This window comes from Bacteroides intestinalis, from assembly GCF_003464595.1.
Lineage (GTDB): Bacteria > Bacteroidota > Bacteroidia > Bacteroidales > Bacteroidaceae > Bacteroides > Bacteroides intestinalis_A.
The window spans coordinates 346,030-391,937 of record NZ_QRZF01000006.1 but is presented as its reverse complement, the minus strand read 5'-3'; the positions used below and the strand labels follow the sequence as shown (position 1 = coordinate 391,937).

The 45,908-nt window shown below is 41.6% G+C and carries 32 protein-coding genes (1 of these 32 running past the window's edge); 15 read left to right on the top strand and 17 right to left on the bottom strand.

Annotation, left to right across the window (positions count from 1 at the left end):
• Nucleotides 1-345: 345 nt before the first annotated feature.
• From DWW10_RS11540 to DWW10_RS11480, 13 genes are all read right to left on the bottom strand, one after another.
• Nucleotides 346-1,320 carry a PCMD domain-containing protein gene (locus DWW10_RS11540; RefSeq protein ID WP_118421291.1) on the bottom strand — a complete coding sequence of 325 codons (975 nt, stop codon included), beginning with the start codon at nt 1,318-1,320 and terminating at the stop codon, nt 346-348.
• A 16-nt stretch (nt 1,321-1,336) separates the two neighbouring features.
• The gene (locus DWW10_RS11535) at nt 1,337-2,443 is read right to left on the bottom strand and encodes a sulfotransferase family protein (protein WP_022392496.1); all 1,107 of its coding nucleotides are present in this window, start codon (nt 2,441-2,443) and stop codon (nt 1,337-1,339) included.
• 53 nt (nt 2,444-2,496) lie between these two features.
• On the bottom strand, nt 2,497-3,960 hold the full coding sequence (cysN, locus tag DWW10_RS11530) for a sulfate adenylyltransferase subunit CysN (RefSeq protein WP_022392497.1): 1,464 nt from the start codon (nt 3,958-3,960) through the stop codon (nt 2,497-2,499).
• A 117-nt stretch (nt 3,961-4,077) separates the two neighbouring features.
• Complete coding sequence (cysD, locus tag DWW10_RS11525; protein WP_007663801.1) at nt 4,078-4,986, bottom strand: sulfate adenylyltransferase subunit CysD; 909 nt, start codon at nt 4,984-4,986, stop codon at nt 4,078-4,080.
• Nucleotides 4,987-4,996: 10 nt separating this feature from the next.
• Nucleotides 4,997-5,602, bottom strand: coding sequence for an adenylyl-sulfate kinase (cysC, locus tag DWW10_RS11520; RefSeq protein WP_022392498.1), 606 nt, complete (start codon nt 5,600-5,602; stop codon nt 4,997-4,999).
• 8 nt (nt 5,603-5,610) lie between these two features.
• Nucleotides 5,611-7,164, bottom strand: a complete 1,554-nt coding sequence (locus DWW10_RS11515) for an SLC13 family permease (protein WP_022392499.1) — start codon at nt 7,162-7,164, stop codon at nt 5,611-5,613.
• Nucleotides 7,165-7,181: 17 nt separating this feature from the next.
• A complete protein-coding gene (gene cysQ / locus DWW10_RS11510; RefSeq protein WP_022392500.1) occupies nt 7,182-8,003 on the bottom strand; it encodes a 3'(2'),5'-bisphosphate nucleotidase CysQ in 822 nt (273 codons plus the stop codon).
• Between the two features lie 471 nt (nt 8,004-8,474).
• Nucleotides 8,475-11,843 carry a glycoside hydrolase family 2 TIM barrel-domain containing protein gene (locus tag DWW10_RS11505; protein WP_118421292.1) on the bottom strand — a complete coding sequence of 1,123 codons (3,369 nt, stop codon included), beginning with the start codon at nt 11,841-11,843 and terminating at the stop codon, nt 8,475-8,477.
• Between the two features lie 68 nt (nt 11,844-11,911).
• Nucleotides 11,912-13,141 (bottom strand): glycoside hydrolase family 88 protein, encoded by a 1,230-nt coding sequence (locus tag DWW10_RS11500; protein ID WP_022392502.1) that lies wholly within the window; start codon nt 13,139-13,141, stop codon nt 11,912-11,914.
• Between the two features lie 133 nt (nt 13,142-13,274).
• A complete protein-coding gene (locus tag DWW10_RS11495; RefSeq protein WP_022392503.1) occupies nt 13,275-14,948 on the bottom strand; it encodes a RagB/SusD family nutrient uptake outer membrane protein in 1,674 nt (557 codons plus the stop codon).
• 13 nt (nt 14,949-14,961) lie between these two features.
• A complete protein-coding gene (locus tag DWW10_RS11490; RefSeq protein WP_118421294.1) occupies nt 14,962-17,739 on the bottom strand; it encodes a SusC/RagA family TonB-linked outer membrane protein in 2,778 nt (925 codons plus the stop codon).
• 30 nt (nt 17,740-17,769) lie between these two features.
• Nucleotides 17,770-19,632 carry a RagB/SusD family nutrient uptake outer membrane protein gene (locus DWW10_RS11485; protein ID WP_022392505.1) on the bottom strand — a complete coding sequence of 621 codons (1,863 nt, stop codon included), beginning with the start codon at nt 19,630-19,632 and terminating at the stop codon, nt 17,770-17,772.
• 12 nt (nt 19,633-19,644) lie between these two features.
• On the bottom strand, nt 19,645-22,794 hold the full coding sequence (locus DWW10_RS11480) for a SusC/RagA family TonB-linked outer membrane protein (protein ID WP_022392506.1): 3,150 nt from the start codon (nt 22,792-22,794) through the stop codon (nt 19,645-19,647).
• A gap of 502 nt (nt 22,795-23,296) precedes the next feature.
• Here DWW10_RS11480 and DWW10_RS11475 point away from each other — a divergent pair.
• From DWW10_RS11475 to DWW10_RS11435, 8 genes are all read left to right on the top strand, one after another.
• Entirely contained in the window at nt 23,297-24,529 is a 1,233-nt protein-coding gene (locus tag DWW10_RS11475; protein WP_054856192.1) for a site-specific integrase, read from the top strand.
• Nucleotides 24,530-24,546: 17 nt separating this feature from the next.
• The gene (locus DWW10_RS11470) at nt 24,547-24,939 is read left to right on the top strand and encodes a hypothetical protein (protein WP_039848164.1); all 393 of its coding nucleotides are present in this window, start codon (nt 24,547-24,549) and stop codon (nt 24,937-24,939) included.
• 585 nt (nt 24,940-25,524) lie between these two features.
• On the top strand, nt 25,525-26,892 hold the full coding sequence (gene mobV / locus DWW10_RS11460) for a MobV family relaxase (RefSeq protein ID WP_054858168.1): 1,368 nt from the start codon (nt 25,525-25,527) through the stop codon (nt 26,890-26,892).
• Between the two features lie 335 nt (nt 26,893-27,227).
• Nucleotides 27,228-27,965, top strand: a complete 738-nt coding sequence (locus DWW10_RS11455) for a DUF1266 domain-containing protein (RefSeq protein WP_008144975.1) — start codon at nt 27,228-27,230, stop codon at nt 27,963-27,965.
• A gap of 45 nt (nt 27,966-28,010) precedes the next feature.
• Complete coding sequence (locus DWW10_RS11450) at nt 28,011-28,319, top strand: hypothetical protein (RefSeq protein ID WP_229532930.1); 309 nt, start codon at nt 28,011-28,013, stop codon at nt 28,317-28,319.
• 17 nt (nt 28,320-28,336) lie between these two features.
• Nucleotides 28,337-29,137: a 23S ribosomal RNA methyltransferase Erm gene (gene erm, locus DWW10_RS11445; protein ID WP_117749078.1), complete on the top strand. Its 801-nt coding sequence runs from the start codon at nt 28,337-28,339 to the stop codon at nt 29,135-29,137.
• 382 nt (nt 29,138-29,519) lie between these two features.
• The gene (locus DWW10_RS11440; RefSeq protein ID WP_008144979.1) at nt 29,520-30,260 is read left to right on the top strand and encodes a toxin-antitoxin system YwqK family antitoxin; all 741 of its coding nucleotides are present in this window, start codon (nt 29,520-29,522) and stop codon (nt 30,258-30,260) included.
• Between the two features lie 6 nt (nt 30,261-30,266).
• A complete protein-coding gene (locus DWW10_RS11435) occupies nt 30,267-30,848 on the top strand; it encodes a DUF4948 family protein (protein ID WP_008144980.1) in 582 nt (193 codons plus the stop codon).
• 304 nt (nt 30,849-31,152) lie between these two features.
• Here the strand turns inward: DWW10_RS11435 and DWW10_RS11425 are convergent, their stop codons facing one another.
• A complete protein-coding gene (locus tag DWW10_RS11425; protein ID WP_118421404.1) occupies nt 31,153-35,208 on the bottom strand; it encodes a hybrid sensor histidine kinase/response regulator transcription factor in 4,056 nt (1,351 codons plus the stop codon).
• A 227-nt stretch (nt 35,209-35,435) separates the two neighbouring features.
• Here DWW10_RS11425 and DWW10_RS11420 point away from each other — a divergent pair, with 227 nt between their 5' ends.
• The 4 genes from DWW10_RS11420 to DWW10_RS11405 are packed head-to-tail and all read left to right on the top strand — an operon-like array spanning nt 35,436 to nt 42,593.
• Nucleotides 35,436-37,814 (top strand): glycoside hydrolase family 95 protein, encoded by a 2,379-nt coding sequence (locus DWW10_RS11420; protein WP_022392508.1) that lies wholly within the window; start codon nt 35,436-35,438, stop codon nt 37,812-37,814.
• A 29-nt stretch (nt 37,815-37,843) separates the two neighbouring features.
• Entirely contained in the window at nt 37,844-39,277 is a 1,434-nt protein-coding gene (locus DWW10_RS11415) for an alpha-L-fucosidase (protein WP_022392509.1), read from the top strand.
• Between the two features lie 10 nt (nt 39,278-39,287).
• Nucleotides 39,288-40,397: a glycoside hydrolase family 88/105 protein gene (locus DWW10_RS11410; protein WP_022392510.1), complete on the top strand. Its 1,110-nt coding sequence runs from the start codon at nt 39,288-39,290 to the stop codon at nt 40,395-40,397.
• 45 nt (nt 40,398-40,442) lie between these two features.
• A complete protein-coding gene (locus DWW10_RS11405; RefSeq protein WP_118421295.1) occupies nt 40,443-42,593 on the top strand; it encodes a polysaccharide lyase 8 family protein in 2,151 nt (716 codons plus the stop codon).
• 191 nt (nt 42,594-42,784) lie between these two features.
• Here DWW10_RS11405 and DWW10_RS11400 read toward each other — a convergent pair whose 3' ends face one another.
• Complete coding sequence (locus DWW10_RS11400; protein ID WP_022392512.1) at nt 42,785-43,291, bottom strand: SPOR domain-containing protein; 507 nt, start codon at nt 43,289-43,291, stop codon at nt 42,785-42,787.
• 49 nt (nt 43,292-43,340) lie between these two features.
• Entirely contained in the window at nt 43,341-43,751 is a 411-nt protein-coding gene (locus DWW10_RS11395; protein WP_118421296.1) for a lipocalin-like domain-containing protein, read from the bottom strand.
• Nucleotides 43,752-44,080: 329 nt separating this feature from the next.
• Between DWW10_RS11395 and DWW10_RS11390 the strand changes: the two genes are divergently transcribed.
• The 3 genes from DWW10_RS11390 to DWW10_RS11380 are packed head-to-tail and all read left to right on the top strand — an operon-like array spanning nt 44,081 to nt 44,956.
• A complete protein-coding gene (locus DWW10_RS11390) occupies nt 44,081-44,290 on the top strand; it encodes a YtxH domain-containing protein (protein WP_022392514.1) in 210 nt (69 codons plus the stop codon).
• Between the two features lie 32 nt (nt 44,291-44,322).
• Nucleotides 44,323-44,688: a phage holin family protein gene (locus DWW10_RS11385; RefSeq protein WP_118220601.1), complete on the top strand. Its 366-nt coding sequence runs from the start codon at nt 44,323-44,325 to the stop codon at nt 44,686-44,688.
• A 7-nt stretch (nt 44,689-44,695) separates the two neighbouring features.
• Nucleotides 44,696-44,956 (top strand): hypothetical protein, encoded by a 261-nt coding sequence (locus DWW10_RS11380; protein ID WP_022392516.1) that lies wholly within the window; start codon nt 44,696-44,698, stop codon nt 44,954-44,956.
• A gap of 68 nt (nt 44,957-45,024) precedes the next feature.
• On the opposite strand, the gene DWW10_RS11375 is transcribed toward DWW10_RS11380, so the two are convergent.
• A protein-coding gene (locus tag DWW10_RS11375) for a type I phosphomannose isomerase catalytic subunit (protein ID WP_022392517.1) crosses the window boundary here: on the bottom strand, nt 45,025-45,908 show its 3' portion. The gene runs 91 nt beyond the window's last position; only the last 884 of its 975 coding nucleotides appear in the window; the start codon falls outside the window, past its right edge — the gene reads right to left on this strand; it ends in the stop codon at nt 45,025-45,027.

The window sequence follows — 45,908 nt, the reverse complement described above, 5'->3', positions numbered from 1 at the left end:
CTCGTAGGATTCGGTGGTACAGCTAACATGTTCGGTAAGAACTATCTGAACCGTGTAGTGATTCTGGAATAAGATATAGGGTACCAAATTTTATTTGGGAAGAGTTGTGTCAGATTTGGCACAACTCTTTTTTTGTCTTATCAATACTTATGAAATACCAGAATCATCCTTCTAATAGTCTCCGGAAACATTGATATGGAAAGCTTTTCCATAAATATATCCTCCTTATACCCTATTGCCAAGTAAATAGTTATCAGACTAAAACTTACGCATTATATCCCCCTTTAAACAAAAAAGAGTTGTGCCCTTCCGAACACAACTCTATCATTTTATCTCAAATAAAGATCAATATACCAGCTTTACATTATCAATCCAAAGTGAATTACCAGGAGAACCAATATAAGCACCTCCATGACTGGAAGTAAATTGCAGTAATAGATGAGTAGGAACATCTTCTTCCGTTCCCCATGCCACTTCTTTAACGGGAACACTCTCTCCCTTACTGTTGATGGCATAACGCTCTTCTACTTGCAAACGCATCATATGAGGTTTATAGGCAGGATCACCTGTTATATCTCCGTACATGATTGAATAAGTAACATTGTTACGCCAGTCATCAGTTGTATTATAATAACGTACCACCATTGTACCTATACGCTTCGCAAAAATATTTCCATCCTTGTCTTCCCAACGTTTCTGCAGGAATAAATTCACTTCCGGAAAATCTTTACCGTCTACATCCGTAATACGGCTGAAACCTGTAGCGCGGATACGCTTCTCTCTATCAGACATCTTAACTTTATAGTCAAACTGAACAGCGATCGGTTTCTTTGTGAAAGGAATACCGGAATTCAACATCTTCTGTGGATTCTTCGTTCCCTTAATCGGCTCATGTACTTCACCCAAAAACATAGAACCTGCAGCCAGCACCGTAATATCTACGATTCCTAATACCTTTACACTCTCCATACGGGTATCCATACGTGCGCAATAGCCTTCATCACGTTTTTCAGGAAACACGGAGGTGTTTGTTTTAGTAATACCAGCCACACGTGCCATCACATTGGAAGTTGCCCACGGTGATCCACCCATATTCTTATAAGCCTTATTCTCACGAATAGTTGCAGTCGGCCCGATAGCATACACATTCTTCAATGCGCCACCGATAATGCCCGACTCTTTAATCTGGCGGTCTACCCACTGGTCCATATTGCCGAATGGAATCATCTCCACAGTATGCTGTTGTTGCTGTGCAGATGCCATCCCACAATATAAAAAAGCGGATAGCATACCATACATACGAATTTTCTTCTGCATCATCTCATTAGCCTTTCAATTAAAGTTCATAGTTCCACTGATCCAGTGCAAAATTCCAGTTATCCTGTACCAATTGCACAGTACGATCATCATATTTATATTTATTCTTCTTATATCCTTTCTTTCCACCTACATACTTCTCGATGTCACCGCGTGCCTCTGCAAATCCGGGAATAGACAAATCATGATAAATCTTTTCGGTCATTCCCATAGCATCAGCCTCAAAATCTTCGAATTTAACTTCAATCAGATTCCCGGCAGGGATGCACGATTTATCCGCCTCATATTTATGGTATAACTTAGCATAAATAGAAAGGATATTATTTTCCAGTTCCTCGTTACTGATGTCTTGCAACTTTAATGGCTGAATCGTATTCGTGAAGAAACTACGGGTACTCTCAAATACCGTATAAGGATTACGCATCAGATAAACAAACTTCGCATTGGGGAACATCTTAACAAGTTCCTTCACACGCCCTGTATGCGGTGGATTCTTACTCAGGAACTGCGTTCCACGTGTATTCCACAATGATATCTTAATCAACTTGACAAATACCTCTTCAAACACTTTCAGTTCTTTCTCCGTGATATCATTAAACAACAGATATTTATCTGCATATTCCTGCTGATATTTAGGAAGGAACCAGAAATTATAATAAGTATAAGGCATCATATTGGCCAGTGCAAACTCTTCCTCCTGCGGCAGGTCTACAGCAAGTTCCATATTATCCGTAGGACGCTTATCGGGCATCAGCCAACTCATATTCTTCTTAAAGAAAGGCTGTCCCCACATCATCAAATGCGGAAATACGGTCTGATAAGTAGTATTATAACCAAAATGTTTATCGCATGAAAAGACATTATGCACAAAGGTAGTTCCACTACGCCAATGGCCAAGGATGAATACCGGATCATGTTCCAAAGGTTGAGATGCCAGCCGCTTCTCATAACGTCCATTCTGTAAAGGAGCCAGAGTAGAAAGCAATCGGCACACAGCTTTAGTCAAGCGGTACTTGCCTTTGTATGCTGCATCTATCTCACGTCCTTTCGTAATAGCATTAAATGTCTTCCAATCGGCTCCAACCAATGTATTTATAGGAAGTTTATTAAATTCGAGTAAACCCATCTTATTTGCAATTTGACAATGTTCAATTTACCATTTATGATACAAATGGTAAATTATTTAATGATTTTCACTTCAATACCCTGACGCTCCAAGTCTTTCACCGCTTTCTCTATGATTTCATAGTGTTCGGGAGCAATGCCAAGCTTCGGTAAATTCAAGACAGGAAGATCTTCCGAAATATGCATGTCTTTATCCTCTACCCTATCGATAATCATACCGACAGCACTGGTATTGTTAGTTATCGGATCAATCAGAATGAAGGCTCCTGTTGCTTTATTCTTTTGATAAGGGTCAAAGAATAATTCTTTTGCCGTAGTCAGCACAACACGCGCTATCTGATTCAACTGCATGGGCAAGCTATCAGTAGTTAATTGTCCGTTCTCAACCGACAATTGTTCCATCGTATTGACATCTACCTTATACTTGATACTACTGATACGTGAACGGCTCAGATTAGTGGTTTGTTTAATAAAAAATGATTTATTAAGATCCATCGGTTCTTCATCCATCCACACCAGCATAGCCTCGAAATTACGATCGACAACCGGCAAGTTATCAGGATGTACCAGCATTTCTCCTCTTGATACATCTATTTCATCTTCCAGCGTCAAAGTCACAGACTGAGGCGGAAAAGCATAATCCAGTTCACCATCATAAGTAACAATGCTCTTAATACGTGATTTCTTACCGGAAGGCAATGCAACTACTTCATCACCTTTACGCACAATTCCTGAAGCTACTTTACCGCAGAAGCCACGAAAATCGAGGTTAGGCCGCAACACATATTGTACCGGGAAGCGGAAGTCTGACAAATTATGATCATTATCAATATGGACTGTCTCAAGGAAATCGAGCAAGGATATACCGGTATACCACGGAGTACGCTCAGACTTAACGACTACATTATCACCATCCAGGGCTGATAGCGGAATACAAGTTACATCCGGAATGTTCAACGGAGCAATAAATTCCTTATATTCCTTAACTATTTCATTGAAGCGGTCCTCTGAAAAATCTACCAGGTCCATCTTGTTAACAGCAAGCACCACATGCTTGATACCTAACAAAGAAACCAGGAAAGAGTGACGACGCGTTTGTGTAATCACCCCTGTACGGGCATCTACTAAAATAATAGCCAGATTAGCCGTGGAACCACCCGTAATCATATTACGTGTATATTGTTCATGTCCCGGAGTATCGGCAATGATAAATTTACGATTGTTGGTGGAGAAATAGCGATAAGCCACATCAATCGTAATACCCTGTTCGCGTTCTGCTTTCAGGCCATCCAGCAACAGCGCATAGTCAATATGATCGCCGGCATTTCCCATTCGTTTGCTATCGCGTTCCAATGCATCCAACTGGTCTTCGTACAATTTCTTACTATCAAACAACAAACGTCCGATCAGCGTTGATTTTCCATCATCTACCGAACCGGCAGTCAGAAAACGGAGCAAGTCTTTCTGTTCATCTTTATCCAGAAACTCCTTGATATTTAGTTTAGAGTTATTCTCCATCACTTCTATTTTTTAATTATCACCTTTATCTTCGTAAACCTAAGCATTAAAGTTCTAAAGGTCAGGTTTAAGATTCCAATCCTCAGGTTTTAATTTTTAATTCTTAATTTTTAATTCCTAAAAGTATCCCTCGCGTTTTTTCTGCTCCATGCTGGCCTCCTGATCGAAGTCGATTACACGGGTAGTACGTTCGCTCTTGGTAGTGGTCATCATCTCTTCTACAATCGTTTCAATTGTATCGGCGTTGCTTTCCACTGCACCAGTCAGAGGCCAACAGCCTAACGTACGGAAACGGACCATTTTCATTTCTATCTGATCCCGATACTTTTCAGGCAAACGATCATCATCCGCCATAATCAGATTACCATCAATCGTAACACAAGGACGTTCCTTCGCATAATACAACGGAACAATAGGAATATTTTCCAAACGGATATATTGCCAGATGTCCAGCTCAGTCCAATTGCTCAAAGGGAACACACGAATACTTTCTCCCTTATGTACCCGGGCGTTATAAATATCCCACAATTCAGGACGTTGATTTTTGGGGTCCCACTGGTGGAACTTATCACGGAAAGAGAAGATACGTTCCTTTGCACGTGACTTCTCTTCATCACGGCGTGCACCGCCAAAAGCTGCATCAAACTTATACTTGTCCAAAGCACTCAGCAGAGCTTTTGTCTTCATCAGGTCCGTATGTACTTTACTGCCATGCGTAAATGGTCCCACTCCTGCATGGAAAGCTTCCATATTGCTCTCTACAATCAGATTCCACCCATACTTCTTAGCATATTCGTCGCGGAACTGAATCATTTCTTTAAATTTCCATTTTGAATCGATATGCATCAACGGAAAAGGGACTTTGCCGGGATAAAAGGCCTTTTCAGCAAGGCGAACCATCACCGAAGAGTCTTTTCCGATACTATAAAGCATCACTGGGTTTTCAAATTCCGCAGCCACTTCACGGATAATATGAATAGACTCTGCTTCGAGCTCTTTCAGATGGCTTAATTTATATTCTTCCATTTTTATATAATCACTTTTTAATCTGTATCTTTGATAAAACAAGGTCAAGCAACTTGTTGACTGACTCTTCCAGACTGAGCACTGAAGTGTCTAAAGTCAAAGCCGGATGGGCAGGAGCCTCAAACGGAGCAGAAATACCGGTAAAATTCTGAATCTCTCCCCGGCGTGCCTTGGCATACAAGCCTTTCACGTCCCTGCGCTCACACTCGGCAAGAGGAGTGCTAACGTAGACTTCAAGAAAATTTTCCTGACCAATGATATTGGCAGCCATTTCGCGGATATCATTGTTGGGACTTATAAATGCAGCAATAGTAATAATGCCTGTATCAATAAAAAGTTTAGAGACTTCCGCTATACGACGGATATTTTCCACACGGTCGGCTTCGGTAAAGCCCAAATTATTATTAATGCCGCTACGGATATTATCTCCGTCCAGAATACGGCACAGCAAACCGCGTTTGTGCAATTCACGTTCCAAAGCAATAGCTATTGTACTCTTACCGGAACCGCTCAATCCGGTAAACCATATCATCATACTATGTTGTCCAAGGAGCTCTTCTTTATCTTGTCTCGACAACATCCGATCAAAAATCGGATATATATTATTATCTGTCATAATCTAAATTAAAAGGGCCAAATTAATGGTATCAGGAATATGGATATCAAGAATGCTATAATATTCAACGGCAAACCAATGCGCACGAAATCGGTAAACTTATAGTTTCCTATACCTTGCACGATCAGGTTTGTCTGGTATCCAATTGGTGTGGAAAAACTGGCAGATGCAGCCATGCAAATCACCACAAAGAAAGGCATGGGGCTGACGCCCATCTGCGAAGAAATGGAAAGTGCCAACGGGAAAGCCAATGCTGCAGCAGCATTATTTGTGATTAACTCAGTAAATAAGTTGGTAATGATAAACACGGCAGCCAATAAAACCTGCGGTCCGTAATGTTCAGTCAGACCAATGATATAACTTGCTACTATATCCGCCACACCAGAATTCACCATCGCTTTACTAATGGCAAAAGCACAGGCAATGGTTATCAGAATATCCCAAGAAATGTATTTGGTATATTTACGCGCCGGGAAGATTTTTGTCCATGCCATAATAATAGTAGTCACGGAAACAAAGAAGAACATATCCAACTTAATATCCGGGAATGCTTCTTTCACAACCGGTAACTCCCCTACTGTAGCTCCGGCAATCATTAATATCAGCAAAACGAGAGCAAACCAACGTTTCCCTTTTCCGGGAACCGGCTCGTTGTCTTTACCATTAGCCAACAGAACGAACACTGAGGATTCTCCCCAAGTCTGAACGAAAGAATCATCTGCCATCACCACCAGCGTATCGCCATCGCGCAGGACTTCATTATCCAAATTCTCCGTAATGCTCTGTCCGCTTCGCTTGATTTCCTTAACAGCAGCACCATAGTGACGTTTAAAATTAAACTCACCCAGTTTCTTGTTGATACCCGGAAAACGGGGACCAAGCACTGCTTCAACCCGATGCAAGCTACTATCCTCTTCCTGCTCGTCATCCAGCTTCACCGCATCCGTACGAACATCAGGCAAAAGTTTGGAAGAAAATAAAAACAAATAAATAATACCTGCAATGGCAATGAAAATACCGACTTTACCCAACTCAAACATGGTGAATCCTTCATAGCCAGCCTCTAATATCATGCCATGTACCACTAGATTGGTAGAAGTTCCAATTAGAGTACAGATACCACCCAGAATGGTCACATACGAAAGAGGTATCAGAAACTTAGTAGCCGGTAATTTTACCGATTCAGCCCAACGTTTTATAATCGGGGCAAATATGACAACAACAGGGGTGTTATTAAGAAAAGCAGAAATAAAAGAAATCGTGGGAAGCATGCGTAGCTGGGCCTTAAACACGGTAGTTTTCCCCATAGGAAGCAACTTCTTGATTACTTGTCCCAATGCTCCCGACTGACGAATACCTTCGCTAACCAAAAACAACATGGCTACGGTAATCATTCCTTTATTACTGAACCCCTCCAACATTTCTTTAGGGCTCAGAATACCTGCACATAAGAACAAGACCACAACGGAAAACAATACCATTCCTGGACGCATTTTGTCCAACACTAATGCAACAACCATGCCCAAAAGTGACAAAAGCACGAATATTATCTCAAATGTCATAGCTTCATTGTATCTTGTTAATACTTCATTCGCTTAGGCTCAACCACAAACCATGGGTTCAGCAAATCCTCTTTATTATAGCAAAGCGGTTCTTCTTTCCCCGCCTGATAAACTTCCATTCCAGCTGCACGTGCAATGGCATGTCCGGCAGCAGTATCCCACTCCATAGTAGGTGCAAAACGAGGATATACATCTGCTTTTCCTTCTGCTACAAGGCAAATTTTTATAGAACTGCCACGTGAAATTAATTCTACTTCAGCATGCTGACGTTTCATCTCTTCAATGTAGGATTCTGTTTCAGGCGTCAGATGTGAACGGGAAGCAACGATTACAAATTTATCTCTTGCAGACTCAGCAGGCAAACGGGTAGCAGATGCCATTAATTCCTCCAATGAAACATCTCCGCGTGAAGTAATGCCGGATAACTTATACGCACCGATATGTTCTTCTGCAAAATAGAGTTCCTGCTTCACCGGAAGATAAATCACCCCCATTACCGGCACTGAATGGCTCACCCATGCTATATTTACAGTAAACTCACCATTCCGTTTTATGAACTCTTTTGTTCCGTCCAACGGGTCTACAATCCATAAAGAATCCCATCCACAGCGCTCAGTATAGGGCAGATGCTTTCCTTCTTCACTCAAAACAGGGAAAGGGGTAGCATTCAAATATCTGGTAATGGTTTCATGAGCTTTACGGTCTGCAATGGTCAAAGGAGAGTTATCCGCTTTTTTTTCAATTTCAAAATCTGATGCCGGGTCATTATAGATAGAGAGAATGTCCGCACCGGCGTGCAGAGCTGCATCTATCGCGTTCAATATATATCGTTGTTCCATATATGGTATCTATACTTATATAGTGTGCAAAATTAAAAACTTTTTCATCCTCAAAAGTTTCCACCCTCAGTTTTATAACTTCTTTTAAACTACATGATATATTTATAAGCACTTTTCACAATCGATAAAACAAAAAAGGTACTTCAACTTAATATTGAAGTACCTTATCCCAAAAACAGTTTCTTTTCCGGCTATTTTTCCAGAAAACAACTAAACTTTTACCTATGCCTATTTTACATATATTACAAAGCCGCTATTGTCTTCATTTTTCAACATCAAATAAGTATTTCGCAAACCATTGATTATCAGACGCATTATAATAGCAGTAATTCAGTATACGACTGAATAGGGTTCAGTATACGACTGAAATAGGTTCAGTATACGATTGAAACAGGTTAAATATACGACTGAACTTACAAGCATTTTCTTTTGTAAATATTTACTACTTACAGATATAAATCACCTATCCACTCAATAATCATAACGAAGTGATTTATCAACGTCTGCTTTTGCCCTTATCGGCACAAACGTGAATCCCCATTCATAATTTTGATTGGCAGGTATTGTATAGCCCGGTTGCACTTTTGCTCCCCAACTATCATAACCAGCCACTCCTTGCTGTTTCATGTCAACACAAACCTCTACAAAATCCCGGGGAATAATGTCATTCACATGAGTCATCTTCCGCATCGCATTTTTAGCCTCATCCAGATCATGGTTTTCGATTTCTTCCGGAGAACGGTTCCGCCATTGATATGGACGGGATGAATCTTCCGCATCAAAGTCTTCAATCGTATTTCTCAATGCATTAAAACCAATAGTGTTCTCTGCCTGTACCAACAAACCACGTCCGCTCTTATCTGACAGGACAACCCAACGCGTATCTGTACGATGTCCGTTTTCTTGCGGACGAACATAATCCACATACATTGAGTCGGCAATAGTCTTATAGCGCCCTACCATGCTTCCGGCATTACGGTCTATATAGTTTTCTTCCGGACCACGACCGAAATACTCTACTATATTCATATCCTGCGGTATATGAAAACGTATCCCGATACGAGGTACTTCAAGGTTATCTTTCTTTTCTTTCTTTTTACCGGGAGTATAAGTAGCAAGATGAGTATCCTCCGGCACATCAGTCTTCACAGCCTCCTGGTCAGTAGCAGTAAACTTCACGGCCACATTCACCACTCCATCCGGATATATTTTATAATCGACACAATACTGATTTCCGGCAGGTAAATCATATACCACATTCAGTAGTGCATTCTTTCCCTCCATTCTCACAGCAGCATTGCTCACTTTAAAGTTATGGCTTGAAGCTTTCCAGATTTGCAGACGCTTCGGGTTACTGTTCCCGTAATCATTATCATTGGGCGCACGCCAGAAATTAGGTTGCACACCTGTCTCTTTATCAAAATATTCAAACCCATTCACTTTATAGGAAGTAACCATACCGGAAGTACGGTCAAACGCAAAATACACTTTAGGAGAAGAAACGACTAAAGTACTCCCCTCTTCTTTACAACCCAGGTCCGGTCCTGCTGCTTTATATGCAATCTTATTTGCTTCTACCGGCAACCTAAACTGTTCATAAGCAATTTCGTATCCTACCGGTATCAATGGCTCAGGCTGAGTGGTAACCACACTAAAATGTACATAGTATTCAACTCCCGCTTTTCCGCTCACATTCTTCACCGGAATTGAGAATTCTTTTTCCGCCTGAGGTGCTACATCCAAAGTCAAACTTCCTTTTTTAACAGGGATGCCATTGGCACGCAGCTCATAACGAATGGTATATTTTTTCAAATTAGTGAAATAGAAACGGTTTATAGCCCGATACTTACCGGCAGCTACATCAACAGCATCAAATGCTACATTTTGATGTACATACTTCACTTCTGCCATAGCAGGATGCGGCTTACGGTCGGGCCCCACCAGTCCATTACAGCAGAAATTACCATCGCTTGGCATATTTACTCCATAGTCTCCTCCGTATGTCCAGTATTTACGACCGTTCTCATCAGTTTCCAATATTCCCTGATCCACCCAGTCCCAGATATATCCCCCCTGAAGATTTGGGTATTTATAGATTTCTTTCCATTGATCCCACAGATTACCATTTGAATTACCCATAGCATGAGAGTATTCCGATGGAACCACAGGGCGGTCAGAACCAGTTTCTCCAATATATCGCAGCCATTCTGCACTGGGATATTGCGGTACGTACATATCCGAATTCCATTCCCACTGTGCACGCTCATAGTTTACGGGGCGGTCCATTAGTTCTTTATCCTGATCCTTCAGCCAAAGATAAGTCTGATAGAAGTTGTAGCCATTACCGGCTTCATTACCCAAAGACCAGAATGTTACAGAAGGATAATTCTTATTACGTTCATACATGTTCATTGTACGATACATGTGTGGCTTCAACCATTCCCGATTATTACCCAGTGTTCCGCCTTTACGCAAGTCATAATACATTCCGTGCGATTCTATATTGGCTTCATCGTAAACGTACAATCCATATTCATCACATAATTCATAGAAGCGGCGGTCTTGCGGATAATGGCAAAGACGAACCGTATTCAAATTATGCTGTTTCATCAACTCAAAGTCCTTACGCATCAGTTCTTCCGTTACATAATGTCCGGTGTGTTCATTATGTTCATGGATATTGACACCTTTCAGTTTCAAAGGCTGTCCGTTAATCATTAACACCACATACGGTTTCCCATTCTTAGCTATCTGGTCAATCTGTTTGATCTCGATACGGCGAAAACCGACATTGAAAGGAACGATTTCCGTCACTTTATCTTCTTCTTTCAATGAGATCAGCAATTTATAGAGATTAGGGCTCTCGGACGTCCAGGTCTTTACCCCAGATAAATTTGCACCAAATGTCACAGTCTGAATATCTTCGCCTTTCACGATACAACTCTCCGTAGCATTAGCAACCACTTTTCCGGAAGCTTTATCTATCAACTCATACAACACTTGCAAGTTTTTATCTGTAGCGGCGTTGTTACGAATATCGACAGCCAATTTAAAAATGCCATTCGTATAACTATCATCCAATGTAGAAACTACCCGGAAATCTTTCACGGCAGTTTTAGGTTGAGAGTAAAGAAATACATCACGCTCTATACCACTCAGACGCCAGAAATCCTGACATTCCAGATATGAGCCCGTACTCCAGCGAAAGATTTTCAGAACCAATGTATTTTTACCGTTCTTTATATATTTGTTTATCAAGAACTCTGCAGGATTCTTGGAATCTTCATTATATCCAACTTCCTGTCCATTCAGATAGACATAAACACCGGACTTAGCACCCGCAATATGCAAATAAATATCACGTGACATCCAATCTTGCGGTACAGTAATTTCCCGCCGGTAAATACCTACCGGTATATCTTCCGGCAATTGCGGAGGCTGTGGATTCAACGCCTTGAATTCATACCCGTGATTGGTATAGATAGGTACACCATATCCTTGCACTTCCCAGTTGCCAGGAACCTGTATATCATTCCACCCTTTCATATCTGCTACTTCCTGCGCAGCATCTACCGGCAAATTACGATGTGAATCCGAATAATAGAACTTCCATGTCCCATTCAGTAACTTATAGAAGTTACTATTCTCATATTTCCCACTCAATGCACTCTGACGGCTATCATAGGTCATAAAAGCCGTACGGGGAGGTTCTCTATTTACAGAGACAGTTTGTATGTCCTGCCAATAAGGAAGAGTGTGACTACCATTATCAACCGTGTTTGCCGTTATAGGGATATTCAACATGCACATCCCTAACAAAATCATTACACCTTTATTCATACCATTAGATTGTGTTATACAAATTACTTACAAATTTAGCCTTTTTCTTTCGCACAAAAGAACATTTTTCATTTTTTCTGCATATTCTTGTATCTCATCAAGGCTTCTAAATAGTAATAATCTGCATAGATAAGAGGAACATCTATTTCTTCACCATGAGGAATACTTCCAACGCTATGCATCAGTATAAAATTGCAATTCGTGCCAGGTTCGGCCAGATAGGCAGGAGATGAAAGAGACTTTAAGATATGTGCCGCAGCAGCACTATACTTCTTACCGTCCGTTACATAACCTGATAATTCTAAAAAAGCGGAAGCAGCAATAGCAGCAGCCGAAGCATCACGTGGTACTACCTTAAAGATTTCCGGATCATAATTCCAATCAGGCACATAGCCTTCTTGTCCTGCATTAAAATCCCAATAAGGGATGCCATCTTCCGGCAAATTCGGATGATTCAGCCAGAAATCGGCTGTATGAACTGCCATGTCGAGAAAATCTTGCCGGTGAGTTTCACGATAAGCCATTGTATAACCATAGATAGCCCATGCCTGTCCACGAGCCCAAGCCGAGTTGTCTGAAAAGCCCTGGCAAGTGGCTTGATTTAAAACTTCACCGGTTTCGGCATCATAATTCACAACGTGATAATTGCTATAATCTTCACGGAACTGGTTCTTAGCTGTCGTCTCAGCATGACGATTAGCCACTTTTGCGTAAACAGAATCTCCTGTCACTTTCGTAGCAAAGTACAGCAATTCCAGATTCATCATATTGTCGATAATGACCGGATAAAACCATTCATCCTTGCCATTCCAGGATTTCCGATAATTCCATGATTTAATACAACCTGTTTTCTCATTGAAACGAGTACACAACGAACGGGCAGATTCGACTAATACATCTTTATAAGCCTCATTTCCGGTTAAACGATATGCATTCCCGAAACTGCAATACATCAAGAAACCAATATCATGATGATTGGTCATTTTCTTCAGGGGTTCAAGCGACTCCGTCCACTTTATTGCAGCTTTTTTCCAATCTTCTTTGTTGGTATATTCATATACATACCACAGACAACCGGGATAAAAACCTTCCGTCCAGTCATTTTTACGAGTTACCTTCAGTTTCCCGTCTTTACCTATCGTACGAGGATATTCGGTAGCTTCAGGCACAGCCTTCAACTGATTGTACAGTTGTTGTTCCGCCCTGGTAAAACCTTGTTCTACGATGCTCGTATCTTCTCCTCCACTACATGCTATCAACACTAATACCGATATGCACAAAACGTAAAATACTTTCATTCTATATATTTTATATATTCAATTAATGATTTCATATTAATCAATCTATAAAATCCAATCAAATAAGAATTTATATAAGAAAGGCCAATACCTGTATTACAGAACCGGCATGACCTTTCTTATATGAACTTTATTATTCCCAGCCAGGATTCTGTTTCAGATTACTATTTTTAAAGAGCTCCGTATTTGATATCGGATAGAAATACAATTTATCACTTATCTTTCTGGACTCCAACGTAAACTTCTTATAACTTACCTCATCATTGCTCTTTGTTATTTTCACTCCATAAACATCTTTGGATTCAGCCAATTCTTTCCAACGACGGAGATCCCAAAAACGATGTCCTTCAAAGGCGAGTTCTACTCTACGCTCATGTTTCACGCGTTTCAGGAACTCATCAGAAGATAGAATATCTGATAATGCCGGCATATTCACACCCGTTCTGCCACGAACCGCATTCACTGCTGCCAAGGCAGTCATACCACATTTATCCGTAGTATAGTTAATATCACCATAAGCGTTCACCATGGCCTCTGCATAGTTCAACAGAACTTCAGCATAGCGAAATAACACCCAGTTGTGATGAGTTGCAGCAGAGGAAGAACCAGCTTCAAAACTGATGCTGTTATTTACATACTTACGCAGATAATAACCGGTGGAAGTAGCATTCGTTAAAGGCAAACCATTGGCACCGCCTTCATGAATTTCCACTGCATTCTTAGCCGGCCATGTCATGCCATTATGCACAATCGTCAAATAGAAACGGGGATCTCTGCCTGTATAAGGATTCTGACTCATTGCTTCATTATTCCAGTCAAACTCCTCACCTGTTGCCATTTCAAATGCACTTGCCAGATTTTCCGTCGGGCAGGTAGTTGTTTTACCACCTGTTACACCCATAGGAAAGTTGGCTGCTTCAAAACTGGTACTTGTTCCTGTAGGACGTACCAAGATCACTTCATTACTTGCCGTATTAGTAGCACCAAACAGATTTGAGAAACTGGCATCCAGCTTATAACCTAATGCAGAACTCTGCCCAATAATTTCATAAGCAGCTTCTGCAGCAGTCACCCACTTACTTTTATTATTGCCGGAATTAAATAACGGACTGGCAGCATACAAAGCGGCACGTGCCTTTAATGCCAAAGCCGCACCTCGTGTTGCACGTCCATACTCGCTACCAGGCATTTTGGTATAATCTACAGGTAGAAGTGTAGACAGTTCCGTGCATTCCGAAATAATAAAATTGAAGATCTGTTCTGCCGAAGCAGGTTCTGCCGCATTGGCTTCAGCCTGAGTGACAACCTTAGTTATCAGAGGTACATTTTGATAACGTCTGACCAATTCAAAGTAGAAATAGGCACGCAGAAAGCGAACTTCATATTCAAAGTTAGGATAAGTGATCATCCAGTTATCATAATCGTTGGTATTTTCCCATGTTTCAAATTTCAACCCCGTCAGGTTTTCCAAATAGAAGTTGGCGTCATGGATACCATTATAATAATTGGCAAATTGATCATCAACCGTATAATTAGGCGACCAGGTACCATTCACAAAACGCTTTATATTAGATGATTCATAAATATGAACCGCATCATCTGTGGCAGCATCCAGCATGGCACCATCGATATTACAAAAGTTCGAAGGCAGATAGCCATAAACATCTGTTACAAATTGCTTAACGCGATTATAGCTTCCCTGAATTTCTTTCAAAGAGTAGTAATCCGATTCATTGCAATCCATAAAATCACAGGATGCCAACAAACTGACAGAGATAAATATCGCAAATAATTTCTTTAGTTTCATAACATTCATTTTTTTAGAAAGATAGATTAAATCCGAATGCATATTGAGTCATAGTAGGATGCTCTGTACCGATGGATTCCGGGTCACGAAGATCAATTCCATCCAGACAGAATAAGTCATGTCCACGAGCAAAAACTTTCACACCAGCCAGGAAACCAGTCTTCTTCAACAACTTCGTCGGGAAGTTATAGTACAGCTCCAAAGTTCTCAACTTCAAAAAAGAAGCATCGGACACCCACATAGAGTTAGTATTGTAATTATTATCCGATCCGGAATAAGTCAGGCGAGGCAAAGTTCCGTTAGGATTCGATTCGCTCCAACGGTTTTCCCAATAATAAGTAGAGATTGTATTGTTGTTGACAATCGGGCGGTAAACACTTGCCGTATTCAATACTTTACTATAATTACCTACACCTTGAAACAGTGCATAAACTCCAAAACCTTTGTACTCCAATCCTAAATCAAATGAATAATAGATTTCAGGACAAGTTGCATTATAGCCTAAAGGTACCTGGTCATAGGCATCGATTTTATTGTCACCGTTTTGATCCTTAAACATCAGATCGCCCGGACGTACATCACCTAACAATTGCTCCACACCGCGATTGTCTATTTCATCCTGAGATTTATAGATCCCTATCACTTCATAACCGAAAATTTGGTTCATAGAACTTCCTGTGCGTTTGAGATAATCATACGGGCGATACTCTTCATTCTGATTTTTAATTTTATTGCGGGTAAAGGTGAACTGTCCACCCAGATGATATTTAAAGTTACCGATATTATCATCCCACGCCAAAGAAGCTTCAATACCTTTATTGTCGACAACACCATTGTTGATCTGAGGCACAGACATACCGAATATCTGGGAAACAGAACCACCACTACTCACCAGAATATCTGTACGGTGATCGTAGAATGCATCCAAGGTCATCGTCAACTTATTCCAAGCTCTAAAGTCGATACCTACATTCAGTTTATGGGATTTCTCATAAGTCAGCCCATCAATTCCCAACTGAGTAAATTTCATGCCGGATGAGGAAGAAGGCACATTAGTGGCATTCTGGAAATAGTAAGAATTTCCACTGCCATAAATATTCTGGAACAGATTTACACCATAATCGGCACGACCGGAAATACCATAAGAAGCTCTGACCTTTAAAAGATTCAGCCAATCTCTCTTCATAAAATTCTCCTCAGACAAAATCCAACCTGCACCTATCGCAGGGAAAATTCCCCAACGATCATCCGGATCAAGTATACTGGAAGCAGAACCTGATAATGAGAAATCAACCAGATAACGGTTATTATAAGTATAGTGTGCACTACCCACTATATCCATAAATGCACGTCCGGAGTTCTGACTTTTTGTTTTTGCCTTATCCATGGAGTACAGCAAAGTTGCATTTAAACTATGTTTATTCCATTGTTTGATATAATTGGTATAAAACTCCAGATTAAAATGAGTGGCAACCGAACCTACACTCTTCGAGAAACCCAAAGTTCCTTCATTACGAAGAGTTGTATAGATATTCTCACCGGTTGCAAAATCAACAGATGCAGACTCATAACCAAATTCTTTAGTATTATTGTCCCAATATGAAGCGGTATTATCTATACCTACCTTAAAACCTGCCGACCAACCGGGAAGTATAGCAGACAAATCCTGCTTCATGTTCACATCCGCATACATGGCACGCGTTTGAGAACGCGCATACCCTCTACCGGAAATAAGGGCGACCGGATTATTGGAATAATTAGTTGTACCACCCCATATTCCCCTGTCTGTCTTTACAGGGAATGCACCTGAAGGTACCTGGAATAAGGCATTGAAGATATTACCCGTGCTCTCGCCCGGACGATTATGTTCCGTGAAATTACCCAATAAATTTAACTGTACAGTAGTCGTTGGACTTACCGTGATATCCAGATTTGTACGGACGTTCAGTCTTGAATATTTCAACTGTGTAGAATAACCATCGTTATCTGATGTCGGTTTCAATAGACCTCTATTATCCAGGAAGTTCAGCATCGTATAGTAACGTACAAACTGACTTCCTCCTTGTGCTGTGAAATTCACATTATCACCGTAACTCATATCTCTCAAAGATTCATCCAACCAATCCACATTCGGATAAACACCCGGATAAGTCTGATTCTTGAATGCATCCAGTTCTGTATTCGAATAGCGGGGAGCCAAGCCATCATTCTCCATCGCCTCATTCAATGCCATGGCATATGTATACCCGTCAGCAAATTTAGGCAAGCGCTTAGGAGAAGCCATATTAAATTCATAAGAGAAAGTGATCTTAGGTGCACCTACCGATCCTCGTTTTGTTTTCACAAGAATAACACCGTTTGCGCCCCTTATGCCATACAAACTGGTAGCCACAGCATCCTTTAAAACGCTGACTGATTCTATTTCTTCAGAACTCAATTCGTCAATCGAACGTTCAAAACCATCCACCAGCACCAACGGACTATTGGAATTCAAAGAACTATTTCCACGTATATACAGCGTTGCGCCATTCTCCCAAACCGTACCGGCATTTTGCAAAACCTGCAATCCGGGAAGCGTACCAAATAACTGGTTAGATGGTTTTATGCTGTTCTTATGTGAGAGATTCGTTGTAACAGAAACTGCACCGGTCATCTCTCTTGCATCCATGGTAATAGTACGTCCCATTTCTACCACCTCATTATTCTGACGGACTGTCAGTGTGTCTTCCTGAGCCATTACGCCAAGTGAACACAGTACGCCAGCCAAAAATATATTGATCTTTTTATTCATAATATTTTTCATTTCTAAGTTCCAGAAACATTATTCCCAACCCGGATTCTGTATCAATCCGTATCCCTTATTCACCTCGTCCTGCGGGAAGGCACTAAAGTACCAGATAGAAGAGAATCCACCGGCATTCCACCAGGCACGGTTTCTATCTGTTTCAGCCAGAGAGAAAGGTTCGCAAATATACGTACCATCCCCTTTATTCTTATATACATTCAGCCCATGTAAAGGTGTCTTGAACTTATCTTCCATTTTCCAACGGATGAGGTCGAAGAAACGTACTTCTTCGTAACCAAACTCACAAGCACGCTCACGAAGAACAGCTTCACGGAATTGCTCTTGCGTCATTCCTGTTTTCAAGCCACCCAAGCCTACACGTGCACGTACTTCATTTACGCATTGATATGCCTGGCTGTTAGGACCGCCATTATATTCATTCAAAGCTTCTGCATAACTCAGATAAAGTTCTGCAATACGCAGATGTGGCCACTGGATAACATGTCCGCTAAGTTCATTACCACGATCCAATCCCCATTTACGGCAAGCCAATCCGGTTTTCAGACTTAAACTATGCATGGCTCCTTGTCCCCAGTCTTTCCCTTTCGGATAATTGGTTTTATCACTGGGATACTCCTGAGTTAATTCAACTGTTCTTCCCTGATAAATATCGCCATCCAATATAAAGGTTTCGTTTAAACGAGGGTCACGGTTCACGAATGGGTTTGCAGTATGTTCAGGATTGTTCCAGTCAAAATCTGAGCCATCAGCCATCGGGAACATATCGAAGTATTCTTTAGTGGGGCAATAGCCTCCCCAACGGATGGCATTCCACAACACTAACTGTCCGGCACTTAAACTTGCCGAATAGATATTCCGATGTACAGAAATCAGTGTTTCGGTAGTCCCACGGTCAAAGTAAGCTTTGCGGAAAGCATAACGATATTCACCAGGTGAAACATCATTTTTTTGTACCAAACGATAAAAGCCATTCTGGCCGAGGGCATTAAAGAAAGCCTCACAAGCATCTACAGCCTTTTTCCACCGTTCGCGGTCGTAATTACCAAACCAGGTCATGTGCTGTTCCGAAGCCTCCCCGGCAGCATAAGGCTGATCGCTGTTTAGCAATGGGCTTGCCACAAACAATAAGACTCTCGCTTTCAATCCGTAAGCGCCAGCTTTGGTCAAACGACCGTCCCACTGTGCCATATCTTCATCCGAAATTCTCCATGGAAAGTCCTGACAAGCTATGACATCATTCAGAAGTCCTATGATAAAATCAACCGTTTCCTGCAGGGTTGCACGTTTAGGCATTTCGTCATCGGCTGCAATCACCTTATCTACAATGGGGAGTCCACCATAATGGCGCAACATGTGTGCATAATAGATAGCAACAAGCATTTTGGCTTCTGCTTTCAGACGCTCTTTCTCAGTTTGGGTCATATCAGGCACACGGTCTACATTATTATAAAGTATCCATGCATGGCGAATTGCCGACCACATGTGAGTCTCGCTTTCATTAAAACGAATCTTAGTAGTCATGTAAGTTGCTCTGGGGGCATTCTCGACAGAGGAATTATAACTACCAGAATAATAAACACGCTGAACACCGGAGTATCCTACATTATCGCAATTCAAGTCGGTGAGTCCTTCAATAGTTCCCAACCACATGGTAGTATAATAGCCACTGGTTTCCAAACCATAAGGCAAATATTGATAGCTATACGACAATACGCGACGAGCATACTCTGCCGTAGAAAATACGGTGTCAATCGTAACATCCGTACTGGGCGGCTTCTGCAGGAATTTATCCCCGAAAGCCAAATCCTCACACGCCATTGTCACAAATAGACCTAAGGCCAATAATATAACGTGAAAATGCTTTCTTATATTTTTCATAATAACTGTTTATTAAAATCCTATTTTTAAACCAAAATTCACGACTTTAATCAACGGATAGGCGCGTCCATCCGGATTAGATTCAGGGTCACAGAAGTCCAGATCACTAAATGTCAACAGATTATATCCGGAGAGAGAGAGGCGCAAAGAACTGATACGGAATTTCTGTAACATAGCTTTGGGGAAAGAATAACCTACCTCAATGTTCTTCAGACGAATATAGGAAGCATCACGCAACCATAAATCCGAGTCTTTATAGTTATTGGTTTTACTACCACTCAAAGAAATGGCAGGCGCTTTTGCACTATTCCCTTTTTCAGCTGTCCAAGCATCATCAATCATATATTGAAGAAGTGAATTTGTGCCCGTTTCTCCAAATGGAGTACGATAGATACGACTTACAAGACGGGAAGTCTGGAATGCACCTGCCCACGTCATACTCAGGTCAAAGCCTTTCCAGGAAAAGCCTAACTGCATATTACCATTTAGAAGTGGATAGGTAGGATAACCAATAGCCGATATATCATTTGCATCAATCTTACCGTCCTTGTTCAGGTCTTTATACTTCACATCTCCGGCTATGGGTGAGAAACCGGAACCATGATCGGGAATGCCATTTTCTTTTCCTTTCAAAGATTCATAATTAGCAGCATCCTCTTCCGTAAAGAAGCCGTCATTTACATAGCCGAATTGTTGCCCAACCGGACGTCCGGTTTCACACATCCATTCATAAGGCTGGGGAATTTCATCTTTGAAAATAACTTTATTCTTGGCATAGGACCAACTGGTACCGATGTAATAACTAAAATCCCTGATTGCATCTTCCCAACGTGCAGTTACCTCAAAACCTTTATTGTCCACTTTACCCATATTTACAATAGGTAGAGAAATTGCCAGATAACCAGGGTTTACCTGACGGGAAATTAAAATGTCTTTACGATGCTCGATGAAGTAATCGAAAGAAGTTTTCAGATGGCTATCGAAGAAATGCAAATCAACACCATAATTCTGTTTTGCAGCAGTCTCCCAAGTTACATCCGGATTTCCAACCTTCGACTCTTTGGCACCCGGAAGAAAATTATTGGTAGTAGAACCGAAACTATAAATGCCTGTAGTATTATTACCTCCCGCTGTACTGATGATATAACTATCGGGCAAATAAAGGAAACGTGATCCATCAGAAACGATATCATTACCTACAATACCATAAGATGCACGTAGTTTCAAGTAACTGACATAAGGTTTCAGTGGCTCCATAAACTTCTCTTCAGAGATAATCCAACCGACTGAACCGGCAGGGAATGTACCGAAACGCTTCCCTTCTGCAAAGTTCTCCGAACCATTATAACCAATACTAAGGTCTAATAGATAACGAGTTTTGTAATCATAAGTGGCACGTCCCACAAAGCCTACGTAACTACGGGGAATACCTGTATTTTTGCTGGGATAATATTTCATTGTTTGATTGTACATAGCCAGAGCAGAGACATGATGTAATCCAAAATCTCTTTGGAAATTCAAAGCTGCTTCAAGATACCAGTCACGGGACTGTCCGGCCTCCTGTGTCCAACCCATAGTCTGTGCTTCTTGTATCTTTCTTATCAAAGTCTCGCCACTTTCTGTAAGGTAGGCCTCATATTGGTCGGCTTTTCCTTCACGGCGTCGTTTATCAGTCACACCACTATTATAAGCTCCTTTAATATGTGCTTTTAAGCCTTTTGTGAGAACATCAAGTTTCTGTTCCAGAGAAAAGTCGAAGTTAATCACATTTCCGCCTGTAGTGGTGTACCCTTTACCGTAATATGTATTCAGTCCATCATTAATAACACCGAAATTGCCAAATACCGATTTATTGACGGAAATCCATTTACCATCCACAATTCCAGCTCCCGAAAAAGGTACGGCACTGTAAATGTTGTCATACAAATAAGAGATATCAGTATAAGTACCGTTGTTATAGTTAGGCTCCGTCTTGTCAGTAAGACGTCCTCCCAGATTGATCTTCATAGAGGTGGTTTTCGTCACATCTATATCCATATTGATACGATAGTTATAGCGGTTATAGCTAAAACCACGATCATTTTCATGGAAAGTCTCAAAAAGTCCCTTTTGGGTAAATACACCTAAGGAAGCAAAATAACGTACCCGGTCGGAACCACCGGAAATTGTCATATTATGTTGTGTCTGCAGTGCGGAATTTTTAATCAGTAAATCCGTCCAGTCCGTATCGGCATAAAGAATCGGGTTACTATGTGTACGGAAACCTTCCAGCATTGCATCTGTAAATATCAGTTTGTCTTCAGCAACACCGTCACGCAGTTGGGCAGCATTATATGTCATTGCATAGTCGTAACTGTTAGCAAACTCCGGAATATTGGTAGGCATCTGAAGACCGGCACTGGTGGAGAAAGTTATTTTAGCTTTACCGGATTGTCCGCGCTTCGTTGTCACCAGGATAACGCCATTGGCACCACGCACACCAAACACGGCTGTAGCAGAAGCATCTTTCAATACGGTAATATCTTCCACTTCATTGGGGTCTAATTGGGTGAACGAACGTTCCACTCCATCGACCAGACATAATGGAGCGGACAAACCGGTAGACAAGGAACCTACACCACGCACATACAGCGTTGCATCATCAGCTCCCGGCTGACCGCTACTCTGTACACTGGATAATCCGGGAACCTTACCACTCAATGCATTGGCAATACTTCCTACCGGAGATTTCATAATTTCATCTGATTTCACTGAGGATAAAGCACCGGTAACGGTTACTTTCTTCGTAGTACCATAGGCAATAACCTGTACTTCCTCTAACAGCGTAGCACTTTCAGCCATTGAAATCTTCAGCTTGCTCTCACCTTTATAGACAATTTCCTTGTCTTCGTACCCCACAAAGGACACCACAATGGTAGCACCAATCGGAACACTTAAGGTAAACTTACCATCTAAATCCGTAATCTTACCATTCTGGGTACCTTTCACCCTGACAGTAGCACCAATAATCGGGCCTTGGTCATCAAAGACCTCTCCCGTTACTACTCTTTCCTTGTCTTGTTGTGTTACAGCCACAGCTTCGGAACGTTTTTCGTCTCCTAAGCTCTTGCCGGGACATATGGCCAAGAAAGCAAAAATAAAAATCCACAATTTGTTTTTCATAAAAAAGTGATTTTACATAACATTATTAAATAAGGAATAACCATGGTCAATATTTTAGTATCGCATATACACTTACTAAAACAGTGCAAATGAATGGAATCTACAAGACAAGCACCTGACCATTGAGTCATATAGAGTGGCACAAATTGTTTTGCAGACAAAATGTGCCCCATTTCGGACAGATTTCACCCATAGCAACCTAACCGAGGATTCTTAAAAGACCGGTACGAATTAAAATAAACACATAGCGAAAAAGTAAATTTGGGCAGAGCGTAGCGAATTAGCTGATAGAGCGTTCGTTACGCTTTGTTTTTCTATGGGACAGAGCCAACGAAATACCACCTCGAAGCCAAACGGTGCAGAAGTTCAGTTACCACCTCGTTACTCCCGTAACGGGTGCAGATTTCTTGCTAAACGGTTCTGTTTCTGCGTTTTGCATCGATTTACATAGCTGTCGGTAACTCACTAATAACTAATTTTGTAACCAAAAAAGGAGTGAGTTATGCGTAGTACATTCAAGGTATTATTTTACGTGAAGAAAGGCAGCGAGAAGCCGAACGGCAACCTGCCTCTGATGTGCCGTATCACGGTGGACGGCGAGATTAAACAGTTCAGTTGCAAAATGGATGTTCCCCCACGGTTGTGGGACGTGAAGAACAGCCGTGCTTCGGGCAAGAGCGTCGAAGCACAGAGAATCAACCTTGCGGTAGATAAAATCCGTGTGGAGGTAAACCGCCGCTATCAAGAACTGATGCAGACGGACGGTTATGTAACCGCCGCCAAACTCAAAGACGCCTATCTCGGTATCGGCGTCAAGCAGGAAACTTTGCTGAAGCTGTTTGAGCAGCACAACGCCGAGTTTGAGAAGAAAGTCGGACACAGCAGGGCGCAAGGTACATTTACCCGTTACCGGACGGTCTGTAACCATATTCGGGAGTTCCTGCCCCACAGCTACAAGCGTGAGGATATTCCGTTAAAGGAACTCAACCTCACATTCATCAACGATTTCGAGTATTTTTTGCGCACGGAGAAGAAATGCCGTACCAATACCGTGTGGGGCTACATGATTGTGTTGAAACACATCGTTTCCATTGCGAGGAACGACGGACGTTTGCCCTTTAATCCCTTTGCCGGATATATCAACTCTCCCGAAAGCGTGGACAGGGGCTACCTCACCCGAACGGAGATACAGACGCTCATGGACGCACCGATGAAGAACGCCACCCACGAGCTTGTACGGGACTTGTTCGTCTTTTCCGTGTTCACGGGTCTGGCGTATTCGGACGTGAAGAACCTCACCGCCGACCGCCTGCAAACCTTCTTCGACGGCAATCTTTGGATAATCACCCGAAGAAAGAAAACCAACACCGAATCGAACATCCGCCTTTTGGATGTTCCCAAGCGTATCATCGAGAAGTACAAGGGACTGGCTCGGGACGGTCATGTTTTCCCCGTTCCGAGTAACGGAAGCTGCAACAAGATACTCAAAGAGATAGGCAGGCAATGTGGCTTCAAGGTACGTTTGACCTATCATGTCGCAAGACACACGAACGCCACGACCGTGCTTTTGTCGCACGGCGTACCCATCGAAACCGTAAGCCGCCTTTTGGGACACACGAACATAAAAACCACCCAAATTTACGCCAAAATCACCGCCCAGAAGATAAGCCAAGACATGGAAACCTTGTCGCACAAGTTGGAGGACATGGAGAAGAATATCTGCCGAGCCATCTAATTAAAAGCAGAATACCGATGAAAGAAGAAAGGAACATTATCACGATGGACGAGCGGGGCAATATCTCCCTGCCGAGCGATATAGGTGCAACCGCCATGACCGAGTGGGAAATCTGCGAACTGTTCGGGGTTATCGCCCCGACGGTTCGGGCAGGGATAAAGGCACTCTGCAAAAGCGGAGTTTTGAGTATATATGACATAAAGCGCATTATCCGCATATCGGACAGATACAGCGCGGAGGTTTACAACCTCGAAACGATAGCCGCCCTCGCTTTCCGTGTCGAATCGTTCGGGGCGGCGAAAGTCCGCAAGGCATTGCTGGAAAGGATTATGCACGTGCGAAAAGAAAAAACGACGGTGTTCGTGTCGGTTGTTTCGGACGGCAAGCCCAACAGCCGTTGGAAAGCGTGATGATATACCAACATAGCAACATGCAAACGTACCAGCATGCCAACATGCCAACATGCAAACCTATCACTATGGTGATATATATTGCAGGGTCTATTTCTCTTTTCAGAAGAAAGCGGAGCAATCATTTCCGTTTACAAAGGCAAAGCAAGCACGGGGCTTTCCGTCGGCTAAAAGGTCGGGCGGCTGCGCCGTTTCCCGATAAATCTTCCTCTCGCTTCGCTGCGAGTGTATTTATCGGGAAAACCTTGTATCCGACCGCCCCATGCAAAAGAGCCTTTGAAAACGAAAACGACCGCCCCGCCACCCACCGACCGAAAGGGGAAAAATAAGGTGGGGTTATATGGGTAAGCAGACGGCAGGGACAGCCATAGCCGAAAGGCAGGCAGACGGCACGCCGCAGGGTATTTACGGAGAAAATACCGTAGCTTATTAGGGAATTTTCCGAGCCGCAATACTACGTATCGCTGAAAATTCCCCAATAAGGCAAGGGGCAAGCCCCTCTGCACACCCCATCGGGGACGGCATTTCGCCGCCCTCAAAGATAGTCAGATTTATTGTTTCACAAGCCAGAAAAGAAAGGAATATATGGGTTTCGTAGTTTTACACATGGAAAAGGCGCACGGCAGCGACAGCGGAACGACCGCACATATCGAGCGTTTCATCATACCGAAGAACGCCGACCCCACACGCACGCACCTAAACCGCAGGCTCATCGAATACCCCAACGGGGTGAAAGACCGTTCGGCGGCTATACAGCAGAGATTAGAAGAAGCTGGGCTGACACGCAAAATCGGAAGCAACCAAGTACGGGCTATCCGCATCAACGTATCGGGAACGCACGAGGACATGAAGCGGATAGAGGAAGAGGGGCGTTTGGACGAGTGGTGCGCCGACAATCTGAAATACTTCGCCGACACGTTCGGAAAGGAGAACATCGTGGCGGCTCACTTGCACAGGGACGAGGAAACGCCGCACATACACGTCACACTCGTCCCCATCGTCAAGGGAGAGCGAAAGCGCAGGAAACGGGAGGAGCAGACGAAGAAGCGATACCGCAAGAAGCCGACCGACACCGTGAGACTGTGCGCAGACGATATTATGACACGGCTGAAATTGAAGTCCTACCAAGATACCTATGCCGAAGCGATGGCGAAATACGGGCTGCAAAGGGGCATAGACGGCTCGAAAGCTCGCCACAAGTCCACGCAGCAGTATTATCGGGATATACAGAAACTCGCCGACAGTCTGAAAGCGGAGGTGGTGGATTTGCAGCAGCAGAAAGAAACGGCGCAGGAGGAATTAAGGCAGGCGAAAAAAGAGATACAGACCGAGAAGCTGAAAGGGGCGGCAACTGCTGCAGCCGCCAACATTGCCGAGAGTGTCGGTTCTCTTTTTGGCAGTAACAAGGTCAAGACGTTGGAAAGGGAGAACACCGCCCTGCATAGGGAGGTAGCCGACCACGAGGAAACCATCGAAGCCCTGCAAGACAGAATACAGACCATGCAGGCAGACCACAGCCGGGAGATACGGGAAATGCAGCAAAAGCACGGCAGGGAGATAGCGGACAAGGACACAAGGCACAAGCAGGAAATATCGTTTCTGAAAACGGTAATCGCAAAGGCGGCGGCATGGTTTCCCTACCTGCGTGAAATGCTCCGTATCGAAAACCTGTGCCGCCTTGTGGGATTCGATGAAAGGCAGACCGCAACGCTCGTCAAGGGAAAGACGTTGGAGTATGCGGGGGAACTCTACTCGGAGGAACACGGACGGAAATTCACGACCGAAAAGGCTGGGTTTCAAGTGCTGAAAGACCCCACGGACGGGACGAGGTTGGTTCTTGCCATTGACCGAAAGCCCATTGCCGAGTGGTTCAAGGAACAGTTCGAGAAGTTAAGGCAGAACATACGGCAACCTATACAGCAGCAAAGGAAAAGCAGGGGTATGAAACTGTAAAGCTCCAATTTTATACAGCGAGCAAATAAATCTATTGCAACATAAGTGATTATCACAACTTTTCACTACCTTTGTGGTTGGATTAGGGAAACTCCGTCCAAGACATATTAGAAAAGAAAGAAGCGTTATGCTTATCTTGTTGTTGAAAACGTAGGAAATTTTCAAAATGAGCAAGGATGGCATAGTGGTTCTCACGCTATAGCGTGGGCTGCTATTACTACATCTGCTCATTAGGTTTTTCCTACGACCTTCAACAAAGACGTGGCATTGCAGTTCCACGCTTCGTGGTTTAATAATAAAAGGTCTTAAGGAGCTGGAAAGACAAACATAGTACTATGGACATGACATCTCTTTGGGGAAGACTTGCAAAATTGCAGAGTTTCTTTCAGGATGGTTTGAATGTGGATGAAAATTCACATTTGCCAGAAGCGGATTTACGCAAGATAAGTCTTGGCAATCTGTATGTATATCAACAACAAGGTGTATTGAACACATTCGAAACTGGCGTAACTCCCTCTGTTCGTAAAGTTATTTTAGGTGAATACTTTGGTATAACGGATAGGGATAGTGCCATCGAAACTTTGAATTGGTTGTCGCAAGCTCCCTCGCAAACAATGTTTCACTATGCTTATACGGCTTTTCTTCAAGGAGGGGGTAATATAAGCAGGAAGTGGCTTAATGAAAATGAAGAATTGAAAGAACACACCGATTTCCGAAATGACTGTTTGGAAAAGTTGGAAACGATGGAGGAAAAATATCCGGACATTGAACAAGCTGGAATTGTCGTATCCAAAGAAGAAATGGGCAAACTCGGAGTACTTGCGTGGGATGCAGGAAGATTAAACTTTATCAGCAGACTTTGCCTTGAGCAAGAGTACATTGTAAAAGAAGAATGTATGCAGTGTATCAATGCCGCTTACGAGATGACCAAAGAAGTTTATACCAATTGGAAAGACTATGCTTATAGTTATGTTCTTGGTCGTACTTTGTCGATGGGAACTACCAACATGATTGGATTGGCAGAAGATTTACTGACAGATACCAAAAGCCCTTGGACTTATATAAAATGGTGATACTTTATTAAAAAATATTTATTAACTCTACATTTTTTTTGAATTATGAAAACGTTTAATTATGCTCCAGCCTCTCCTATCAAGGATAACATTACAATGTTGGCTGTATCAGTCGGTATGGTTGTCGTGCCGCTCGTTTATCCATTCGGTATAAGAATAGGCAGTACCCGAATACTTGGCCCTACGAGTACTGCCATTGTTTTTATAATCGGAGGACTCGTTCTCTTGGTAATAACATTGAACAAGGTTCATCTTGCCCGTGCTTTGGCGGCGAACGGAGGAAAAATCGTTGTCGATGCAGATAGTGTAACCTATCCTATAATAAAGAAAGGGGAGAAAACCGACAAGTATTAACCTGTAAGAAGTAATTAATGACAAAAAAGAAATTGCCCGTTCGTTTCACGGGTCAGCACTTTACCATTGATAAAGTGCTAATAGAAGATGCAATAAAACAAGCAAATATAAATAGTCAGGATACGGTTTTGGATATTGGGGCAGGCAAGGGATTTCTCACTGTCCATTTATTAAAAATCGCCAACATTGTCGTAGCTATTGAAAACGACACAGCTTTGGTTGAATATTTACGAAAATTATTTTCTGATGCCCGCAATGTTCAAATTGTCGGTTGTGATTTTAGGAATTTTGCAGTTCCCAAGTTTCCTTTCAAGGTGGTGTCAAACATTCCTTATGGAATTACTTCCGATATATTCAAAATTCTGATGTTTGAGAGTGTTGAAAATTTTCTCGGAGGTTCCATTGTCCTTCAGTTAGAACCTGCTCAAAAGTTGTTTTCGAGTAAGCTCTATAATCCATATACTGTTTTCTATCATACTTTTTTTGATTTGAAACTTGTCTATGAGGTAAGTCCTGAAAGTTTCTTGCCACCACCAACTGTCAAATCAACTCTGTTACGCATTAAAAGAAATCAGTCTTCTTTTGATTTTGAGCTTAAAGTCAAATATTTAGCTTTTATTTCCTGTCTGTTACAGAAGCCTGATTTATCTGTCAAAACAGCTTTAAAGTCGATTTTCAGAAAAAATCAGGTCAGGTCAATTTCGGAAAAATTCGGAATAAACCTTAACTCCCAAATTGTCTGTTTGTCGCCAAGTCAATGGAAAAACTGTTTTTTGGAAATGCTGGAAGTTGCCCCCGAAAAGTTTCACCCTTCATAATTCAAAGTTGGTTTGTCAAGATGATTTTTCTGGTTTGCTGTCGTTTTTTAAGCTGCCGCATAACTCTTAAATATGCGAAAGTTAAAACAATATTTCATATTTACAAAACATTGTGATTTTTTTATTTAAAATATCGGATATAAAACATCTTAAATATGACGATGAAGAAGGAGAATTGGAAATCTTCTTGACGGATGATACACAAATAACATTGCATGCAGGATTCTTTGAATCTTTCGAGCGATACGAGGAATTTTTCGCTTTGTTGAAGAAGTGAAGAGGCTAACAAGTTCGATTTATGCGGATAATGGCGTGTGGCTCAATCGCTTTTCGTGGTGATTGAGCCACGTGTTAGCCGCAACCTTGAAAAACAAAAAATACAATGAATAGAATATTGGCACTATACATCTTTTTACTATTGTGTGGCACGGTTTCCGCACAACAAATCGTAGAATGGAGCGATTTGCAGACTATAACAGATAACTCACGGCGCACGGTCTATTATAAAAAAGGCAGAAAACAGCCGTTACGGGGAAAATATCGCATTATACGAGGACTTGACGAGGAGTGTGTTAAATTTTCCGATGGCATGATAAACGGTGATTATCGCCGCTATCGTGATGGGGTGCTGCGTGAATCGGGTATATATGCCAAAGGCAAGCGTAACAGCACATTCACGGAGTATTACCAAGACGGCGTTACTCCCCGAAAGGAAACACCCATGCAGCAAGGCAAGATAGACGGAACTGTAAAGACCTATTTTCGTAACGGCAAAATAGAAGCCGAAAAGGAATATAAGCAGAGTGTGGAGAGCGGGCGGGAGCGCCGCTTTGACAGCAAGACAGGAGAGCAGATTTTTGAATCTCATTATATCGACGGGAAAAAAGATGGCGAGGAGTGGGAAATCTTCGAGGATGCGAGCACGCTTCGCAGCAGGATAATACGCCACTACCGTAACGGAAAACTTGACGGCTCTTATCGTGTGGAATCGACACGGGACGGCAAACCCTATATAACTATCGAGGGACAATACACTGACGGCGAGAAATCGGGGCAATGGATAGAACATAACTATGATAACAATACCCAAACCTGCACATGGCATGGTGAAGGTGGGGCTTAAACAGAGATGAAGATAGTTATCATAATACTACTTTTAACGCTTGCATCGGTCGTAAGCTGCGAGCCACCCATGCCGCCGACGGACGAGGAAATGATACGCCACTTCGCCACGCACGAGGCGGCATTCGACAAGATACGCAAAATCATGGCGGAGAGTTCGGAGGGAAGCTTTCACTATCCACCGCTCTCTCCCTGCGATATTCTCATCCTTGATTCGGCAGGACAAATATCCTACCAACCGAACCAAGTGCAGGACACGCCGGTACACGGGTTATCAAGATCTGACCGAATACAACTCGACTCCTTGTTGTCAGAGATTGGATGCGGTCTTGTCCTTGTTGACCGCAGGGAGCAGGAAACGGCAGATTCGGTATATGTGAGCTTATTTATGCTGTACTACTCCCACGGCATCGTGGATGCGGGAACATCCAAGAGTTTCGTTTACGATCTCGAATTGAGAAGCCGCCGTGACATCCGTATCACCGAACACGGCGACCTGAACAAAATTTACCGCAGGACATACAATGACACTACGCTATACAAGCCCGTCAAGGAAGGCTGGTATATAGAGTTAGACCATTCACGATAATTTTCTTTTTTCGCAAGTCGATTTTATAAAATTGTCACCGAAAGTTCGTACTTTCGGAAAAAGATGTTATATTTGCAAATGAAAGAGTTATTTGACAGCATAGCAATGTAAAACGCTGAAATTCGCACAGTTGCTAAATCGTTACCTCTATTTCTCAAATAATTCGCTAAAAGTTTATTTCTCAATCGGTTAAGTCAAACCGAGAAAAATCTAAAATAGTAGTTTGTACATGATGAATGATTCACCAAAAGACAAGAATGCTCTCAATCGGACAAGACTAACAGCATTCTTTGTCGGAGAAGTTTTATTCCTGAAGATCCTCTTCTGCCTGAGAATCCTCCCGGGGAGAATCTTTTCTATAAGACAAAGGAGCAACTCCATAAAAAGACTTGAAACAGCGGCTGAAATAACGTGGAGAAGTAAAACCCAACCGATACGAGATTTCTGAAATATTATATTGTGGTTCTTCCTGCAGCAACCTTAAAGCTTCTTCCAATTTCAGCTTCATTGTAAACTCATTCGGAGTTAACCCCATAACTTCTTTCAGGCGAAGGAACATTTTGCTCCGCCCCATATTCAATTCGGAAGCCAGCATATTCATATCAAAGTCCGGATTGTCAAAATTACGTTTTATGACTTCTGATGCCGTATCCAGCAGTTTCTGATCTGCAGCCGTAAAGCCACCGGCCTCCTGGGGGATCATAGCTTCTGTCCTACTCAACTTTTTCAGCAACAATCGCCTGTTTCTTAGCAGATTATTGCAACGTGCCAAGAGTAATTTCACATTAAAGGGTTTTGTGATATAATCATCTGCTCCAAACATATATCCTTCTATCGTATAATCTATTGAAGATTGTGCTGTAAGCAATACAACAGGGATATATGCCAATTCCAGAGAATTCTTAATTTTATAGCACATTTCCTTGCCAGACATCACCGGCATCATAACGTCACTCACTACCAGCTCCGGCTGCAACTGTTGAGCCAGTTCAAAACCCATTTGTCCGTTTGACGCTTTATATACAATATAGCTTGATGAAAAAATACCTTCCAACATATCCAATACTCCTTCATCATCTTCTACCAACAATACACGAGGTTTTCCGGATTCTTCTTTCTCCTGCCCTGCATTCATCTCACTCTCTTCAGACTCTTCTTCCGGTAATGGTTCCACCTCATCGTAGACAATAGCTTCCCAATCCAATGCAGGTACCGTTACTTTCTCATGTTCCAACTCTTCCTTAGTAAAATGGTTGTTGCCCAGAAGCAGTTGTATTTTAAAGCTACTTCCTTCTTCCAATACACTTTCTACGGTAATATCACCTCTGTGAGCCTCAATTATTCCTTTAGTAAGAGCCAGCCCGATGCCACTTCCAACAATCCCCCTCTGTTGCTTTTCATTCCCTTGATAAAAACGTTCAAAAATTCTGGATAAATCATCCTGGGGGATTCCACATCCGGTATCTGATACAGTTATTTCCATTATCTGCTGCTTCCTGACTGATACCTTAACACTTTTCCCATCAGATGTATATTTAAAAGCATTCGATAACAGATTAAACACTGCTTTCTGCATCTGCACAGGATCAAACCAGACTTCCATCTTCTCATTGGGATGTTCAAACGTATATACTATATTTCTTTTCCGGGCAAGTTCCCAAAATGAACGGTAAACATCTTCCAGAAATGGCACTATATCAACACACTCTACTTTCAATTTCATGAATCCCTGTTCCTGTTTTCTAAAATCCAATAGTTCTGTAATCAAAAAACGTAGATTCATTGCATTCTTATGAATACTATGTAATCTGCGATAAACAGAAAGTGAAAGCTTTTCTGATTGCAACAACATCTCTATCTGCCCAACGATCAAAGTTAACGGAGTACGGAATTCATGGGATATATTAGTAAAGAAACGAAGTTTCATTTTATTCACTTCTTCTATTCGTTCCTTTTCATCCTTTTCTTTGGCTAATGAAAGAGCCAGTGCCTTACGGGCATTTCGTACCCTCAGGAAAACATATATAATTCCTGCTACTATCAGGAAATATACCAGATAAGCCCAAAAACTACGATACCAGGGATAATGTATCACAATGTTAAGTGCTATTTCCTCTCCCATATCCTCACCCAATCTATTTTTTGCCTCACGTACTTTCAATACGTAATTCCCCGGAGCAAGATTTGTATAAATCAGTCGCAATTGGTTTGTTGATATCCAATCCTTATCAAAACCTTCTAATTTATACTGATACCAGATACTTTTTTCTAATTCGATATAGTTAGAACTGGAAAAGTCCACCATCAGATTATTCTGCCAAGACGACAAATCGATATGCTGTATAAATGGCAATGATTCCTCCAATACATGTTGGGTATCTCCCGGACACACCTTGACATTATTGACAAAAAGACTCACAAAATAAAGTTCAGAAGTGTCACTCTCATCATTCATATATAAATCTTTCTCACGAAATGAAATAACACCATCTACCCCACCGATATAAACCATGTCGTCATCCGCTACACAAATTCCACCTCCATCTGCAACTGCAGAAATCATACCTTTTATAGCTCCCAACTCAACCGAATACATCGAATGGCTAAAAGGTGAATAAATAGAGATTCCTTTATCATTGGTTATCAATATATTATTTAGAGGAGATTCAGCCAGATTATAACAGAAATTACTTAGCAAACTATTTTGTTCAGCTGTGTAATGTTCCCACTTCCCTGTATCATAGTTATATGAAAACACTCCATTACCTATAGTCGAAACGTAAACAGTTCCATCCTTAGCTTCCATTATCTTAGTAATCCGTACCTTACGGTTTTCTAATGTGTCAAAGTGCACAGATTCGATCTTGCCCCAATCACTTAAAGATAATCTATACAAATCCAAATCGGCAGCTAACCAAACATATCCCCGGGAATCAATTTCAAATGTCTGAAAAATATCTTTATTGCTGATTAATTGGAATTCCCCTTTATCCGGATGCATACGCCAGAAGCCATTCCGGGCTGTCACATACAACCAGCCATCTTTAAATAGTGAATAATAAATAATATGGTCAGGACCTTTTCCGGTACGTTTATAGTCATCCAAATAATTATGAAAATGATTAGTTGCTCTATCATAGAGGCTAAGTCCTCCCGTATATGTACCTATATATATTTGGTCACGGCTTTCATCATAAGTAATAGTCTTCACATTATCATGCAAAATTGAATTCTTACCACTCTCAGTAGTATAATAGGTAAAAGTATTCGTTTTCCGGTTGAACCGATTTACACCTCCTCCATCCGTACATATCCAAAGGTCACGCCTCTTATCTTCTATTATTTGCCCTATAATCGGATAATTCAAACAATTATTGTTTGCCTCGGCATAGACGTAATACTTAAATAAATCCTTTTTCAGATTGAAATAATTCACACCTCCATAATAAGTGCCAACCCAGATAGTACCTTGCCTGTCCTTATAAAGAGAAAATACAGATTCATGTGATAACGAACCAGGATGAAAGTTCGGACGATATACACAATAAGTATCCGCACTGGGTCTATACATCTGTAATCCATCAAAAGTACCGAACCAGACATTATTTTGGTCATCCTCCACAAAACTACGTATCTGTTCACTTACTACACGATTGGAAGCAGATGTTTCTTTTTTCAGAATTCCATCACGCCCTATCTTATATAAGCCTCTCATGCGGGAAGCAATCCACAATTCATTTCTGCTACTTACAAATAATTTAAAAATCTCGATTTCCGGTAACAGGCACTTTACGGTTTCTTCTTCCAGTACATACAAACCTTTGGCTGTTCCAATCCATATTTTATCCCCACTTTTAGCCATACACCAAATTGTTGGAGTATTTAACTTCTGATAAAAAGACAGGGAGTCAGCCTCAGCATTATATCTAAACAAGGAATCACCGGCAGCACACCAGACTTCATTATCAAAAGCAGCAATGGAACTTATGCCTGTAGGATATATTTCCTTAAAACGTTCTTTTCTAATATCATATTTAATTAGCGCTCCATCTGTCTTCAGAAAAACATCCCCGTAAAAGTCACCTACGATTTGATCGACTACTCCATTGATGAACTTCTTCTTCCGAAGTTGATTATCTATGATTTCATAAGATTTATATGTAGAAAGTCGTTCGCCATCATAGATATTAACCCCCTCATTTGTCCCAAACCACATACGCCCCAAAGTATCCTGGTAGATGGCCAGAACCGAAAGATTTGAAAGTCCATCTTTCATATCCAGTTTCTTGAAATACTGTCCATACAAGTTAATGCAAAATAACAATAAGACAGGTGTTACATAGTATTTGGTTCTTTTCATATAAATTATTAATTTCTCAAAAGCAAAACTATAGAAATAATTCAAATAAGGCAAATAAACTATTAAAATTATAGTTTTCTCGGTTTTAATAGTTTCAAGCTATGCCAATAACGTCCATTTTTGTAGCACAAATTGTGTAATCATCTAAAAATGAAATGTATCAAAGAGAGCTACTTTGAAATTTTCTATACCTTTGCACTAATCTTAAAATCAAAATACAGAAAGCCATGAAAGGAATTTTCTTATCAATACTATTGTTTTTATCAACGTTAAGCATACAAGGTGCTGAGTCAAATAAAGAATACACATTATGGTACAATCGCCCGGCATACAACCGTGGGGGAAACTTTAGCCAAATCGCAGCAAGAGGATTTCCTTATGATGAAGATTGGGAGAAATGGTCACTCCCCATTGGGAATGGTGCTATGGGAGTCTGCATCTTCGGACGAACTGATGTAGAACGTATCCAATTAGCAGAGAAAACGATGGGTAACAAGGGTGCCTATGGTATGGGAGGATTCACTAACTTCGCAGAAATCTACCTGGATATTCATCATAACTATGCACAAGATTACAAGCGCGCACTACGCTTAAATGATGCAATTTCCACTGTAAACTACAAACATGAGGGAATAGAATATGCCAGAGAATACTTTGCCAGCTATCCTGCCAATATAATTGCTGTAAAATTAAAAGCCAGTCAACCGGGTAAGGTGTCATTTACACTTCGCCCGGTCTTGCCGTACCTGCATTCGTTTAATGATGAACAAACCGGACGTAGCGGACAAGTACACGCCGAAAAAGACCTCATAACATTGAAAGGAGAAATCCAATACTTCCATTTACCTTACGAAGGGCAAATAAAAGTAGTGAATTATGGGGGAACACTCTCCTGCTCAAACAAGGGTGAGAACAACAGCACTATAGATATAAGCAAAGCCGACAGCGTAATACTATACATATCCGCTGCCACTTCTTACCAACTGAAAGACAGTGTCTTTCTTTTACCAAATGCAGAAAAATTCAAAGGCAACACCCATCCGCATAAACAAGTTTCTGAATGTATTGGGAGAGCTGTAGAGAAGGGGTATGAAGTCCTGCGCAATGAACACATTGCTGACTATCAACAACTCTTCAATAGAGTTGATTTCCAATTGACAGAAGATATCCCCTCTATCCCTACTGACAAGTTACTATACCAGTACCGCAACGGAAAACGCGATGCATACTTGGAAGAACTCTTTTTCCAATATGGACGCTATTTGTTGATAGCTTCTTCACGCCGAGGCTCTCTTCCCCCCAACTTGCAAGGTGCCTGGAACCAATATGAGTTTGCTCCCTGGTCCGGAGGATACTGGCACAATGTAAATGTACAAATGAACTATTGGCCGGTATTCAATACAAATCTGACTGAACTCTTTATCCCATATGCGGACTATAATGAAGCATTCCGCAAAGCTGCAACTCAAAAAGCAGTTGATTATATCACTCAAAACAATCCGGAAGCACTAAACCCGATAGCCGAAGAAAATGGCTGGACAATCGGTACCGGAGCTACGGCATTTGCCATAGAAGGTCCCGGAGGACATTCTGGCCCGGGAACAGGAGGTTTCACAACCAAACTATTCTGGGATTACTATGATTTCACCCGTGATAAACAACTACTGAAAGATCATGTCTATCCGGCACTTATGGGCATGGCCAAATTCCTGTCCAAAACATTGAAACCCCAACCTGACGGAACGTTACTGGTAGATCCGTCTTTTTCACCGGAACAGGTTCACCAACAGGTTTATTATCGATCTAAAGGATGCATATTCGACCAAAGTATGATTCTGGAGACATACCGTGACTTATTGCATGCTGCCGAGATTCTGAAAGTTAAAGATCCGTTCCTGAAAACTGTAAAAGAACAAATCGGAAAATTAGATGCTATATTGATTGGTGAATCCGGCCAAATAAAAGAATTCCGCGAGGAAAAGAAATATGGAGAAATCGGACAATACCAGCACCGGCATATATCCCAGCTATGCGCTATGTACCCTGGAACCATTATTAATGCCGGCACCCCGGAATGGTTAGAAGCAGCCAAAGTAACTCTGAAAGAGCGAGGTGACAAATCAACAGGATGGGCCATGGCTCACAGGCAAAACCTATGGGCACGAGCAAAAAACGGCAACCGTGCCTATAAACTATATCAAGACATTCTGACTTACGGAACCTTAGAAAACTTATGGGGTTCTCATCCTCCTTTTCAAATAGATGCTAATTTCGGAGCTACTGCCGGAGTAGCGGAAATGCTACTACAAAGCCATGAGGGATATATTGAACCCTTACCCGCCATCCCGGATAATTGGGATAAAGGGAGCTTCAACGGACTAATGGCACGTGGGAACTTCCAAGTCTCAGCCACATGGGAAAACGGTGCAATCCGGAGTATCCGGATTATATCTAATAAAGGAGAGCTTTGCCGGATAAAATACTGCAAAGCAGCAAGTGCACAAGTGACCGACAAGTATAACAAACCAATTAAAATCAAACTTTCCGGTAATGATATCTTTGAATTCAATACCCGAAAAGGAGAAATATATGAAATCATTTTCTAACACTTCAATCATTTATCATTAACAGTATTATGAAAAAACTACATTTAATTGCTTTTACTATCCTGTCTCTGTTTTCATTCCCGATGCAGGCACAAAAGCTCTTGCCTGCCGAACAGGAGATAGAGCTACAATACGGTGCAGACCGTTTAGGAAAGCGATATGACGCAGCCATGCAAAAGTTCCGTGAAAACCGGCTGGGAGCATTTATTCATTGGGGATTGTACGCCATTCCCGGAGGAGAATGGAACGGTCAGGTATATAACGGGGCTGCCGAATGGCTCAAGTCATGGGCAAAAGTCCCTGCTGAAGAATGGCTACAACTTATGAAACAATGGAATCCACAGAATTTCGATGCAAAGAAGTGGGCTAAAATGGCCAAAGACATGGGAGTGAAATACGTCAAAATTACGACTAAACACCACGAAGGTTTCTGTCTGTGGCCAAGTAAGTTTACAGAATACACCGTAGCTAATACCCCATACAAAAGGGATATTTTGGGAGAATTAGTGAAAGCCTACAACGAAGTGGGTATCGATGTACATTTCTACTTTTCCGTTATGGACTGGAGTCACCCGGACTGGCGCTACAGTATCAAAAACCAAGAAGACGAGATCGCCTTTCAGCGCTTCCTGGCATTCACCGACAACCAGCTTAAAGAACTTGCCACCCGCTATCCCACTGTCAAAGATTTCTGGTTCGACGGAACCTGGGATGAAAGTATCAAGAAGAACGGTTGGTGGACCGCACATGCAGAACGTATGTTGAAAGAACTCATTCCTGGCGTTACAGTCAACAGCCGACTACGTGCCGATGATTACGGCAAAAGGCACTTTGACAGCAACGGACATCTTATGGGAGATTACGAATCAGCTTATGAACGTCGCCTCCCCGATCCTGTAAAGGACCTGCAAGTGACCAAATGGGACTGGGAAGCGTGTATGACCCTTCCTGAAAACCAATGGGGTTATCACAAGGACTGGTCTTTGAGCTATGTAAAGAATCCGGTCGAAGTGTTGGAAAGAATCGTCCATGCTGTATCTATGGGTGGAAATATGGTAGTAAATTTCGGTCCACAAGCTGACGGAGATTTTCGTACCGAGGAAAAAGAGATTGCAAAAGCCATAGGCAAATGGATGCAGAAAAATGGGGAATGCATATATGCCTGTGATTATGCAGGTTGGGAAAAACAGGACTGGGGATATTATACACGTAAAAAGAATAGCGTTTATATGATAGTATTCAATCGTCCTTATTCCAAGCAACTCACAGTAAAAGTTCCGAAAGAAACCCAAATTATCAATGCCGTATTGCTGAATGGAGAGAAAATGAAAGTTACAGAGACTGCCCGCAATGAATATAACGTGGGAGTACCTAAACAGGATTTCCAAGAACCTTTCGTCATAAAACTGGAAATAAAATCCTCTAAAACATCTACTAATAAATACCATGAAGCACTTACTTAAAAAAAGAAATATGAAGCGTTTAATTATTTATTCCATTTTGTCCATAGTAGCGATTTACTCATATGGACAAAACAGTTTCAACAAAACTGATATAAAATCTATCATGAAAAGTGTTGCTGATTGGCAAATAGCCAATCCGGCAAAGGGGAATGAACATGATGATCTGAACTGGACATATGCCGCATTGTACATGGGCATGATAGATTGGGCCGAGTTAACCGAAAAAGAAGACAAAGACAGTTCTTACTATGAATGGTTGATGAAAATAGGCCGCCGTAACGCCTGGCAGGTAGGAAAATACATGTATCATGCAGATCATATAGCTGTGGGACAGGTATTCCTGGATATGTACCAGAAATATCACGACCGGAATATGTGGCTTCCTACACTGGCACGTACAGAATTTGTGATCAATCATCCGTCAGCCAGTACACTGGAACTGGATTACAGGAATATGGCAAGCCTGGAACGTTGGTCATGGTGCGATGCTTTATTCATGGCACCTCCTGTCTATGCTAAAATGTATATGCTGACCGATGATTGGAAGTACATTGAATTCATGAACCGGGAATATAAAGCTACCTACGACTATTTGTTTGATAAAGAAGAAAAATTATTCTACAGAGACCACCGTTATTTCAACCAAAAAGAAGCTAACGGCACAAAAGTATTCTGGGGTCGTGGAAACGGTTGGGTACTGGGAGGTCTTTGCGAAATCTTGCAGACTTTGCCCCGAAATAATATGCACCGCCAGTTCTACCAGGATTTATTCATTACCTTGTCCAATCGTATCATTCAATTACAAGGAAAAGACGGATATTGGCACGCCAGTTTACTGGATCCGGACTCATATCCTTCACCCGAAACAAGTGCCACCGGCTTCATCGTATATGCCTTAGCTTATGGTGTAAATGAAGGATTATTAGATAAAGCAACCTTTATGCCTGCCATAGAAAAAGGATGGAAAGCCTTGGTAAAAGCTGTAGAAAAGGATGGAAAGCTGGGCTATGTACAGCCCATCGGCGCCGATCCAAAGAAAGTGACCCGCGAAATGACCGAGGTGTATGGTGTAGGCGCATTCCTGTTAGCAGGCAACCAAATCTACAAAATGGCCAAGTAAAATAAAGAATGATCATAACATAAAAATAGTAACTTGAAAAACAATATGAAAAATAAAATCCACCTTATAATTTTGCTTTTTATAAGCAGTATTATATCGGTAAAAGCAAGCGTAGCCACAAATAGCAATCTTCCGGACAACGAGGATGAATTTGAAGTACTGATGCAGAAAATCAGGCTTGACTTTGCAAAAAATCCCTCTATTGATGAAGCCTTAAAGAAATACAACGAGACTGACGGCTCATTCACAGATGTAGATTATGGCAGTATTCAGCGTACAAAGTGGCCTCCTCTGGAACACGTCGACCGCCTGTACGATTTTGCCTTTGCTTATACAAATCCTAAAAATAAATATTACAAGGATGAAAGCCTCTTCACTAAAATAGAGAAAGGCTTGGAATACTGGCATGAACGTAATCCCTGGTGTCATAACTGGTGGTATAACCAAATAGCAGAACCTCAACGTTTGGGAGTATTACTCATACAAATGCGTATAGGTGAAAAACACCTGAATACGGAGTTGGAAAACAAAATATTGGAAAGAATCAAAACTGACGGAGGCGATCCTGCCAAGTGGACTGGCGCCAATCGTACGGACATTGCCTTGCACTGGATATATCGCGCATGTCTTTCCAAAAATGAAACAGACCTGAAAGTGGCACTCGAGAATGTTTACAATCCCATCGTATATACTACAAAAGAAGGATTTCAACACGACAACAGCTATTTTCAACATGGCAGACAACTTTATATTGGCGGATATGGAGATGAAATCCTGAAAGGGGTTACCCAAATAGCTATGTATACCAAAGGTACCCAGTATGCAATTCCTCAAGACAAGTTAGCATTGCTCAGCAAATTCATGCGCGAGACCTATTATGCTACCATACGGGGGCAATATATGCTATTTGATGTACTAGGGAGAGGTGTAAGCCGTCCCGGCGTCACAAAGAAGATACATACAGCTTTATTCGCCAAACGTATGATTGAATTAGATCCGGATCATGCCAATGAATTTAAGGATATTATCGCCCGTCTGGATGGAAAGCAACCGGCCAACCATGCACTCACGTCTAAACATACTCACTACTTCAGAGGAGATTATACTCTCCATATACGTCCCACATACGCTTTCGACGTTCGCATGGCATCTACCCGTACTGCACGTTGCGAATATGGAAACGGAGAAAATCTGAAGACTTACTTTATGTCCGACGGATGTACGAACATTGTAGTCGACGGAGATGAATATGCCGAAATCTTTCCTGTCTGGAACTGGGCACGCATTCCCGGTACAACGGCCCCGCAACTTGATGAAATTCCCATGGCAGCCAGTGACTGGCAAACTCCGGGAACTTCGACTTTTGCCGGAGGTGTATCCGACAGTTTATACGGAGCATCTGTTTATTCATACACAGATTCCTATGCTGAAATCAATACAAGTGCACACAAAGCATGGTTCTTTTTCGACAATGAAGTCGTATGCCTGGGTGCGGGGATACATTCCACATCACCACATTCCGTATTTACAACTATCAATCAATGCCTGTCTTCTACAGAGAATCCCATTATCTGTCAGAAAGGAAAGCTCTCTGATATCCAAGATGGTACTTCCGAGTACACCTCTCCCGAATGGATTCTACACAACAAGATAGGATACATATTGCCAAAGGGGCAACAAGTCTTTGTATCCAATCAACAACAAGAAGGGAACTGGTACGATATCAACCATACCACTTCCAAAGATATCATCCGAAAAAAGATATTCACACTTGGAGTTAATCATGGTATTACACCAGAACAGGCCACTTATGCTTATATCGTTGCACCTGGTATCCGGACAGCTGAAAACATGAAGAGTTACCTGCAAAAAAATAATATTGAGATTCTGGCTAATACAGAGAATGTGCAGGCAGCCAGAAATAAGAAAACAGACGTTTGGCAGATGATTTTTTATAATGCAGGAGAGTTTACCCACAAAGACATGACAGTAAAGGTAGACAAAGGCTGTGCTCTAATCATCAAAAAGATTGATAAAGATAAAATAAAACTCCATATTGCTGATCCTGCGCAGACACAGTCCAACATAACCGTAAAAATAGATACTCCCAAACGATCAGGAACTATCAATTGCGACTTCGGCAATAGCGATATATATGCCGGAAGAACCCAGGCTTTCGATATCCGGCTTAAATAATCAGACCTTATAAAAGTTAACTGACACAATCCCTCAAAAAGAAGTCTCGACCCTGATTGAATCTTTCATCAGGTCGAGACTTCTCTATTTCACTTCATAAATCGGAAACAAAAAGGCAGTAACTTCACAGCTACTGCCCTGTTTTTGAAAGAGGAGTTTCCCTTTCTATTAATTACCAAAAAGAATTCAAATTATTTAAGGCGATACAATAACCAAGAACTTTGGAAATCCTTCCGGTTTGAGTATTTAGCCTTGAAAGCGTCACGTGCATCGGCAGCAGAAGCTCTATCATTAAAAGTACTAACAATTACACGATACATAGCTGCATCTGAATTAAAAGCAACAACAGCATTGTAACCTTCCTTATCCAAGAAGTTTTTCAGGTTTTCAGCATTAGCTTTCACACCAAAACTGCCACAAACCACACTGTAATCTTTCAAACCACCTACACCGGATACTACTTCTACTTTTTCCTGACGTACACCTGCAGTTGCAACCGGAGTGCTTTCCACTACTCTTGCTTCTACCGGAGCAGTAACTGTCGGAGCTACTTCCACTGGTTCAGTAGTCTGAGGTTCTGCCAGTTCCTGTTGTTTTGCCTTTTCATATGCTTTTTTATAAGCGCTTTCACTCGATTTGCAAGAAGAGAATGCCAATGCAATACACAATCCCATTCCTAAAATTGCTAATTTTTTCATAATCATATCATTTTTGTTAATAAATTCTATATCAATATCTTAACTATATTCAATATTTACGGAATATAGATCGTACTCCTTCATGCTCCAAACGGAGGGATGAGGAACTGAGTTCCTCTATTGTGAAGGTCCGTTCTCCATTTTCCCACCCCATATAGAATGCATAACTTTCGTACTCTACACTTTCAGGCAGCAAAATAATAGAAATTTTATCTCCTTTCAAAGAATAATTCCCAAAAAACGTTTGATAACTACCATTTCTCAATAAACAAATGGCAGAAAAACTGCCTTTCTGAAAATTATAGAAGATGCTATCTTGCCGTTCTATGGAACCATCGGCATATTGATACTGCCTTAACTGCCACTTATTATCTAAATCGCCGTCAACATTACTACAAGCTGCCAGTACAAGCATTACCAACCCGATAATCAGAAATATCTTTCTCTTTCGTATCTTCATGTAGCTAATATTCCGAATAATAGGACAAATGTACGCGGAACAATCAATCTGAACGTTACTCTTATAGTTAAATTAAACTAATCGCACTTTTTTTCCTACGATAGAAACCAGTCCGAACCGTGTCAAGTCCGTACCATCTCCGTAGTCTATAGTACGGACTTGATACGGTCTTGGTAGGGAGTTGACACGGAGTTGGTCTCTTTCGAAACCGGATAAGAAAAAATAAATGAAAAAAATATATTCAAAAAAAAGAAGTTACGTGAACAACTATTCAAAGAAAAATGTTAGTTTTGTAGTATTAACCTCTTTAAAATAGAAAGGAGAACATTATGAAAGGATTAAATGTACTTGTAGCTTTTCTGGGCGGTGCAGCAGTAGGCGCAGCCGTCGGTATTTTATTTGCTCCCGAAAAAGGAGAAGACACTCGTCACAAAATTGCAGAAATCCTCCGTAAAAAGGGAATTCGCCTGAACCGTAGCGAAATGGAAAATCTGGTAGACGAGATTGCAGCAGAAATTAAAGGCGAAGCAGCCGAATAAAACAAAATCTACAAAAAAACAGAGCCACTATGATGTTTGCAGACGATAGAAGTATTGACAACCTCCAGCAGCTATTCATTGAGTTTAAGAAATATCTGAACCTACAAAAAGAATATACTAAACTGGAAATAACTGAGAAACTCTCAATCCTGCTTTCTGCCCTGATATTATTATCAGTGGTCATTATTTTAGGCATGGTGGCACTGTTTTATTTGTCGTTTGCGCTGGCTTATATTTTAGATCCGCTCGTAGGCGGACTCATGGTAAGCTTCAGCATCATCGCCTGTTTCCATCTTCTGCTGGTTTTATTAGTAATTACTTTCCGCAAAAAACTCATCGTCAACCCGATGGTGAATTTTATTGCCGGATTGTTTTTTGATAATGATAATGAAAAATGATACCATCATGAATAATATGCCTGATACTTCTTCCATGACTCTGGAAAGTATTGCACTACAGAAAAAAGAATTACGGAAGAAAATACATGCACAGAAAGAAATCATGACGGATACGGCAAGAGAATTATTTGCTCCGCTTGCACCTGCCGCCGACAAAGGTAATGCCATCATGCGTGCCTTTAATACGGGCATGGCTGTTTTCGACGGATTGATGTTAGGAGTAAAACTAATGAGAAAGGTCAGAAGGATGTTTTCTGCCAAAAGATAAACAGATATTAAAACAAAAAAACTGCACTTTGTAAGGTGCAGTTTTTTTGTTTTAATTTAATTCTAAGATTACAGATACGTTTCAAGCAACTTCACGCCACCTTCTTCCGGAACAATTGTCACTTCCTGTACAACAGCAGGCAGTAACACCGTTTCACCTGCACGAACAGTAATTTCATTCTGGCTGTCGTCTGTGATGTGGCATGCACCTTCTACACAAATGAAAATCACAAATGAATCCAATTCAGAATAGTCACACGTAATTTCCTCCGTCATATCATAGATGGAAGTAGTGAAGTAAGGACTGGCAACCAATTCTACCGGTTCGTTCTTCAAGTGATCGTATTCAGTACGGAAATCATCTTGTACATCGGCAAAATTAATGGCTTCGATGGCCTGAGTAGTGTGTAACTCACGAGATTTACCTTCTGCGTCTTTCCGGTTGTAATCGAAAATACGATAAGTGATATCCGAAGTCTGCTGAATTTCAGCCACGAAAGCACCGGCACCAATACCATGTACACGACCGGCAGGCACATAGAATACATCCCCTGGTTTCACATCACACGTTTGCAGCACTTCAGCAAAAGTTCCGTTATAAACTCTTTCCTTGTATTCTTTCGCAGTAATCTGCTCGGAGAAACCGGAAATCAACTTTGCCCCCTTATCTGCAGACACCACATACCACATTTCATTCTTACCAAAAGAATTATGGCGCTTTCTAGCCAGTTCATCTCCCGGATGTACCTGAATAGACAAATCCAATCTGGCATCTATGAACTTTATTAACAAGGGAAACTTTGTGCCAAAACGAGAGTAATTCACTTCACCGACAAGTTCATGACGGTATTTTCCCACCATCTCCGGGAGTGTAAGGCCTTTGTCAGGGCCATTGGCAACAACAGACTCATTGTCTTCTACAGCTGAGATTTCCCAGCTTTCGCCTACTCCGG

Coding starts and splice junctions, on each gene's coding strand:
- DWW10_RS11410 (WP_022392510.1), top strand. CDS start 39,288: ATGAAGCGTTTAATTATTTATTCCATTTTGTCCATAGTAGCGATTTAC.
- cysQ (WP_022392500.1), bottom strand. CDS start 8,003: ATGGAACAACGATATATATTGAACGCGATAGATGCAGCTCTGCACGCC.
- DWW10_RS11475 (WP_054856192.1), top strand. CDS start 23,297: ATGCGTAGTACATTCAAGGTATTATTTTACGTGAAGAAAGGCAGCGAG.
- DWW10_RS11495 (WP_022392503.1), bottom strand. CDS start 14,948: ATGAAACTAAAGAAATTATTTGCGATATTTATCTCTGTCAGTTTGTTG.
- DWW10_RS11405 (WP_118421295.1), top strand. CDS start 40,443: ATGAAAAATAAAATCCACCTTATAATTTTGCTTTTTATAAGCAGTATT.
- DWW10_RS11500 (WP_022392502.1), bottom strand. CDS start 13,141: ATGAAAGTATTTTACGTTTTGTGCATATCGGTATTAGTGTTGATAGCA.
- erm (WP_117749078.1), top strand. CDS start 28,337: ATGACAAAAAAGAAATTGCCCGTTCGTTTCACGGGTCAGCACTTTACC.
- DWW10_RS11420 (WP_022392508.1), top strand. CDS start 35,436: ATGAAAGGAATTTTCTTATCAATACTATTGTTTTTATCAACGTTAAGC.
- DWW10_RS11515 (WP_022392499.1), bottom strand. CDS start 7,164: ATGACATTTGAGATAATATTCGTGCTTTTGTCACTTTTGGGCATGGTT.
- DWW10_RS11395 (WP_118421296.1), bottom strand. CDS start 43,751: ATGAAGATACGAAAGAGAAAGATATTTCTGATTATCGGGTTGGTAATG.
- DWW10_RS11385 (WP_118220601.1), top strand. CDS start 44,323: ATGTTTGCAGACGATAGAAGTATTGACAACCTCCAGCAGCTATTCATT.
- DWW10_RS11400 (WP_022392512.1), bottom strand. CDS start 43,291: ATGAAAAAATTAGCAATTTTAGGAATGGGATTGTGTATTGCATTGGCA.
- DWW10_RS11480 (WP_022392506.1), bottom strand. CDS start 22,794: ATGAAAAACAAATTGTGGATTTTTATTTTTGCTTTCTTGGCCATATGT.
- DWW10_RS11415 (WP_022392509.1), top strand. CDS start 37,844: ATGAAAAAACTACATTTAATTGCTTTTACTATCCTGTCTCTGTTTTCA.
- DWW10_RS11490 (WP_118421294.1), bottom strand. CDS start 17,739: ATGAATAAAAAGATCAATATATTTTTGGCTGGCGTACTGTGTTCACTT.
- DWW10_RS11505 (WP_118421292.1), bottom strand. CDS start 11,843: ATGAATAAAGGTGTAATGATTTTGTTAGGGATGTGCATGTTGAATATC.
- DWW10_RS11435 (WP_008144980.1), top strand. CDS start 30,267: ATGAAGATAGTTATCATAATACTACTTTTAACGCTTGCATCGGTCGTA.
- DWW10_RS11455 (WP_008144975.1), top strand. CDS start 27,228: ATGGACATGACATCTCTTTGGGGAAGACTTGCAAAATTGCAGAGTTTC.
- DWW10_RS11540 (WP_118421291.1), bottom strand. CDS start 1,320: ATGATGCAGAAGAAAATTCGTATGTATGGTATGCTATCCGCTTTTTTA.
- cysN (WP_022392497.1), bottom strand. CDS start 3,960: ATGGAGAATAACTCTAAACTAAATATCAAGGAGTTTCTGGATAAAGAT.
- mobV (WP_054858168.1), top strand. CDS start 25,525: ATGGGTTTCGTAGTTTTACACATGGAAAAGGCGCACGGCAGCGACAGC.
- cysC (WP_022392498.1), bottom strand. CDS start 5,602: ATGACAGATAATAATATATATCCGATTTTTGATCGGATGTTGTCGAGA.
- cysD (WP_007663801.1), bottom strand. CDS start 4,986: ATGGAAGAATATAAATTAAGCCATCTGAAAGAGCTCGAAGCAGAGTCT.
- DWW10_RS11380 (WP_022392516.1), top strand. CDS start 44,696: ATGAATAATATGCCTGATACTTCTTCCATGACTCTGGAAAGTATTGCA.
- DWW10_RS11450 (WP_229532930.1), top strand. CDS start 28,011: ATGAAAACGTTTAATTATGCTCCAGCCTCTCCTATCAAGGATAACATT.
- DWW10_RS11485 (WP_022392505.1), bottom strand. CDS start 19,632: ATGAAAAATATAAGAAAGCATTTTCACGTTATATTATTGGCCTTAGGT.
- DWW10_RS11535 (WP_022392496.1), bottom strand. CDS start 2,443: ATGGGTTTACTCGAATTTAATAAACTTCCTATAAATACATTGGTTGGA.
- DWW10_RS11390 (WP_022392514.1), top strand. CDS start 44,081: ATGAAAGGATTAAATGTACTTGTAGCTTTTCTGGGCGGTGCAGCAGTA.
- DWW10_RS11440 (WP_008144979.1), top strand. CDS start 29,520: ATGAATAGAATATTGGCACTATACATCTTTTTACTATTGTGTGGCACG.
- DWW10_RS11425 (WP_118421404.1), bottom strand. CDS start 35,208: ATGAAAAGAACCAAATACTATGTAACACCTGTCTTATTGTTATTTTGC.
- DWW10_RS11470 (WP_039848164.1), top strand. CDS start 24,547: ATGAAAGAAGAAAGGAACATTATCACGATGGACGAGCGGGGCAATATC.